Origin of the sequence: Fibrobacter sp. (assembly GCF_017545445.1) — a bacterium.
Taxonomy (GTDB): Bacteria; Fibrobacterota; Fibrobacteria; order Fibrobacterales; family Fibrobacteraceae; genus Fibrobacter.
On the sequence record NZ_JAFWOM010000007.1, the window covers coordinates 1 to 57,671 of the forward strand.

General features: G+C 46.7%; 41 protein-coding genes and 2 tRNA genes (1 of these 43 running past the window's edge). 20 read left to right on the forward strand and 23 right to left on the reverse strand.

Annotated elements, in window-relative coordinates:
• Window positions 1–407: 407 nt before the first annotated feature.
• From IKG78_RS00470 to IKG78_RS00495, 6 genes are read right to left on the reverse strand one after another with little or no spacing between them, the layout of a single operon-like run.
• Entirely contained in the window at window positions 408–689 is a 282-nt protein-coding gene (locus tag IKG78_RS00470) for a hypothetical protein (RefSeq protein ID WP_290938030.1), read from the reverse strand.
• A 31-nt stretch (window positions 690–720) separates the two neighbouring features.
• The gene (locus IKG78_RS00475; protein ID WP_073321104.1) at window positions 721–1,131 is read right to left on the reverse strand and encodes a hypothetical protein; all 411 of its coding nucleotides are present in this window, start codon (window positions 1,129–1,131) and stop codon (window positions 721–723) included.
• 2 nt (window positions 1,132–1,133) lie between these two features.
• Window positions 1,134–1,307, reverse strand: a complete 174-nt coding sequence (locus tag IKG78_RS00480) for a DUF4314 domain-containing protein (protein WP_139261070.1) — start codon at window positions 1,305–1,307, stop codon at window positions 1,134–1,136.
• A gap of 11 nt (window positions 1,308–1,318) precedes the next feature.
• The gene (locus IKG78_RS00485) at window positions 1,319–1,696 is read right to left on the reverse strand and encodes a hypothetical protein (protein ID WP_088627474.1); all 378 of its coding nucleotides are present in this window, start codon (window positions 1,694–1,696) and stop codon (window positions 1,319–1,321) included.
• A 12-nt stretch (window positions 1,697–1,708) separates the two neighbouring features.
• The gene (locus tag IKG78_RS00490) at window positions 1,709–1,927 is read right to left on the reverse strand and encodes a hypothetical protein (protein WP_139299652.1); all 219 of its coding nucleotides are present in this window, start codon (window positions 1,925–1,927) and stop codon (window positions 1,709–1,711) included.
• Window positions 1,928–1,944: 17 nt separating this feature from the next.
• Window positions 1,945–2,349 carry a hypothetical protein gene (locus tag IKG78_RS00495; protein ID WP_073053496.1) on the reverse strand — a complete coding sequence of 135 codons (405 nt, stop codon included), beginning with the start codon at window positions 2,347–2,349 and terminating at the stop codon, window positions 1,945–1,947.
• Window positions 2,350–2,720: 371 nt separating this feature from the next.
• Between IKG78_RS00495 and IKG78_RS00500 the strand changes: the two genes are divergently transcribed.
• A tRNA-Met gene (locus IKG78_RS00500) sits at window positions 2,721–2,783 on the forward strand.
• 58 nt (window positions 2,784–2,841) lie between these two features.
• Here the strand turns inward: IKG78_RS00500 and IKG78_RS00505 are convergent.
• The gene (locus tag IKG78_RS00505) at window positions 2,842–4,218 is read right to left on the reverse strand and encodes a sulfatase-like hydrolase/transferase (RefSeq protein ID WP_290938032.1); all 1,377 of its coding nucleotides are present in this window, start codon (window positions 4,216–4,218) and stop codon (window positions 2,842–2,844) included.
• 216 nt (window positions 4,219–4,434) lie between these two features.
• Here IKG78_RS00505 and IKG78_RS00510 point away from each other — a divergent pair, with 216 nt between their 5' ends.
• Both IKG78_RS00510 and IKG78_RS00515 read left to right on the forward strand, forming a co-directional pair.
• The gene (locus tag IKG78_RS00510) at window positions 4,435–4,929 is read left to right on the forward strand and encodes a type II secretion system protein (RefSeq protein WP_290938034.1); all 495 of its coding nucleotides are present in this window, start codon (window positions 4,435–4,437) and stop codon (window positions 4,927–4,929) included.
• 107 nt (window positions 4,930–5,036) lie between these two features.
• Window positions 5,037–7,610, forward strand: a complete 2,574-nt coding sequence (locus IKG78_RS00515; RefSeq protein ID WP_290938036.1) for a TIGR03960 family B12-binding radical SAM protein — start codon at window positions 5,037–5,039, stop codon at window positions 7,608–7,610.
• Window positions 7,611–8,036: 426 nt separating this feature from the next.
• Here IKG78_RS00515 and IKG78_RS00520 read toward each other — a convergent pair whose 3' ends face one another.
• The gene (locus tag IKG78_RS00520) at window positions 8,037–8,249 is read right to left on the reverse strand and encodes a hypothetical protein (protein ID WP_290938038.1); all 213 of its coding nucleotides are present in this window, start codon (window positions 8,247–8,249) and stop codon (window positions 8,037–8,039) included.
• 129 nt (window positions 8,250–8,378) lie between these two features.
• Between IKG78_RS00520 and IKG78_RS00525 the strand changes: the two genes are divergently transcribed.
• The 3 genes from IKG78_RS00525 (at window position 8,379) to IKG78_RS00535 (ending at window position 12,085) form a co-directional block, all read left to right on the forward strand.
• A complete protein-coding gene (locus IKG78_RS00525) occupies window positions 8,379–9,224 on the forward strand; it encodes an LOG family protein (protein WP_290938040.1) in 846 nt (281 codons plus the stop codon).
• A 222-nt stretch (window positions 9,225–9,446) separates the two neighbouring features.
• Window positions 9,447–10,553, forward strand: coding sequence for a protein kinase (locus IKG78_RS00530; RefSeq protein WP_290938042.1), 1,107 nt, complete (start codon window positions 9,447–9,449; stop codon window positions 10,551–10,553).
• Between the two features lie 47 nt (window positions 10,554–10,600).
• The gene (locus IKG78_RS00535; protein ID WP_290938044.1) at window positions 10,601–12,085 is read left to right on the forward strand and encodes a hypothetical protein; all 1,485 of its coding nucleotides are present in this window, start codon (window positions 10,601–10,603) and stop codon (window positions 12,083–12,085) included.
• Between the two features lie 150 nt (window positions 12,086–12,235).
• Here the strand turns inward: IKG78_RS00535 and IKG78_RS00540 are convergent, their stop codons facing one another.
• Entirely contained in the window at window positions 12,236–14,356 is a 2,121-nt protein-coding gene (locus tag IKG78_RS00540; RefSeq protein WP_290938046.1) for a glycoside hydrolase family 9 protein, read from the reverse strand.
• 496 nt (window positions 14,357–14,852) lie between these two features.
• On the opposite strand from IKG78_RS00540, the gene IKG78_RS00545 reads away from it, so the two are divergent.
• The 7 genes from IKG78_RS00545 (at window position 14,853) to IKG78_RS00575 (ending at window position 32,848) form a co-directional block, all read left to right on the forward strand.
• Window positions 14,853–15,794: an aldolase catalytic domain-containing protein gene (locus IKG78_RS00545; protein WP_290938047.1), complete on the forward strand. Its 942-nt coding sequence runs from the start codon at window positions 14,853–14,855 to the stop codon at window positions 15,792–15,794.
• Between the two features lie 303 nt (window positions 15,795–16,097).
• Entirely contained in the window at window positions 16,098–17,468 is a 1,371-nt protein-coding gene (locus tag IKG78_RS00550; RefSeq protein ID WP_290938049.1) for a porin family protein, read from the forward strand.
• A gap of 13 nt (window positions 17,469–17,481) precedes the next feature.
• Entirely contained in the window at window positions 17,482–19,911 is a 2,430-nt protein-coding gene (locus IKG78_RS00555; RefSeq protein ID WP_290938051.1) for a fibro-slime domain-containing protein, read from the forward strand.
• Window positions 19,912–20,098: 187 nt separating this feature from the next.
• Complete coding sequence (locus tag IKG78_RS00560) at window positions 20,099–21,991, forward strand: outer membrane beta-barrel protein (protein ID WP_290938053.1); 1,893 nt, start codon at window positions 20,099–20,101, stop codon at window positions 21,989–21,991.
• Between the two features lie 13 nt (window positions 21,992–22,004).
• Entirely contained in the window at window positions 22,005–26,402 is a 4,398-nt protein-coding gene (locus tag IKG78_RS00565) for a fibro-slime domain-containing protein (protein ID WP_290938055.1), read from the forward strand.
• 266 nt (window positions 26,403–26,668) lie between these two features.
• Window positions 26,669–30,076, forward strand: coding sequence for a fibro-slime domain-containing protein (locus IKG78_RS00570; protein WP_290938057.1), 3,408 nt, complete (start codon window positions 26,669–26,671; stop codon window positions 30,074–30,076).
• Window positions 30,077–30,220: 144 nt separating this feature from the next.
• Window positions 30,221–32,848: a fibro-slime domain-containing protein gene (locus IKG78_RS00575; protein WP_290938059.1), complete on the forward strand. Its 2,628-nt coding sequence runs from the start codon at window positions 30,221–30,223 to the stop codon at window positions 32,846–32,848.
• Between the two features lie 145 nt (window positions 32,849–32,993).
• Here IKG78_RS00575 and IKG78_RS00580 read toward each other — a convergent pair whose 3' ends face one another.
• The 3 genes from IKG78_RS00580 to IKG78_RS00590 all read right to left on the reverse strand — a co-directional run bounded on the left by IKG78_RS00580 (window position 32,994) and on the right by IKG78_RS00590 (window position 35,644).
• Window positions 32,994–33,827: an aldo/keto reductase gene (locus IKG78_RS00580; protein WP_290938061.1), complete on the reverse strand. Its 834-nt coding sequence runs from the start codon at window positions 33,825–33,827 to the stop codon at window positions 32,994–32,996.
• A gap of 170 nt (window positions 33,828–33,997) precedes the next feature.
• The gene (locus IKG78_RS00585) at window positions 33,998–34,552 is read right to left on the reverse strand and encodes a hypothetical protein (RefSeq protein ID WP_290938063.1); all 555 of its coding nucleotides are present in this window, start codon (window positions 34,550–34,552) and stop codon (window positions 33,998–34,000) included.
• 162 nt (window positions 34,553–34,714) lie between these two features.
• Entirely contained in the window at window positions 34,715–35,644 is a 930-nt protein-coding gene (locus IKG78_RS00590) for a cation diffusion facilitator family transporter (protein WP_290938065.1), read from the reverse strand.
• Between the two features lie 93 nt (window positions 35,645–35,737).
• Here IKG78_RS00590 and IKG78_RS00595 point away from each other — a divergent pair, with 93 nt between their 5' ends.
• Window positions 35,738–37,036 (forward strand): efflux RND transporter periplasmic adaptor subunit, encoded by a 1,299-nt coding sequence (locus tag IKG78_RS00595; RefSeq protein WP_290938067.1) that lies wholly within the window; start codon window positions 35,738–35,740, stop codon window positions 37,034–37,036.
• A gap of 188 nt (window positions 37,037–37,224) precedes the next feature.
• Here IKG78_RS00595 and IKG78_RS00600 read toward each other — a convergent pair whose 3' ends face one another.
• Complete coding sequence (locus IKG78_RS00600; RefSeq protein ID WP_290938069.1) at window positions 37,225–38,079, reverse strand: A24 family peptidase; 855 nt, start codon at window positions 38,077–38,079, stop codon at window positions 37,225–37,227.
• A gap of 71 nt (window positions 38,080–38,150) precedes the next feature.
• Here IKG78_RS00600 and IKG78_RS00605 point away from each other — a divergent pair, with 71 nt between their 5' ends.
• The 3 genes from IKG78_RS00605 to IKG78_RS00615 all read left to right on the forward strand — a co-directional run bounded on the left by IKG78_RS00605 (window position 38,151) and on the right by IKG78_RS00615 (window position 39,455).
• Window positions 38,151–38,612 carry a hypothetical protein gene (locus IKG78_RS00605; RefSeq protein ID WP_290938071.1) on the forward strand — a complete coding sequence of 154 codons (462 nt, stop codon included), beginning with the start codon at window positions 38,151–38,153 and terminating at the stop codon, window positions 38,610–38,612.
• 171 nt (window positions 38,613–38,783) lie between these two features.
• On the forward strand, window positions 38,784–39,287 hold the full coding sequence (locus tag IKG78_RS00610) for a hypothetical protein (RefSeq protein ID WP_290938074.1): 504 nt from the start codon (window positions 38,784–38,786) through the stop codon (window positions 39,285–39,287).
• A gap of 94 nt (window positions 39,288–39,381) precedes the next feature.
• Window positions 39,382–39,455 (forward strand) — tRNA-Val (locus IKG78_RS00615).
• 138 nt (window positions 39,456–39,593) lie between these two features.
• On the opposite strand, the gene IKG78_RS00620 is transcribed toward IKG78_RS00615, so the two are convergent.
• Together IKG78_RS00620 and IKG78_RS00625 are read right to left on the reverse strand one after the other, a co-directional pair.
• The gene (locus IKG78_RS00620; protein ID WP_290938076.1) at window positions 39,594–41,057 is read right to left on the reverse strand and encodes an SLC13 family permease; all 1,464 of its coding nucleotides are present in this window, start codon (window positions 41,055–41,057) and stop codon (window positions 39,594–39,596) included.
• 67 nt (window positions 41,058–41,124) lie between these two features.
• Entirely contained in the window at window positions 41,125–47,112 is a 5,988-nt protein-coding gene (locus tag IKG78_RS00625; RefSeq protein WP_290938078.1) for a T9SS type A sorting domain-containing protein, read from the reverse strand.
• A 189-nt stretch (window positions 47,113–47,301) separates the two neighbouring features.
• Here IKG78_RS00625 and IKG78_RS00630 point away from each other — a divergent pair, with 189 nt between their 5' ends.
• Window positions 47,302–48,135 carry a hypothetical protein gene (locus IKG78_RS00630; protein ID WP_290938080.1) on the forward strand — a complete coding sequence of 278 codons (834 nt, stop codon included), beginning with the start codon at window positions 47,302–47,304 and terminating at the stop codon, window positions 48,133–48,135.
• 222 nt (window positions 48,136–48,357) lie between these two features.
• On the opposite strand, the gene IKG78_RS00635 is transcribed toward IKG78_RS00630, so the two are convergent.
• From IKG78_RS00635 to fabG, 4 genes are all read right to left on the reverse strand, one after another.
• On the reverse strand, window positions 48,358–50,187 hold the full coding sequence (locus IKG78_RS00635) for an extracellular solute-binding protein (RefSeq protein WP_290938081.1): 1,830 nt from the start codon (window positions 50,185–50,187) through the stop codon (window positions 48,358–48,360).
• Between the two features lie 131 nt (window positions 50,188–50,318).
• A complete protein-coding gene (gene rnc, locus IKG78_RS00640) occupies window positions 50,319–51,131 on the reverse strand; it encodes a ribonuclease III (protein ID WP_290938083.1) in 813 nt (270 codons plus the stop codon).
• 259 nt (window positions 51,132–51,390) lie between these two features.
• A complete protein-coding gene (gene acpP / locus IKG78_RS00645) occupies window positions 51,391–51,630 on the reverse strand; it encodes an acyl carrier protein (protein WP_290938085.1) in 240 nt (79 codons plus the stop codon).
• Window positions 51,631–51,677: 47 nt separating this feature from the next.
• Window positions 51,678–52,406: a 3-oxoacyl-[acyl-carrier-protein] reductase gene (gene fabG / locus IKG78_RS00650; RefSeq protein WP_290938086.1), complete on the reverse strand. Its 729-nt coding sequence runs from the start codon at window positions 52,404–52,406 to the stop codon at window positions 51,678–51,680.
• 229 nt (window positions 52,407–52,635) lie between these two features.
• Here fabG and IKG78_RS00655 point away from each other — a divergent pair, with 229 nt between their 5' ends.
• A complete protein-coding gene (locus tag IKG78_RS00655) occupies window positions 52,636–53,127 on the forward strand; it encodes a hypothetical protein (protein ID WP_290938088.1) in 492 nt (163 codons plus the stop codon).
• Between the two features lie 262 nt (window positions 53,128–53,389).
• On the opposite strand, the gene plsX is transcribed toward IKG78_RS00655, so the two are convergent.
• Genes plsX through IKG78_RS00675 form a run of 4 tightly spaced genes read right to left on the reverse strand, consistent with a single transcriptional unit; the run spans window position 53,390 to window position 56,946 of the window.
• Entirely contained in the window at window positions 53,390–54,373 is a 984-nt protein-coding gene (plsX, locus tag IKG78_RS00660; RefSeq protein WP_290938090.1) for a phosphate acyltransferase PlsX, read from the reverse strand.
• Between the two features lie 14 nt (window positions 54,374–54,387).
• The gene (rpmF, locus tag IKG78_RS00665; protein ID WP_014546669.1) at window positions 54,388–54,576 is read right to left on the reverse strand and encodes a 50S ribosomal protein L32; all 189 of its coding nucleotides are present in this window, start codon (window positions 54,574–54,576) and stop codon (window positions 54,388–54,390) included.
• Window positions 54,563–55,105: a DUF177 domain-containing protein gene (locus IKG78_RS00670; RefSeq protein ID WP_290938092.1), complete on the reverse strand. Its 543-nt coding sequence runs from the start codon at window positions 55,103–55,105 to the stop codon at window positions 54,563–54,565. The genes rpmF and IKG78_RS00670 overlap by 14 nt, the downstream gene beginning before the upstream one ends.
• A gap of 53 nt (window positions 55,106–55,158) precedes the next feature.
• Entirely contained in the window at window positions 55,159–56,946 is a 1,788-nt protein-coding gene (locus IKG78_RS00675) for a GGDEF domain-containing protein (protein WP_290938094.1), read from the reverse strand.
• A gap of 229 nt (window positions 56,947–57,175) precedes the next feature.
• Here IKG78_RS00675 and IKG78_RS00680 point away from each other — a divergent pair, with 229 nt between their 5' ends.
• Window positions 57,176–57,671: the 5' portion of a glycosyltransferase gene (locus IKG78_RS00680; RefSeq protein WP_290938096.1), read on the forward strand. The gene runs 638 nt beyond the window's last position; the window shows 496 of its 1,134 coding nt (coding positions 1–496); it begins with the start codon at window positions 57,176–57,178; the stop codon falls past the right edge of the window.

Below are 57,671 nucleotides of genomic sequence, written 5' to 3' on the forward strand. Positions count from 1 at the left end.
GTGGAGCCTCCCGGACTTGAACCGGGAACCAACGGGTTTACGTTCGTGATGCTTTCGCACCTCCGTGGACTATGTCTTCGCCATGCCCTTGCGGGTTTAGGCGTGGGAGGCTTGTGCGGTCATTAAGCAGGCTCTACTGCTCCGCTAGTCTCTACACCTTCCAGGAGTGTACCCCTGGCTCGGCTCGGCGTTGCCGTGCAGCGTTACCGCTGGTTAGGTTTCACCGATTTCTTCCCATTCGCATCCAACTCTTTCAAGCTGGTGCCACAATTTTTATGAGTCCGACGCTCTAACCGATTGAGCTAAGGCTCCGAGCGCAAAGATAGTAAAAATCGGATTTTTTCAAGTGTATAAATCATATTTTGTGCAAAAAAGAGACCGAAGGCGGCTCCTACTGCCGCCTAAGACTAGAGATACATCGCTTTCACTTGAGCCTTGATTTTTTCATCGGCATCGGACTTCGACAGGTAGTCGCGTATCAGGTCGGGAAAATTATAGGGCGCCCACTTGCACATATAGGCGGCGACCATGCGGAAGAAATCGGTCTCGACCTGCTTCTCGACGGTCAGCGCATATTCCTCGCAGACGAACCGTTCCGCCATCCAGAATTTCCCCGCATTTCCATTCCCAGCTTCAAAGGGACATTCCTTCTCGCCCTTGTAAAAGCTGCACAGAGTTCTGTAATTCATTGTTTGCCTCGCTTTAAAAATAGCTTTTGTACTATTGCTGCAAGCTGTTCTTGAGCATGTTCACCACGCCATCTATCCAGGAACGGTTCACCTCGTAGCCCGACGCACAGCGCGTCAGATAGCCGCGTACCTTCTTCTCCACGTCCGCGATTCCGTCGAACACGTCGAAGCAGTAATCTCCATCGGCATCCAGTGGCGAACCGCGCCCGGAAATTCTGTCCTGGATGCTGCAAGCGTAATAGACCCGCGGGTAATCGAGGGCGCATTTCAGCTCCACGTAGCGCCTGTAGCCCTCTCCCTGCCTGAATGTCTGCACATTCTCCACATAAACTCCGCAGTCGTTCTTACGGGCGCAAAGCCATGATTTACACCATGGCCTTGCATTGTTCGCTTCGCTTGCGGAATCCAAGATGGAAAAGAAATCCAGCTGTCCTTCCGCCATCGTCACCCCTCCAGCAATCGAACTTTATCGCGTTCAGGCTGAACAGCCAAGCCGCCCCAGGTTCCATGCACTTGACCAGCGTCGTCAATAAAATCAACAACTCCGACCTTTCCCGTGTACTGGGGTTCGCCTACCATTTCGAGAATTTCAATCTTGTCTCCGATTTTCAAATTCATGTTCAGCCCTCCTAGCAATATTCGACCTGCGTCAGCATCGGGTAGCCTTTCGGAAACAGCTTGGTACAAAGTTTTTCCACATGTTCGGAAACGTAATATACATCTTCGTCGCTCAATGTGGTAGTCTCTCCGTCCTTATTTTTTACGACCAGGAGATTGCCGACAAACATAGGCGAACCGAGATTGTCGATGGCACTGATTTTCGCGGGCTGCTTGAAAAGACCTTCGTCGTCGCAGATAATGTCGAAGACCTTCTTGCCGATTTTCCGTTCCTGAATGTCAATCACGGTACACTGCAATTCGCGGTAATAGTCCGCGAGCTTGTTTTCAATTTCGACCGCCTTATGGGTCTCGTTGATAACGTCGATGAGGTATGCTTTTATCTTCATTGTTTTTTTCCTTTAGGTTAGAGTCCACTTGTTTTGAATTGCATCGTAAACAACAGCGAAGCCAAGCCTCAAGGCGACTTCCTTGAGCGCGAGCAGCTTCGCAGCTGCGGTGTCGGCCTGCGCCAGCGTGTACCTTTCCATGGTTCCGTTGACGCTTTTCTCAGCCATCTTTTGAAGTTCGTCGGATTTCTGATTGAACTCGTTCATCATCCGTTCAAGCTGTTCTTTCACATTCGCCCTTTCCATCGCTATGCCTCCGCGCTTTCATCTTCGGGTTCTTCTTCAATCGCTTTTTCGATTTCTTCTTCCAGTTCCTCCATCGCCTTTTCAATGCCCTCGTCAAGCAGGTAGCAGCGAATCGTCACGTCCGCCCATTCAGCGCCTTTCTCGATGGCGTTGCACTCGCAGCAGAACTCGGTCATGGCCTCGCCAAGCAAGTCCCAGTTTCCCGCGATGTTTTGTTCAGCGTCATAGCTGGAGAACGTATAGGAACCCGAAGCGTTGCCAGTAACGGAATCGTCAACCCAGAACGCATCGCGGAATTTTTCTTTCAGCGTTTCCTTGGACATTCCCTTCACGTCGTGATACCCAAGGTATTCCTTGATGGCTGTCACGCAGTCGTCCTTGATGTTTTCGTGGTAGTCGTAGCTCATGGTTTTACCTCTCAAAAAAAGAGAGGCTCGCCGTTTGGCGAGCCTCGATGGATTGAATCGAAAGTCGTTTTTTCCCGTCTGGAATCATCAAATTTCTAGTCAACATTATGGTCATTTTTAAATAGTTTTGATGCTCTTTTGTTCACTACTTAATATACCTAATTTAGTTAGGTTTGTCAATGGCCGTACAAAAAAAATTTTGACGGTCTTTACCCCCTGGTTCAACCTGTTAATTTTTTGTAAATTTTTGACGTCTGGGGATGAGCAAAAAGCTCAAAACCAGGTCACAAAAAGTGGGCTTTTTAAGGCAAAAACAGGGTTTAAATTGTGAGCTTTTTGTGAGACGTTAATCGAAAACCCAGTATCTACGCGGGACAGGGCAGAGCAGCGGACTCATAACCCGTTGGTTCCCGGTTCAAGTCCGGGAGGCCCCACGAAGGTCCCGAATCTGCAAGGATTCGGGGCTTTTTCTTTCCGCCTTATTCACAATGTTTAGTTCAAAATAATGAGCGGAACCCATCTAAAGTAAAAAGATTGAACAAAGTCTGTTTGCTCCAAGGACACCATTGGCCGGTGGTCGCCACGGATGATAAAACGGTACTCAGGGTGCTTTGCGGCAAGGCGAGCGATCAGCCTCAATGTGTTTTCTTGTAAAGTAAAGTATGTACAATCGACATCGGGCAATGAAAAGATTTTGCAGAAATAGGATTTTTCGAACATGCCAGACCAGTCGTAAAATGGATGCGCATCCAAAGTGGTCCAATAAACGAATTTAGGTACTTTATCCGTAATGAGCGAATCGATAAACATAATCATTGCCGAATCACAAATTCCAACAAATCCGTTGCGGCAACCCGGCAACCCAATTTTTTCAAAGTCTTCCTTGAACAACATTTTGTCGAAACCAAATTTGGCGTAGTTTTCTCCACGCGAATAGAACTCGCTATCGTAACCGTGAACATACCACGTCTGTAAATGGTGTTCCCTGAATTTTTGAGGCAATGGAGTCTCGCGGATTTTACCGCGTACAGTCCCGAAATCTTCCCACTCCGCCCCTTGCGTATGCGATGCTTCTCGCGGGTAAAGTCCCAAGAAGCGGAAATTCGAATAAACAAATGGAGAAAGCAAAGCCTTTGCCTGATCCACCGATTTTTTCACGCCGTAGCTTTCCACGAGAATCATTACCGTGGGTTTCGAAAAATCATCGACAACCGGCTTGTCTTTTTCCCAGACCGGATATACCGCTTTGATATCATCTCGCAAAAGCGTGCTGTGCCTTGCAATCTCTGGCGAGCATAACTGCATGAACCATTTTTGCATTGCGTAATCCATAAGAGGTTGCTGCGGATGCAATTTGTTGATGCCAAAACTTGCGATAACAGCACTAGCGACAAGGATAAATCCAATCTTATGCGAAATTTCAACCCTATTTTTTCCCCATAGAATTTTATGGGCAAATAAAAGCTCTAGTGAAACGATAAAAGACGGCACGATGACAAAAAGGGGCGGTCCCCACCAGAAAAATTTCGCAAGATCCCATGCATCCGGGAGCGTCAACAGCACAGAGTAGAAAAAGAAATTTTCCGCATCGGCGACAACAAATAAAATTGCAAAAAATTCATAGACCAGCAACAAAAACAGTCGCCTTCGAGGGATCGCCGCCGTCACGAAAATCATAAACAAGTACATGCCCATCGTCACATACGCATCTATCGTATTCGTCAAAACAGCCAAAACGCAAATCAGAACCGCAAACGGCATTTTCAACAAGAATTGTCCTCGGGGCAGCAATAGCAAGACCATAAAAAAGAAAACGTCCGCCGACAAAATCCCATGCAATAGCGGAGAATCGTAAATTCTGCACGCCATATACGCAAAAAACGCCCCCACAAATGATGGCAGGATAAAATACAGAACGTTCAACTTGCGCCTCAGCATAGAAAAAAACTATATAAAAATCCGGAAACAGCCTTAAACATCGTAAAATTTCATTCATTTTATCATTTTAACCCATAAATATTTTATCTTTAGGTAATGCATGCAAAAAACGTATTTTTCTATTACAGGATGAGACAGGGGCACGCTATGAAAAAGCAAGGTTTTTCCCTTATCGAATTGATGGTCGTCATCGTAATTATGAGCACACTCGCTGCAATCGCCGTTCCAAAGCTATTTGGCATGATTGATAAAGCCAAGGCCTCCGAAATCAGTTTTTCCGCAGGAACATACGTAAAATTGCAAGAGACATACGTCCATGAACACGGCAAAGCCGGAAGTTGGCATACCATAGGCTACAAGTCTCCCGGTGGAAACTCATCTGGCAAAGGAAGCTCGTCCACTTTTGAATATGATGCCGCACAGACCACTTACAATTGGAGTGCAGAATCTGTTGTTAAATTGAACAATTGCGTCAAAGGCAAAAAATGGTTTATTAATTTTTCGATGGAAACAGACTCCCATCTAATTAACTTCTGGGCCAGTTCCGATGACACCACCAATTGCAGTGATCAATTGACTCCGAATTTCAAACTATTGAGCAACACAGCAACACCAATTACATCTCCCGGTAGTGTGGAATAAAGCTGTGGACGACCAGCGGTGAATTACTAGCCGCCATCCCTTGCTTATCGCAAGGAACTTTGAGGCCCCCGGCGTAATGCACGGGGCTTTTTGCTAGATTTTGACTTATGACAATCCTTGAAAAAATCGCACTAGCACTCCCCGCCGTTGAATCGCCGGCTCGTTACATGGGCGGCGAAGCGAACAGCGTCATCAAAGACCACAGCAAAATGCTTGCTCGCATGGCGTTCGTGTTCCCGGACACTTACGAAATCGGCATGAGCAACAACGGGCTGCGCATTCTGTACCATGTGCTGAACCACGAGCCGGACCTGCTTTGCGAAGTGGCTTTCGCCCCGTGGGACGACATGGCCCGCGAAATGAAGAAGTACGACATACCGCTCTACACGCACGCAAGCTATACAGCGGTCAAGGATTACGAAGTTGTGGGACTTACGCTCCAGACGGAACTGAACTTCACAAACGTGCCTTACGTGCTTGAGCTCGCCGGGATTCCAGCATGGCAGAAAGACCGTACCGAAAGCGACCCGATTGTGGTCTCCGGCGGACCTGCGATGGGCAATCCCGAACCCGTGGCAGATTTCTTTGACGCGTTCATGATTGGCGACGGCGAAAAGCTGATTGTAGAATTTGTGCGTTGCGTGGGCGAAGGGCGAAAAGCAGGACTCCCCCGTGCAGAGATCCTTAAAAATTTGTCTAAAATAGACGGCGTTTATGTTCCAAGCCTTCGCGAAGTCGTCAAGAACGAATATGGCTTCATCGTTCCGAAGGAACCGGCAAAGGGTTCTTACGAAAAAACGAACGGCGTTCGTCGGCAGTTTATTCCGTATCTCGACCCCAAAGATTATCCTATCAAGAACTTGATTGCAAACATGCAGCTTGTCCACAATCGTTTTAGCGTCGAAGTGATGCGCGGCTGTGCTCAAGGTTGCCGTTTTTGCCAAGCGGGCATTTGGTACAGACCGTGCCGCGAACTCAATCCCGATGATGTTTTGGACATTGCCAAAGCAGGCATTCAAGCGACGGGCGAACGCGAACTAGGACTTTTGTCGCTTTCCACCGCAGACTACAAGCCGGTCGAAGCACTCACGGATTCCATCATCGACGACCCGTTTTACGATAACGTTGATGTAAGCCTCCCGAGTATCCGCGTCAACAGTTTTGGACAAAGTCTTGCCGAAAAAGTGGCGGCACTCAAGGGTGGCCGCAGTGCGACATTCGCGCCCGAAACAGGTTCCGAACGCATCCGCAAGATGATTAACAAGACCATCAGCGACCAAGACATGTACGATGCCGCCGAACACGCGTTCTCCAGCGGGTTCAACAAAATCAAGCTTTACACGATGATTGGGTTCCCGACCGAGAATTTAGACGATATGCAAGCGTTCTGCGACCTCATTTTCAATCTCGTGAAGATTGGACGCAAGTACAACCGCGGCATACAAATTGCAGTAAGCATTGGCATTCTCATCCCAAAATCGTTTACGGGGCTGCAGTGGGCTCCGTTTATGGACAAAGAAACGGCGCTCGGTCACATCCGCTTTGTTCGTGAAAAGTTCTTCAAGCACCCGAACGTGAAAATTAACTGGGCCGCCTGGGAAACGAGTTTCCTCGAAGCCGTCTATAGCCGTGGCGACCGCAGCCTCGGTCCCGTCATTTACGCCGCCTACAAGAAAGGCATCATCTTCGAAAGCGACAGCTACCGCTTCGACTTCAACAAGTGGCTCGAAGTTTGGGAAGAATGCGGTTACGACACAAGCTGGGTCTATCGCGAACGCGAAAAAGACGAAGTGTTCCCGTGGGACTTTATCCATGCAGGCACCTCGAAGCAGTACTTGCGCCGCGAATGGGAAAAAGCGTTCGACCCGACTTCTGCACCCGTACCGAACTGCAAGTGGGGCGACTGCCAGAAGTGCGGCATTCCTGGCTTTGGTAAAGAAATCGTCCTCGCGGACGATCCGGTGCGCCACAAGGCGCCGAGCCGCACGCCCGAAGAAATCAAGAAACTCGTTGCAGACCGCCGTCCAAGTCAAAAGGTCCACTACAGTTACAAGATAACGTTCAAGAAATCCGGCATCAGCAGGTTCCTCCCGCACCACAACATGCTCAGTTTCTTCGAACGCACGTTTATCTGCGCTGGCATTCCCATCAAGTTCAGCGAAGGTTTCAGCCCGAAACCGCGTATCGTGAACATGGGTGCGTTACCGCTTGGACTTGAAACGTATTGCGAAGTCATCAGCGTCGATTTGCTCCAGCCGCTTGACATCTCCCCTGAAGGCAAGCAAAAGACCATCGAAATGCTCAGTGCACCGTTCCCGCGTGGCATGGAAATTGTCGATATCGAGCCCTTGAAAGAAAAGCTCTCGAAACATTTCCCCAAAGCAATAGTCTATCGCCATACGCCCGAAAGTATTCCCGCCGACCTGATGCAAAAGTTCGAACAAAAGCAGTTGCCGATTGTCACAAACCACCGTGGCCAGCAGATGGACTTGAACGAACAAGTTCTTGGCATAGACATTCAAGACGGCACGATGACAATCCGCATCAAATGCAACAACCAAGGCACAACGCCAAGCCCGTTCGTCATTTTCGCAGGACTCCTCGGTATCGAGATCGACCCCGCCAAACTCGACGAAGTCTCGCGCCGCTTCCTCGTCGCAAAAATCGCGATCGAGTGGTGAGATTAGACGAGAGAACGGGCTTCGCCCTACAGACGAGAGACGAAAGAAGAGGCGTGAGGTATGGGGTATATGAGAGTAGAAATTAGCATTGTCATCCTGGAGGGTTCGTAGAACCCGATAGGATCCATAGCGTCTAGATACTAGAGCAGCGCCCCCCGTCATCCCGAGCCAAAGAGGTTGGGGCTTTGTCCCATCCATGCGGAAAATAATGGACTCTATCAGCACTAAGTGCTTCCAGAGTGACAAATCTACAACCTTAATGCGACTGGAGCCTTCACGACATTCGTTGTTCAGGATGACGCATTCATAACATCATTATCAAAGCCGACTTGCCTTACAGACGAGAGACGCTCAAAAACACGCTACTCCAAACTCTGGAGCAACAAAGCAAAAGCCCCTCGACTAAATCGTTGGTGAAAGCAGCAGTTATTCTGCCGGGAGAATAATCTCGATGTGGTTGGTGCTGACGTTCAAAAAATGCGTACGGAACAAATCACGCTCGTTCCTGTCGCAAACGCGCACCTGAGTCACCGCGATAAAGTCCTTGTTTTCACGGATATAGTCCGTCAAGCGTTCGTCACGCAACGTGTCGATTTCGCCCGTAATGACAAAATTATCTGTCCACATTTTAACTAGCATACCCAAAATATATAAATGTTATTCCAACTAAGATGATAAAAACTTTACTTTTTTACCCATAAAACCATTTTAACATATATTATTCATTAAATAAAACGTTTAAGAACCATTTTTTAGAGGTTTAGTATTATGGCACCGAAAAAAATCCACCCGGCACCGGGACAGATGGCATACCACAATGCCGAATTCATGGAAAGCGATGCAGCACGTACCATTCGATTCCTTTCTGAATTTTTGCAACCCGACCAGATTTTCAAGCAAGAAGACATCAAGAACACCATCGTATTCTTCGGTTCCGCTCGTACGCTCCCGCCCGACGAAATCAAGAAACGCCGCAAGGGCTGCAAGAACAAGGCCGAACTGAAACGGTTAGACAGGCTCTCCAAAGTCGCAGAATCTTACAACTCCGCACGCGAACTTGCATCCCGCCTCGGCAAGTGGATCAACAAGCAGCACCAAGGCTACGCCATCATGACGGGTGGCGGTCCTGGCATCATGGAAGCCGGAAACCGAGGCGCCACCGACGTAGGCACACCATCCATCGGTCTCAACATCAAGCTTCCGTTTGAACAACATTGCAATCCTTATTTGGACGATGCTCTCAACTTGCAGTTCCGCTATTTCTTTATTCGTAAGTACTGGTTCTTGCGCATGGCGCGTGCGTTAGTCATTTTCCCCGGCGGGTTCGGCACACTCGACGAAGCCTTCGAAATGCTCACGCTTATCCAGACCGACAAGTACGCCCAGCAAATGCCTGTTGTCATCTTCGACTCGAAGTTCTGGAAAACGGCGCTCAACTGGGAGTTCTTTGCGGAAACCGGCATGATCAACCCCGAAGACCTCAAGCTCTTCAAGTTCTGCGATACCGTCGATGAAGCATACGACTTCATCACCGACGCTCTCACAAAACAAAGCGAAGGGCAGGTCACGTTCGCAAGAACCCATGTCGAAGAATTCGAAAGCAAGAAAAAATAAAATACCGCAATCCTGCGCACTGTCATGCCGGACTCCGTTCACTTTGACTACTTGCAGTTGACGCTTCGCGTCAGCAATTTCGGCTCAATCATAAAATCAAGCAAGCTTGATTTTGCGATACTCGCCTTGAATGCTATTTAGTGCTTAGTAGTCATGGTCCGCGAATGGGGACGGCATCAGTTTTTTTAGGCATATTCCATTGCATTTTTTTAAATTTGGGCTATGTTCTGGAACAACTTGGCAGAAATAATGGACCGGGTTTCGCGCAACCTGGCATTACGTCCAAATTACACCATGGAAGAATACCAGCGGTGGTTTGACCATAATCCCGACTTCAAGCACAATGGTGACGCCGAACGCATTGAACTGATCGAGCCGCTTTCGCTTACGGGCACAAACCAGTTGTACCGCGCGAAACTTTGGCTCCAGCATCCCCGCGACGACAGGCACTATGACGAAAAAGAAATCGTCGTAAAAATTTGCAAATACTGGGCGCATTCCGGCAAGAACCGCTTGCACCGTCTCAACATGCTATTGAGTGCATTCCAAGACGAAATCCGCATCAACAACCTCGTCCGTGCGACAAACATCGAAGGCGTGGTGCAGACGTTTGGCGGAGGCATCGCAGGCCGCCACCCTTATCTCAAGCTGGAATTCATCAAAGGCTGTTCTATCGACCGCGTCATCAAGCCTAAGCTCACTGACGAAGAACTATTGCAGCGAGTCGCCCAAATGGCGTACCTCGCGAACACGATAAGTCAACTCCATTACTACCAAATTGTACACAAGGACCTCAAGCCCAAAAATCTACTTTTGTGCCAAAATCCGACACACAAAAACAACCATAAGATTCTTGTATGTGATTTCGGGTATGCCCAAGCAAAAATGCGCGAGACCGTCAGCGAAGGCGGCGGACTTTCAACGCCATGCTACAGTGCACCCGAACTTGCTCAGTCTAGCGAGAACATCACCTATGCCGTTGATTACTTCAGTTTCGGCGCAATCATGCACGAATACTTGACAGGTTGCAAGCTCTACCCCAAGGCCAAAGAAATTTACAACGAAGATGGGCATATTGCCTCTAGCCGCTACATGGAATACATCAAGAACGGTCGCGAAAACGTATTCCACGATGACCGTTTCCCAGAAATTCACAACTGGATTGACAACCTTACCACGTTCGACAGTACCGAGCGTATGAAACGCAGCCCCAACCTATTCGCCCTAGCGCACAAGCTCCGTGAAGAGGTAAACGCACTGGGATTCCGTGATGTGAACACCGATTTTCTATGGAACCAGCTAAACGAGTACGGAAAACGTACATTTTAGCTAAAATTCTATAACATTCTGCTATTGATTTGGTTATATTCATTAGCATGAAGAAAATATTGAGCATACTACTTACACCATTCAAGGTGTTCAAAATTCATCACTACATCACGCTTGTAGCATTTATCGCTATAGGCATATTTAACTTTCAGACGACCTTTGACCCAACCGTTCAGCAGTTGCGCCAAGAAAAGGACATCCACCAGTCGTTTGAAAAATGGTGGAACGAAGAACGAGCCGAGGAGTTCAAAAAAGTCGGACTCGTTCCAGACAAAAAACTTAAAAAAGAGGAATTCGAACTTTACAAGGAACGTTACCGTGTCGAGAATCCGACACCGATTGTCGAGGACCGCGTCGAGCAAATGAAGGGAGAATTCCGCGAATGGTGGGAAAACCAGGGCGGAAAGGAGCAATACGCAGAAGAACACGGCAGTTTCCCTACCGACAAGCAATACGAGGCGGAACTCGAAAAATGGATTAACAATTATAAGGATAAATTTGCACGTTACCGCTGGGCGTACATTCCAAGCCGTGGTAACACAGAAAGCCTGCTCACTTGTAGCATTTTGTTCCCCAGCTTCTGGTCTTATCTTTTCTGCGTTCTGTTTTTCATGTTCGCACTGATGCAACTCGAAAAACGTTGGAATACGCTGTATGTCTATGCATTCGCCATCGTAATTGCAATTATAAGTGGTTTCTTTGTCGATTTGCTTGTCAACACGTCGTTCTTTGAACAGTTCGCTTCAGATCGCTATATGGGCGTAAGCCTGATGCTTTGTTTCTTGCTAGGAGCAAATACGTTCGATAAAGACAGAGAATGCTTGCCCTCTTACGTCTGCAAAATTTCAGAAGCAGGATTAGTCATCAGCATGGCGATTGACTGGTTCTTGAACCCAGGAATTTTCAATGCCGTTGCCGCTGAATCGCCCGTATTTTTCGCACTAGGCGGACTTGCCGGTTACTATATGCCACACCGCAGTGAACCATCGACCGAAGTCAACGCCCCCATCCACGAAACCGTAGAAAAGACTGCACCGGGCGAACGCACTCGCAAAATGATCAGCAAAGGCCTTGAAGAAGCGAATAACGGCTCAACCGAGAACGCTTCTCGATTACTGCAATACGGGCTGACAGCGCTTTTGCAAGAGCAACCCGTCAAGTTCCAAGATGTGAAGGATGCCGTGAACAAAATCGTAGGCAGCTACATTGAACTTCCGAGCACGCAATGGTTTGAATGGGGAGCAACCGCAAAGCAAAAGAACATTCCTGAAGCAGCAATTGTGCTCCTCGAAAAAGGAATCGCCAAGGAAACGGACCCGAACTTTATCCGCCGCGCTCACTTAGACATCGGCGAGCTCCGCATCCAAATAAAACTAGACGTGAATGTCGCCATGGAGCATTTGGCTAAAGTCATCAAGGAAAAAGACGACGACAAGCTTGCCGAACAAGCCAAAAAACTCATGGAACAAGGCAAGGACATTCTCGTCCAACAAGCATACGCCCCCACAAGGACGTTTAAAGTATCCAATTAATGACCTTGCTGTAGAGCAGTCCCCCCCCCGCATTTGACTGTCACCCCGGATTTGTACAAGTACAAAGCCCTTCGGCTCAGCTATGAAAATGCAAGCATTTTCGCAGCGTTCGCCTTGGTTGCTTTTATTCCGGGGCCGGCTTATACGGCTTTACTTCACGATGAACTTGTTAGCGGAGAAGCCTTGGACTTGTACGAGATAAACTCCGCTCTTGAGCACGCTCACATTCATCGTTTCGTTCATGCCTTGCGTTTTCTTTTGCATTTGCACATTGCCCAGAACATCGACAATTCTGACGGACTTGCCGACAGACGTACGCGGCAAGTTGAGCGAAAGCGTTTTGCCCACAAGTGACATACCGAATTTGGCCGTAGCCAAAGTCTTCGGCAATGCAGAACGCGGCGGTTCAATCATCTTCGTCATTTCGTCATAGCGTTCCACAACAGCCATCAAGTACCACGTGCTATGCGGCAGCCACTGTTCGTCCCAGCGCCAAACCTGCCAGGCTTCCTTCTTTGCGTCAAAGCCTACAGCGGCAACACCATCGTCAGTCCAGGCAATTCCAGAACCATCTTGATTCTTGCCGCTGATACCGTTCGCAATGCCGCCTTCAAGCGTAGCATCGTAATTCGACTGGCCATCATACTTCTGCGGATTCTTGAGCCCTTTGCCATGCATCATGCATGTGGCATACGGATTCTTGCCCAAAATCCAGTCGAGCTGGTCAGTTGCATACTTCTGCACGCTATCGGCAACGTTTTGATTCAAAGAGCGAGCTGCATATACCGCAGCAGCAGAAAGGCTTGCGATACGGGCATCTTCACCCTGCCACCAATAATTACTTTCATTATCATGCGGAATGAAGAAACCGTCCTTTATCTTGTCCTGAGTCTTGTAAGTCTGGCGGGCATAACCGAACGGATTATCCACCTTGTTCGTAATAGAGACTAGCCAATTGAGATGAGCCTTGACAGCATCCATGACCTTACTAAAATGCGGATTATCGCAGGTAGCGCCTATTCTATCTACACAACCCCAATCAATAAGATCAAAATTAGGGTTCTTAGCATCCACGCTAATAGGCCCTTCGATTTCCGCATAGCGAACAAGTGCAATCAGCGGGAGACCCGCATCGCTAGCATGCCAGAACGGGCGTGTCTTTGCGTCGTCACTCCAGAAATAGCCATCCGGGCTCAAACGACCGATAAGGTGTTCTGCACGTTTACGAGCATCCGTCAAATAATCCTTTTTCTGAGTCGCTGCAAAAAGTTCCGTCGCGGCAAGGAGCGCCGTGTAATCGTCGATGATGTTTTCCTTGTGATCGTCACAATATTCGCAGTTGCCACCGATGCTCTGCTTTTTGGACAAATGTTCGTAACCCTTTTCAGCCGCATCCAAATACTTGTCACTTGTAAAATCGCCCTTCAGCTTAAGCCTTGCCGCGCTTGCAAGGCCTGCAATCGCCATGCCGCCACCTTCGCGGAACGCAGTCTGGTAGTCGGCGGATTTTTTACCATCGGAACCCGTGAACGCACAAATTTCACGTTTGCCCATAGGGCTACCCCAGTTATCGAACACGGTCATGTAGAAGTAGCCTTCTTCGGCAAGCATACGCACCAAGAAGTCCGCACCGTAAGCAGCCTCGTCTGCCGTTTTCGCCTTTGTCGATGTCGAAGAAAGCAACTTCGGGATGCGTTCCGAAGCAAACGCAAGCGACCAAACAGTCAACGGAATCTGCTGCGGATTCAAGTAGTTCGCATAAGAAAGGTGGCTCAAGTATTTGCTCACGTCGCCGCTCGCGTCGTACCAGCCGCCATGCACATCGACTTTTTTGCTGGAGTTATAAACGCCCATGCTCTTGTCCCAACCTTCTACGGTCGGATTATTTGCACGGTCATTGTAAAAATAGTCGAGCACAGTCGCAAGCGTATTCTTCGCCAAAGCGTTTTCGCCTACCGTAAATTCACTAGACTGTTGCGGTTGTCCGTTTTCGGAAACTTGCAACGTGTATTTGCCAGGAGCGACATCCTTCAGCTCAGCCACGTAGAACTTGCCATTGGAGAGCCAGTTGTCCGGATTCGATCCTGCCGAAAGCTTGCCCGTCTTGACAGCCGAACCGCCCGACATCAAACTGAAATCCGCACCATCTTTGAGATTATCGCTCTTGACGATCACAGAAATCGGCTGACCGACATCGTAACCTACCTGGTTGTAGAAAAACTTGGTTTCAGCAGAAACAGCGGACGCGCCCAAGAGAACGACCGTCGCCATGGGAAAAATCGGGGAAATAAACTTTGAAAATTGCATAACGTAAATATACAATCCTATGGAATCCTATAATAGTAAAATAAACTTTTAAAAAAGAATAGTGTTTAATAGCACTCTTTATTCTTCGCAGATATTACGTTAATTATTAAAATTAAGGGACAAATGGTTTTTCAAGTGTTCCGCACGAGGTACAGAGTCGTTCTCTAGAAAAGGCCAAAATATTCTAAAATAGGTTCTTCATTCAGCATTTTTCACTTTTTCTTCTTCATTTTTCATTTTACGCACCCATTATTTTAGCGAAAAATCGTCATTTTCGTCTAATCTACGCTAAAAATACGTTAAATAATTAAATTTTTCACAATTGTCAAAAATTTCTCTTGACCATTCAAAAACCAAAACCTATGTTTGCTGTGCGAAACAAAAACCTCAACCCACGACGATTGCATCAGCCGTCAGAAAAAACTTCTCTCGTCTCTCGTCTCTCGTCTCTCGTCTAACTATGTACTACGAAAGCATCAAAGTCCTTGACTGCACCATCCGCGACGGCGGCCTCGTCAACAAGCACGATTTCTCCTTGGAATTCGTCCGTCGTCTCTATACACTCCTTTCCGCAGCCGGCATCGACTACATGGAAATGGGTTACAAGAACTCTCCTGACCTTTTCGACCCCAAGGAATACGGCCCGTGGAAATTCTGCGACGACGATTTGCTCTGGAAAGTGAAAGACGGCATCGAATCCAAGATGAAGATGGCCGTGATGGCCGACGTGGGCCGCGTGAACATGGACGCCGTGAAACCGGCCTCTGAAAGCCCGTACCAAATGTTCCGCGTGGCAAGCTACGTGAAGAACATCGACAAGGGCATCAGCATGGTGAACGCATTCCACGACATGGGCTACGAAACGACGCTCAACATCATGGCCGTAAGCCGCGACCGCGGTCCGGAACTCGACGAAGCTCTCCACCAAGTGAACGAAGAATGCCATGCCGACATCCTTTACCTCGTCGATAGCTTTGGCGCCTTCTACCAAGAAGACATCGACAAGGAAATCACGCGTTACAGAAGCATCGTGAAGAACAAGAAGTTCGGTTTCCACGGACACAACAACCAGCAGCTCGCCTTCAGCAACACAATCCAGGCTATCATCGACCGTGTCGATTACCTCGACGGTTCCGTCTCCGGCATGGGCCGCGGTGCTGGCAACTGCACGACCGAACTCTTGCTCAGCTTCCTCAAGAATCCGAAATACGATTTGCGCCCAGTGCTCGACGCCATCCAGGAACTCTTCCTCCCGCTCAAGGAAAAGTACGAATGGGGCTACATCATCCCGCAGATGATTACGGGCATGCTCAACCGCCACCCGCAAGATGCGATTGCCGTCCGCAAGACCGAAGACAAGGACAAATACCGCAAATTCTACGAAAGAATGATTAACGACTAATCCAAAAGGCGAATCCAGCACGAAAGCTTGCTTTCGTATTGGTGAGCCGAAGGATTAGGGACTGCAAAGCAGTCCCCTAATTCACACTAATCATAATCGTTTTGGAACAGAACGTTCCGCTTGTCACCTCGGCACTCCATGCCGAGGCGGCTTTTTTATAGAGAAACCTTTGGACCTTTCCATAAGGCAATGCATTTTATTTGTTATAATTACCGTTAATAATAAATTTTTATTTACCATAATAAAAACTATAACAGGTTGGTTACATTGAAAAAAATTTTCTCCTACTCGTTAGCATTTCTATTGCTACTTCCAAGCCTGCTTTGCGCCAAAAGCGTTGCAGTATCGGAAACACAAGCTTCTAACGACTTGCTTTCATCGCCAGAACTCCAGTACCTGACAGACGTTCTTCGCGAAGAAGCCGTCCGAGCACTCCCCGCTAGCCAAGATTGGAACGTAATGAGCCGTGAAAACACCACCGGTTCTTACAGTGCAGACTTCAAAGTTCAAGCCCAGATTTCCAAATTCGGAAGTTCCTTGGTCATCAGCACAGAACTTTACGAATCTGCAAGCAATAGGCTTGTCGCAAGTTTCACAGGCAAAGGAGCCAACGTCGAAGACATTGAAAGGATCATCAAGGAACAATCTCCAGCGTTCTTCCAAAAAATTCTGGACCAGACGGCGAACAACACTGAAACTTCCGCAACTAGCGAAGCCAGTGCAATCGTTCCAACCCCAGTTTTAATGCCGCAAGAACAAACCGACAGTCTTCAAGGATCAACTGTCTCAGAAGCGGTAAGCGATTCCGCAGCACCAGGAACAGCCTCAGCAACAACTGGCACGACAGTGCAAGAACAAGTGGCCGCAGCTGATTCGCTCCAATCGAAACCCGTCGCCGCGCCGGATACAATCAAAGAAGCCTCCAAGGCAACACCTGAAATTAAAGACTCTTCCAAAGCCAAGCCAGAAGTCAAAGAAGAAAAAGTTGCAGAAACCAAGAACGAACAAAACAAGCCCAAACGCGTTTGGGGCGGCATCACGGCAGGCGTTACCTACAACGACTTCCTCGACACCAAGTTTGGCCTCGACCGCATTCCGCAAGGCGACGATTACAGCGTTACCGTCGAAGGGGCAGACAAGCTTTTAGACAATTACTGGGGAATCGGTTTTAGAGCCGGCTTCGGCTTCATGTTGATGTTCAACGACTTTTTCAATCTGCGCGGCGACTTGAACATCGCCCTCAGGCAAGGAACCGGAAAAGCCAACTCATCAGTGATTGTGTCTTGGGATGACGAAGATTACGACGACGAAAAGAACGATTTGAAATTGGAATACTCCACAACGCAGTTGAACATCGACATTCCTTTGCTCGCACGCGTTTCCATTCCGAACGCGCTTTACTTTGAAGCAGGTCCCATGTTCTCGTTCAACGTCTATGCAAAGAACAAAGTAACAATCAAGGATTACCATGGCACCAAGACCTACGAAGAAAAAGGCGGGTTGAAAGCATTCGAATTCGACATCGCGACAGGCCTTGGCGTTATGCGTCACATCGGCAAATCCATTCTCGATATCGACTTGCGACTTATAATCGGCATGACTCGAATCAGCGACAGCAAGGATTCTCCCAAAACATGGCAAGGACAGTTGAATATAACCTATTGGTTCTTGTAAGGAGGAATACAAAATGAAAAGTTTGAAAATTTTATTCGCAACGGCAATTGCATTAAGCGTCACAAATGCATGGGCAGACTTGAGAAAATCAGAAACAAGCTATGACGTTTGTTCGCCTAAAATCCACTTTAAACTCCCAGATAATTGGACCACAGCATACCTAATGCTAGCGGGCAGTGGCGTACCATTCCCCAAAGCGGATGCTGACGGATGGAGCACCATTGATTTGGGAACAACAAAAGCCATCGATGATAACTCTTTTTTCATCAACAGCCGCAACACGAACGCTTGTTATGACGGCACATGCTTTACAAAAAAAGGAGCAAACACAAACTCTCAAAATCCTCGTGTTGATGGATTTACCTGCAAGGACGTCCAAACGGATGGCGGCAATATTTGGATTATGGAACATCCCGATCCGAGGAAAGCCGGTCAAGTTTATGTAAAACAGGAAAAGCCGGTTGTACAAGACTTCTATGTACTTTTGCCGCAAAATAAAATGTGGATGAGTTCCACGCCATTGATTAACGAAAATGGCATAGATCATGAATTGTATGTGGATACAGATCGCTGCGGCTGGTATTTCAGGCGTTACGTCGATGAAGAATTGCCAAGTTCTGTGCTAATTCACATGGCTGATGACGAAAATCCGTACAAACATGCTGTTGGCATGGAAGGTGAAAATTCAAGCAACGCGACTCCGATTGCTTTAAGCGCAATGTTTTCAATTTTTGAGGCTGAACCCGATTACAAAGACGCTCTCTACTTTGTTGTAGATGAAAATATTGCAAGTGAACTTCCAGAAAATACCAAAGGTTGGTTTGCAACATACCCAGAAGTCGAAGGCTATTGCGGCCTTGAGTTAGCCGCTACGATCTACGATACCGACGCACAGTTGCATCCGTCGTTCTCTTGCTATTCAGGCGGTTATAGATCCCAAAGCGAAGGATGCCAAGCCACAAGCGGAACAGCCGCGCAAGGGGTCGATAGTGCAACAGCAATAACGGCAATTAACGCATGCATTGGCGTCACACAAGGCATTGTCGAATCGACATTACCAATGTCGAAAAAGCCCGTCCTTACTGTATTTGGAAAAAAATGCTTTATCAACAATAAATACTTCAATCAATTGTTCAGCTACACCGAAGGCGTCAACGAAAAAACATATTTTTACATGCCCTTCTACCGCTCAGCCAACGGCAAATGGGAATTTGATTCCGATTATTACACCAGTCCAGGCCTTGACATTCCCGTTCAGGGTGGTTTCTACCCTGCCGAAGGAAAAACAGACGCCATGGTTCTTGCGGTTGATCCGAAACAAAAACCAGTTCCTGCAGCACGCACAAAGCGAAATGCTGAAGGCCCTGTATTCTGGGGACCTTTACTTCGCGAATTAGATCCATCGGAACAAGTTCCTATCATCGACCTTTTCTGTAAAGGTCCTGGTTGGTCCAAAGGCTATGATTGCGAAGGGTCCTTTGCCGAAGGTGAAGAAACAACTGAGCGTATAAGTGAAACATTGAAACTTGGAACAGGAATGAGCGAAGCTTGCGTCTTCGGGTGGAGCTGCGATATTGATGGTTACGCACCTGAAGGTTGGCCCATGTTCGTACAAGGTTCAGAAACCGCATCAACCGGAAATTCATCATATTCTCACCGCTGGACGTCCTCCGAAGAAAACAGCAAAGGCAATGGAGGCCGCAACCAACACTTCTGTTTTGAATCCCATGCAAAGTTTGCATTCAAGAGAGGGCTGAAATTCAGCATTCGCGGCGATGACGACATTTGGGTATTCATCAACAATAAACTCGCAGTCGATCTCGGAGGAACACATCTCTCTACTCCGGGTTATGTCGATTTGGACTTTTTCATGAAAGACGCTAAAGTGGATTCGATTTACGATATCGACGTATTCTTCTGCGACCGTCGCACCACAATGAGCAACATGAGAATCAGCACAAACATTTACATGTATCAAGACGAAGAAATTACCGATTTGCCCACGAGTAGCTCTAGCTCAGCAAAAGCGACATCAAGCACCAGCACAAAGAGTTCCGACTCCAAAAATGCCAAGTCGAGTTCTAGCGTGAGCGGCTCTAAATCAAAATCCAGTTCCAGCACAACCAAAGATTCGAAATCAAGTGCTAGCAAGAACTCCAAATCAAGTTCCAGCAATAAAAATGCAAAGTCCAAGTCGTCTAGCTCTACTAAGTATTACGCAAAGCCTTCTTTCCACGTCGAAATGGTTGCCCCGTTCGAATTCGATATCGTCTTTGACGATGACACACCAAGTCTCGCCAAGCAATATGCCGTCATGGACATGAAAGGGCAAGTGCTTTTCACTGGAGAATTGAGCAGTGCAGATACTCGCGTGAAAGTCCCGACTTCCGGCTCGTATATCGTCAGTGTCGGCTACAACTATAGGCAAGTGAATGTGAAATAGTCATTGATCATTGGTTATTAGTTATTTGTCTGTAGTAATTGTCACCTCGGCCTTGTGCCGAGGTTATTTTTTTGTTTACTATATTTATCATAATCATAGCACAAATAGGATGGTTACAGTGAATAAATTTTATGCAACCGCATTAGCATTCCTACTACTCTGCCCCTGTTTCCTATCGGCCAAATACATGGCTGTTTTAGAAACGCTCGCCCCAAAAGATTTACTGACAACGCAAGAGCGTCTCTACTTGACGGATATTCTGAGAGGGCAAGCGGTAAACATTCTTCCGGCAGAACAAAACTGGACCATCATGACTCGTGAAAACATCAACATCATGTTGCCGCCCGGAAAAAAGATTGAAGACTGTGAAGGAAGTTGCCTTGCAGAAACGGGAAAAAATATTGCCGCGGATTACGTGGCTCAAGCTCGAATTTCACAATTTGGAAAATCCTTGGCAATTAGTGCTGAACTTTACGAAACCGCAAGCAGCAAGCTTGTCGCCAGTTTTGTGGGTAAAGGGGAAACGGTTGATGATGTTGAAAAGATAATCAAGGAACAATCCCCGACCTTCTTCAAAAAAGTACGCGAAAATTCTTGGGGCGGATTTGACTATGTCAACACAAATAACTCATTTTCATTTCAATCCGCTAAAAAAATCATCTTAAACATCGCTACCATTCCTGAAGGAGCGATTCCTTCCATTGACGGCAAAGCGATTCCTCAATGCACAAGCACGCCCTGCAAAATCCAAATTGAAGCCGGCGAACACAGGCTCGTTGTTTCAAAGGATCAATTCGAGGATTTGGACACGCTGATAAACGTTGTTGAAAACGATCAAACCATAAATTTAACACTATCTTCCAATTTGGGCTCTTTGTACATAATTCCACAATTTCCCGATGAATTTAGAAAATACCCCATGGCAATTTTCATTGATGGAAAAAACGCTTTTTTGGGTCAAAACGAATTGATTCCAGGGCCACATGCCGTTCGCATAGAACATGCTTGTTTCGATCCTGTTGAATTCAATACCATTATCCAAAAGCAAGAAATTAAAACGATGTCAGATTCTTTAATCCGGGGACTTAGCGGGCTAGAACTGGAGGTGACGAAAAATAACGTTCCTCAAGCCGTTCCTGTTTTCGTCGATGGAGTCCAAGTCGGGACGACTCCTTTTGCAAGTGAAGTACCTTTGTGTGCGAGAATTGAAATTGAATACGACCATGAGCGTAAAGAAATTCCGGTTGATTTTAAATGGCATCAAGTCACCAAGAAAACTTATAGCATTGAAGAAAAAACAGTGGTCGAAGCCCCAAAGACAACGCAAAAAGTAGATGAAACGCCAAAAGATGAAACAACGCAAAAAGTAAATGTTACAGACGTTGAACAAGATTTCAAAAAAGAAGCAGACGAAACCGGCCCCAAAAAGTTTTGGGGAGGTCTTGTGGCAGGTGTTTTCTATAATGATTTTCACAGCACAAAGTTCGGCTTGAACAGCATTCCGCAAAACCCAAGCTATAGTTTATCCGTCCAAGATGCCGACAAGCTTCTCGATAATTTCTGGGGAATCGGTTTTAAAGTTGGCTTTGGAAGCTTGTTTGTGCAGAATTCTTATTTTAGCGTACGCAACGACATAGGCATTGCTTACAGACAAGGAACAGGAAATGCGAATACGTCCTTTATCATGTCTTGGGAAGATGGCAATCGTGCTGCTGAAAAATCGGATTTGCAAATAGAATACACCATCAAACAGCTGAACATTGATATTCCTTTACTCGCTCGTGTTTCTATTCCAAGCGCACTTTATTTTGAAGTTGGCCCGATGTTCTCTTTCAACGTTTATTCAAAGAATAAATCAGTTATAACGGATATATACGGCAGCGAAACTTACGAAAGTGACGGCGAGTTGAATGCTTTTGAATTTGACATTGCGACGGGAATTGGTATTTCTCGCAACTTGGAAAAATCGATTCTCGATATTGACTTGCGATTTGTGATAGGCTTGACACGAATCAGCGATAGCAAGGATTCTCCCAAAACATGGCAAGGACAGTTGAATATAACCTATTGGTTCTTGTAAGGAGGAATACAAAATGAAAAGTTTGAAGATTTTATTCGCAACGGCAATTGCATTAAGCGTCACAAATGCATGGGCGAATTTGCAAACATCAACAATGAGCAATAGCTATTGTTCACCAAAAATCCATTTTAAACTCCCGGATGGCTGGACTAATGCTTATTTGATGATTGGTGGTTCTGGCGTTCCCTTCCCAGCACCTAAGTTAGCGGATAATGGTTGGACCATGCTTGATCTCGGAGTCACCAAAACTAACAACAGTGATGTGTTCTACATCAATGGTGTTAACAAAAATGATTGCAATGATGGCTTTTGCGTTACAAGAAATGGTGTTAATTTAAATAGCGCACAAGTCGGTAGCTCCCAAACCCAAGGTTGGAGATGTAGTGATATTGGGTCCAATGGCGAAATCTGGATTCAGGAGCACCCGGATCCCAAGAAAGAAGGCCAAATCTATTATACCACATCAAAACCGGATGTCAAGGACTTCTATGTATTCTTGCCGGATAACACGACGTGGATAAGTTCTACGCCAATACTCCAAGAAGACGGCGTTGACCATGAAATGTACGTCGATAATGAACATTGCGGATGGTATTATAGGCGCTATATTCTCGATGGAAAAATTGACAAATCTCTGCCATCGAGCGTGATTCTTTATAGAGAAGATGACCCAGAAAAAAATGGCGCTATCGGTATGGGTGGTGAAAAAGCCTTGAATGAAGATCAAGCCGCTGAACCAATTGCGTTGGCCGATTTCTTCGCACTTTTTGAAGCGGATCCGAATTATGCTGATGCAGTGTATTTTTTGGCTGACGAAGAGCAAGCGGATGCGCTTGGTGGTGACACTTATGGCTGGTTTGCAACACGACCGAGTGGTGTCGTTGGAAACTGCCAGTATAATCTTGCTGCTGTTATTTACGATACCGATGCTCAGTTGCATCCGTTGTTCTCTTGCTATGCAGATGGCGCTAAGGAGGGCAGTGATGGTTGCCAAAAGAGTGCAGCTTCTCAATCAGCTATTTATAGTTGTATCGGCGTCCATCAAGGGCTTGTGGAATCGACGCTTTCTGTTGAAAATGGCAAGAAGAAAATGAAACTTACCTCTGCTGGTAAAAAGTGTTTCTTGGATCAAGGTACGTTTGACCAGATGTTCAACATAACTAAGGGCGTGAACGAAGCGTCCTGCTTTGATGTGACGTTCACCCGTGCTAAAGACGGCAAGTGGGAATTCGATTCTGATTACTTTGTAAGCCCCGGTCTTAAAACACCAGTTCAAGGAGGGTTCTTCCCGGTAGAAGCAACAACAGATGCTGATATTCTTATGGCTGAACCTTCTCAGACTCTGGCACCTTTGGCTCGAACAAAGCGCCCTGCTGAAGGTCCGATCTACTATGGCCCGCTTCTCCGTGCTAATGACCCGACGGAACAGGTTCCGAAGATTGACGTTTACTGCAATGGCCCGGGTTGGTCTAAAGGTTATGATTGCGAAGGCCTCTTTGCCGATGGCGATGGTACGACTGCACGTATCAATAGCGATTTGAAGCTTGGAACTGCACAAGGCGATGCTTGCGTCCTTGGTTGGAGCTGTGATAACAAGTCCAATGCCCCTACAGATTGGCCGTTCTATGCGTATGGTAGTGAGACGAAGGGGACAGAGACTGGACGTTGGCAGTCCAAGGAAGGCAGTACCGGAAATGGTGGCCGTAACCAGCACTTCTGCTTTGAATCCCACGCTAATTTCCGTTACAAGCCGAACCTGAAGTTCAGCTTCCGTGGCGACGACGACATTTGGGTCTTTATCGACAACAAGCTCGCTGTGGATCTTGGCGGTACTCACCTTGCCGCTCCGGGCTATGTGGATGTGGACAAATTCTTGTTCAAGGGTGATAAAACTGCTATTGATTCATCGAGAGGCAAGTCTTTCGACATCGATATCTATTTCTGTGACCGCCGTACCACGGTGAGTGACATCCGTATCAAAACGAACATGTTCCTTGAACAGACGATCGCCGGGATTATAATCGAAGAACTGCAAATTCTAGAAGACTATATTACTGATGACAAGCACTTCAAGATTTGTTACAAGAAGTCTGGTAATGGTTCGTGTGCTGCAGCTATGGGTGGTTATGTTGGAAATCCTGTATGTGGTGCTGAAATTACGGACAAAATTTCATACATCCTAAGTAATGACAAAACCGCTCAAGATCCAACCAAGACTATCGTAAGTGAAGATGCGTTTACTGCAAATCCTAAACAATTTTGTAACGGTAGAGCTTGCGGAATTGACGTTACTAAGCCATACGCTCCAATTATCAATGAAAAACAGTTAGAAAGTTACCTATCACCAGGCAAATATTATCTTGTCGTTAAAATTGGTGGCGATACGAGGGCTATTGAATTTAATATCAAGGGCAATGTTGGTATTGCCAACCGCGAAGCGGTCGTTGTTGATGCTGCAGGAAATCGAGGTCTCCCCTATCCGTTCAAATCTCAAGCGATGGCTTCAACCACGAATAGCGATGGTTCTCCAAACATCGCCCAAATGGTTCCGCTTTATGTAGCCAACATTTCTGATCCGTGCTCATCAACAAATTGCTCCAACCCTCTTGAAATGCGGTCTGCCGCAAATGTTTCGTATAGCTTGCAGGTTTCGAGCAGCAAGGTGGTGTTCTATAAGATGAAGAACGGCAAGCTTACGTCGTTTGATCCCAAAGTCAACTCCACAGTTAACACCTCTGGCATCGATACTATTTATGCAACAATCCCACTTGACGACATGGAAACTGCTGTAGAAAAGGTTTCTGTCAATGTGAAGGGCAGTTCGTATAAGGCCGAAATCTCGTTCTTTGTGCCGAGACTTGTATTTGTGGATTCTGATTCCACATACAAGGTTGTTTCGCAAGATTACGATACGGAGATGCGTATGAAGGGCTCCTCTTATCCCTTCTACCTTGTCGCTGTTAAAGGTGATGATTCTCCGTGTGAAGAACTCTGCAATTTCTCGATTTCTAAGGGGGCCAAAACATCTTCGGGCGTAAACATCGTCGCTGGAAGCCAGGTTGTGAATGGTCGTGCAACGCTCATCATTCAATCTCAAAAGGCCTATGAAAAGAACGCTGATGGTAGCGGCACAGCAACGCTTCATATTGTGGGGCCGAATGCAAATCTTATGCAGGCAACCTACACAAATCTCCAATTCCTTGAACCGCCGGTCCCGACTCCGCTGTTCGCAGACATCTTCGATGTCCACGGTGTAAAGAGCGCAAGCGATTTAAATATCCCGACTCCGTATTTCAGCAAGGATCAGGAATATCTCGATGGCATCGGCGACTCGCTAGTCGTTTATTACACCCGAAATTTCATTAAAGATTCGCTCCCTGAAAAAATTGCAGTCTTCTGGGATAGCGATAAAGATTCCGTAGTCTTCGAAAAATCTGAAATCAAGAAGGGAGCTGTTTGCGGTGATAAAGCCGGTTTGCCTGATTCGCTTTGCTTGGGTCGAATTTCTCTTAGCGGCAAGAAACTTTCGAAAAAAGTGAAAACTTCCGGAATGGGAAAACTTACATCTTGGGCACTCTATACGGCTCGCGGAGTACCTATTATGAACTTTTATATGTGCAGTATTTATGACCGTATCGCTCCAATTATTCTCTCTGCAAACGCTTTTACCGATAAGTCAACTAGCAATATTGCTCAATTGCAGGTTACATTCTCTGAAAAGGTTGAAAAGACGACTGTTGGCGCAAAACAGGGCGATAAAGTGTTCTCCTTCTACATCAATGCTGGCAAGAACCCTCATTTTGAAGAATCGATTTCACTTGCTCCTAGTGTTGCTTATGGCAACAAGTTTGATTCGGTGCATACTTTCATATACAGCCAAAAATCAACATTCCCGCAGGTAGGGGATTACATCAACTTCAGAAACGTCAATGGCACAGGACTTGTCAGCGACCAGTCTGACTATGCGTCGGCATATGCAGATACCGCTCGTCCATCAAATGACATTACCAAACAATGGAATATTGCTCTTGGCTATAACGCGAAAACCCATCTTCCATCTCCTTGGGTTCTAATTACAAAAGGCAGCTCCGCATCTCAAAGTTCTAAATCCAGCTCCAGCAGCAAGAATTCCAAATCGAGTTCCAGTGGTAAAATTGCATCGTCTAGTTCCAGCAGTATAGATTATGCAAAGCCTTCTTTCCGAGTCAAGATGATATCGCCGTTTGAATTCGACATTGTCTTGGATGATGATTTGCCAAGTCTTGCGAAACAATATGCAGTCATGGACATGAAGGGGCAAGTTCTTTCTGTCGGGGAATTGAGCAATACAGAAACGCGTGTCAAGGTTTCGACGCCGGGTTCATACGTTGTTCGCGTTGGACTTGGCTATAGACAAGTAAATGTGAAGTAGTTTGTGGTTTTTATTTCTGCGATTAAATAAATTGAAGAACGACGTCATGGCGGACCTGATCCGCCATCTGTTGTAGCCAAGTTTCCGGCTCGGAGGCCGGAATGACGTGCAAGGCGATTATTGCAAAAATCCCGCTTCGGCGGGATTTTTCTATATGATACAATATGTTGCATATAAAAGCAAAAAAAAATTTAATTTTTCTATTGTAAATTTGTTTTAATTTATATAGTTTTCTATCAGAATTAATGTTATAACAAGGAGGAAACATGAATTCTATTAAGGCAGCAATTGCCGTTTCTATTGCTATATGCACTTCAACGTCATGGGCAAACTTGAAGAACTCACAAACGGGAAATGACGTTTGTTCGCCCAAAATCCACTTTAAACTCCCTAAAGGTTGGTCAAATGCCTATTTGGTGCTCGGCGAGACTGCTGTAGCGTTCCCTAAAGCCAAGCTGGCTGACAACGGCTGGACAATGATTGATCTCGGGAGCACAAAGACCAACGACGATTCCTATTTCTACATAAACGCTGTTGACAAGAACAATTGTAATGACGGTATGTGCGTTACAAGGAACGGCGTAAATGTAAGGTCGAATAACGCTCGAATCGAAGGCTTTACTTGCAAAGATGTCGGAGCGGGTGGTGAAATATGGATTCAGGAACATCCGGATTCGCAAAAAGAGGGTCTCGTTTATGTGACGAAATCTGAGCCAAATGTCAAGGATTTCTACGTATTCTTGCCAAGCAACAAGACTTGGTCGAGTTCTACCCCCATGATTAACGAAGATGGCAAAAGTCGGGCTTTGGAAATCGATCCTGCTCATTGCGGTTGGTTTTTCAGGCGTTATATCGACGAAAAGCTCCCGACAAGTGTAGTTATCTATAGGGACGATGATGTTGAAATGAATGCCGCCATTGGCATGGGAGGCGAAAGGGCTTTGAATGAAGATCTTGCCGCCGAACCAATCTCGTTGAATGGCTTGTTTGAGCTTTTCCAGCAGGATCCGAGCTATGCTGATGCAGTGTATTTTGTGGCAGACCATGAGCAAGCAGATATGCTACCAAGCGATAATTATGGTTGGTTTGCAACGAGACCGAGTGGCGCCGTTGGAAATTGCTCGTACTCTCTTGCTACTGAAATTTACGATACCGATGCACAGTTGCATCCGTCATTCTCATGCTGGAGTGAAAGTGGTGAAGGTTGTCAAGCCGCAAGCGGAACTGCCGCGCAAGGGGTCGATAAAGAAACCGCCCTTAACGCCATTAAAGAATGCATGGGCGTCACCACGGGAATTGTCGAATCAACGCTTGACGCAAAAACTAAAAAGCCGAAGCTTACGACTGCGGGCAAAAAATGCTTTATAGACGAAAAATACTTTAACCAGCTGTTCAGCTACACCGAAGGCGTGAACGAAACCAGCTGCTTCGACATGCCATTTTACCGTTCAAAAGACGGTAAGTGGGAATTCGATTCCGATTACTTTGTCAGCCCCGGCGTCAAAACTCCTGTTCAAGGCGGTTTCTATCCTGCAGAAGCAACGACAGACGCTATTATCAAAGCGGCTGACCAAAACCAAACCCCAGCTCCTCTCGCACGAACCAAACATAATGCAGAAGGCCCGGTATTCTGGGGACCCGAACTTCGTAAATTCGATAAGACCGAGAATGTTCCTACAATTGATCTTTTCTGTAATGGACCCGGTTGGTCCAAGGGCTTTGATTGCGAAGGACTCTTTGCCGATGGAGAAGAAACAGAAACTTATGTGAAAGCAAATCTAAAACTTAATGCGCAAGCCTGTGTGTTTGGCTGGAGTTGTGATGTAAAGAGCAGTGCTCCAGAGGAGTGGCCGTTCTATGCCATGCAATCCGAAACTTCGGGTGAGGAAACGCAACGTTGGATTTCCAATGTTAATGATACGAAAGGAAACAAAGGCCGCAACCTGCATTTCTGCTCGGCATCTCATTCCAATTTCCGCTACAAGAAGGGACTGAAGTTCAATTTCCGCGGCAGTGATGATTTGTGGGTATTTATTGACAATAAACTTGCAGTAGATCTTGGCGGAACTCATCTTCCGGCACCGGGCTATGTAGATGTAGATCAATTCTTTAAGAAAAACGGATTAACTCCTGATGTCGGCAAGTCCATTGATATCGACATTTTCTCATGCAATCGTCGGTCTATGTCAAACAGCCTCCGCATCAAAACGAACATGTTTATCGAACAAACTTCCGGCATTACGGCTGAAGGTAAGCAAAATGTTGAAGACTATATGAAGACTGGAAACAATCATTACAAGTTCTGCTATAAAAAATCCGGTAATGGTCCATGTACAACCGAAATTCGTTGCGGAGAAGAGATTACCGAAAAAATTTCATACATCCTAAGTAGAGACAAAACCGGTCAAGATCCAGCCAAGGCTCTTGTCAGTGAAGCTGATTTTACTACGAATCCTAAACAATTCTGTAATGGCGGCATTTGCGGAATTGATGTTTCTAATCCGACCTCTCCAATTATCAATGATGAACAGTTAAGAAACTACATATCAGCAGGTAAGTATTACCTTATCGTCAAGATTGGTGGAGATTCAAAGGCTATTGAAATTAACATTAAAGGCACTATTAGTATAGCAAATCGCGAAGCTTTCATTGTGGATGAAAATGGGAATCGCGGTCCCAAGCTCTCGTTCAAATCTCAAGCGATGGCCTCAATTCCGAAGGAAGATGGCTCCCCAGACATCGCACAGATGATTCCGCTCTACATCGCAAGCATTATTGACCCATGCGTAACAACAAATTGCACTGAGCCACTCGAAATACAATCTACACCATCTGCAGCAAATACTCCGTATACTTTGCAAGTCAGCAACAAGAAGGCTCTATTCTACAAGATGAAGGACAATAAGCTTGTTTCCTTTAAACCTGATGCAGGAACCACAATTGGCGAATCTGGCGTTGACACCATCTACGTGACAATCCCGTTTGACGATATGGAAGCTAATGAAGAACGCATTTCTATCAATGTGAGTGGTAGTTCTCGCAAGGCCGAGATTACGTTCTTTGTGCCGAGATTAGCGTTCGTAGATTCCAGATCTACATATAACGTCTTGTCCGGAGACAAAGATTCTGATAAACCTCGTATTAAAGGTGGCATTTACGCACTCTTCTTAGTTGCAATCCGAGGAGACGACACTCCATGCACCGAATGCAACTTCCCGCTATTTAAAGGTTCCAAGACTTCTGCCGGTTTGGATATTGTTGAACAAAGCTATGTGATAAATGGTCGTGCATTGGTTGCAGTCCAATCTTCAAAGGTCTATGAAAAAGGAAACAATGGTGTAGCATCGCTCCAAGTGGCTGGTCCTAGTCCTGCTCTTATTCAAGCCACGTATGGAAATATGCAGTTCGCAGAGCCGCCGGCTTCGATTCCGCAATCAGACAAGTTCATTAACAATCCTGCATTCGGCGTTAAAGTTGTCGCCCCGCTGGAAATTTCCATTACCACCAATAAGTTCATCAAGGATGCAATACAGGAATTCACGATTATGGACATGAAAGGCCAAGTCGTTTCTGACGGAACTTTAAACAGCAGCTCGACTCGCGTCAAGGTACCGACCAAAGGCTCGTACATTGTCAAAGTCGGAACAGATCATAAGCGAGTAAATGTGAAGTAGATGATAGAATTTAAAATTTAGCGCAATCCCAGCTCCAAAGAGCTGGGATTTTCTTTATGAAATTTGTAAAAAAAGTTTAAATAAAATTGTCTTTTGTTAATTTATTTTAGTATATTACAAAATAGAGCTATAGGAGGAGTGTGTATGAATTCTTTCAAGACCTTAATGATGTCAATTGCTGCATGCACCGCATTGAGTGCGTCATTTGCATGGGCTGACCTGAAAAAATCCGAAACGGGGAATGAAGTTTGTTCGCCGAAAATCCATTTTAAAATCCCTGATGGTTGGGCAAATGCTTACTTGATGGTTGCTGAAACCGCCATTGCATTCCCCAATCCGAAACTTTCTGATAACGGCTGGACTGTTATTGATTTGGGCAAAACCAAAACAAATGACGACATCTATTTCTACATCAACGGTGTTGATAAAAACGACTGCACCAGCGGCAAGTGCGTTACAAGAAATGGAGTCAATGTAAGGCCGAATAACGCAAGAATAGAGGGCTTTTCTTGCAAGGATGTCGGAGCGGATGGCGAAATTTGGATTCAGGAACACCCGAATCTCCAAAAAGAAGGTCAGGTTTACGTAACGACGCAAAAACCGAACATCAAAGAGTTTTTCGTTTTTTTACCTGATAACGCAATGTGGCTTGCAAGCACACCCATCATTGAAGAAAATGGCAAATCTCATGAAATGGAAATGGATGCCGATCACTGTGGTTGGTACGTTCGTCGTTATATCGATGAGCCGGTTCCCGACAGTGTAATCATCTACAGCAAAAACGATCCTAATAAAAAAAGAGCGATTGGCATGGGCGGCGAAAAAGCTTTAAACGAAGGCAAAGCGGCGGAACCGATTGTGTTGGCCGACTTATTTGAACTTTTCGAAACTGCCCCTGATTATAGCGATGCTGTTTATTTCTTGGCTGACGAAATTCAAGCAGAAGCCCTTGGCAGTGACACTTATGGTTGGTCTGCTTCGCAACCGGCTGGTGCTGTAGGCAATTGTTCATTCATTACGGCTTTCATCATTTACGATACCGATGCCAATTTGCATCCATCGTTCTCTTGCTGGAGTGAAAGTGGCGAAGGTTGCCAAGCAGCAAACGGAACGGCTGCACAAGGCGTCGATAAAGCAACCGCCCTTAAAGCCATCAATGATTGCATGGGCGTTACCACAGGCATTGTCGAATCGACGCTCGACAAAACGACCAAAAAGCCGAAACTCTCAGCGGCGGGTAAAAAATGCTTTATTGACGAAAAATACTTTAATCAGCTATTCAATTACACCGAAGGTGTCAATGAAATGAGCTGCTATGACATGAGCTTTACTCGAACAAACAACGGAAAATGGGAATTCGACTCCGACAATATTACAAGCTACGGCCTCAAAACGCTTGTTCGAGGCGGTTTCTATCCTGTAGAAGCGACAACAGACAGAGATCTTCGTTATGCGAACTCTCTACAAAAAGCGCTGCCAGCCGCACGTACAAAACGGACTGCTGAAGGTCCTGTATATTGGGGGCCGGAACTCCGCAAAAAAGACTTGACAGAACAAGTTCCTGTAATCGACCTTATCTGCAATGGTCCGGGCTGGGATAAAGGTTATAGCTGCAATGGGTTATTTGCCGATGGCGAAAGTACAGAATCTTTTGTGAAGGAAAAGCTAAATCTCGACCAGCAAGCTTGCGTATTTGGCTGGAGCTGCGACGACGAAGGCTCCGCTCCTGAAGGCTGGTCAGTTTATGCTATCGGCACCGAAACAAAAGCTGCACAAGGTGCAAACGCGACACACCGCTGGACATCTGAAGTCGGAAAAGAGGGTAACGGAGGCAGAAACCAGCATTTCTGCGCAGAAACACATGCTACATTCCGCTTCAATAAAGGGCTGAATTTCAGCATCAGCGGTAACGATGATATTTGGGTATTTATTGACAACAAACTCGCTATAGATATCGGTGGCACTCATTTGACAGCTCCGGGTTATGTCGATTTGGACAAATTTATGCCAAACGCCATTGTAGATTCGCTTTACGATATCGACATTTTCACCTGTGACCGCCGCACGACATCGAGCAATTTGAGCATCAAGACGAATATAGTTCTTGCAAATATAGGAGATATTCTTGAGTCTCTAGTAGATTCTAAAATTACCGATTCTTTAGCAATGAATAAAAATTATCGTATCAGTTACGGAGGATCTTTACCTTGCATGGCATCTCCTAGAGACGCAAAGATTGTTGAATACAAAACACCGACGTGCTGTTCAACTATTACAGAAGATATCAAATACATGTTGTCTAAAGACAAAACAGGAAAAGACCCTGCCCAAATAATTATCAGCGAAGCGGATTTCGAGGCAAATCCAATTCAATTCAATGGTGGCATTAATGTTTCTGATAGAATCGGTCCTATTATTAACGATAGTATTTTAGCAACATGTTTAAGAGTCGGAACATATTACCTTATCGTTGATATTGGTGGTGAAAAAAAGGCTATTGAAATAGACCTCGCCAAGACGATGGATGTCGCAAATCGTAGAATCGCACTCGATGCACCGTTGTTCAATGTTATGAAAACGGGAATGCTTGAATTTGCGATTGTGACAAGCGAGCCGAACAACGCCGACCATTACGCCGTTATGGACATGAAGGGGCAAGTTCTTTCCGCCGGAATGTTGAATAGCGGAGAAACGCGAGTCAAAGTGCCAACCGCAGGTTCTTATATCGTCAAAGTTGGGGCGAACTATAAGCGTGTGAATGTTGGTCAATAACAATTAGTTGTTGGTCAATAGTTATTAGTTATTGGTTACGAGCTGTTTATCATTGGGCGTTTTTCGTCTGATCATAAACAGCTTCGCTAAATTAAAAGACCCTCGCGTTCATACGCGAGGGTTTTTAGCAGAAACAAAGTGAAAATTACAGTCCGCCGATTTCGAGGAGTGTCGCCATATCGCTCGAATTGATTTCGAAATCGAGCTGGGCATTTTGACGGATTCGATTCTCGTGCGTGGATTTCGGAAGCGGTAACAAACCCAATTGCAAAACAAAGCGACTTGCAAGTTGCGGTACTGTTACATCGTATTTTGCTGCCATTGTACAGATTTCAGGCACATGCATCAGACGGCCAGTCGCATTTGGCGAGTAAGCTTCCACTAAAATGCCGTTCTGTTCGCAAAAGTCAATCACATCCGTCGGTACATGGCCGATGTGTACGCGAACCTGGTTTACCGCAGGGATGATCCGCCCCTCGGCAAGGATGTTGTTGAGGTCGTCTATCTCAAAGTTCGATACGCCAATGGCACGGATTTTGCCCGCTTCGTAGGCCTCTTCGAGAGCTTTCCAGACTTCGATGTTTTCCTTGAAATAGCGGTTTCCGGAAGTCGAACCCATCTCGGCCCATGGACGCGGTGCATGAATGAGCATCATATCGATATGGAAAGCGTCCAAGCGGTCCATGGATTCCTGGATGCAGCGAACAGCATCGGTGTAGTTCTTGACTTCGGCAGGAATTTTCGACGTAATGAAAATGCTTTCGCGGTGGATTCCGGTTTTCTTTAAAGCAGCCTTGATTCCAGCGCCGACTCCCGATTCATTCTCGTAAGCGATTGCAGTATCAATGTGACGATATCCGGCTTCAATAGCAGCCGCTACCGCAGTTTCCGCCACATCATTTGGCGTTTGCCAAGTCCCCAATGCGATTTTTGGAATTCGCTGACCATTATTCAGCTTGTAAAATTCATCTAACACCATAAATCCTACCTCTTGTTCTACTAAAGTAATATAAACTGATTCGCCGAAAAAACTCTTATATTTTTTTCTGAAATAGACCACATTGGAATATTTACTGGTGTGAAAATAAGGAAGGTTATAGGTTTTAGGTATTAGGAAAAAATTTAATGCCGTTTACATGGCAACTACATTCATGGTTCGTATGCAATATCAAAAAATGTAGTGCCGTTAAACGTCAAATACTTCGCCCCGACAAATTCCGCAGGGATGTCAATCTCGTAATTTGCGTAACACATACATTTTCTACGAGGTTTTTCCATAATCAGAGTGTCGTTTTTTCCAAGCGATTCATTATATTTAACAATAGTATCTGGCGGAAATTCTTCGTATTCTATGGACACCCTTAACGTATCCTCTCGCTTGTCCAACGAAATATTAGACACCTCGCCTGTCTCTGGACAGATGGACTCCAGCCGCTCTTTCAATACAGCAGAACCATTTTCGTTCATTACAAAATGAATCGTATCACCAAAAAAGTCGGTTTTCATCAAAGCATCTATGCTGCACGATCCCTCGCTAGCCACAAACGAGCAGGAATCCAACTTGGCGTAGGTCGCATTTTCCGCAGGCGTTTTACCGGAATTATTTACTGGAGTGCTACCGGCATCAGAATCCTCGGAACAAGCCGAAAACATGCAAACACTAGTGGCGATAGCGACTAAAACGGACAGAATTTTTGTTTGCATAATAAACTCCATGATTTGCGATTATGTGAAACAACTATACAATCCATCCATTAAAATAATCAAAAATAATCAACTATCATTTTTATAAAGAAACAATTACAAAAGTGCTCGTTTCCGCCTACGGTCACCAACAGCCACTTCTTACCGACTACTGTCTACTTCCTACTTCTCAATCGTCTTAATTTCGTCTTGGGCGGCTCGTTTAGCGTTGTACGGATCTATGTGTACGAGGGCATCGACGACATTTTCGCCGGAATCAATGAGTCGCTGCTCGACTTCTTCGGCAACATCATGAGCATCCTTCAAAGTCATCTGGTCATCGACGACAATGTGAACATCCACATGCAAATCGCTACCGACGTAACGCGAGCGGAGTCCATGCAAACTAATAACTTTCGGATGCGAAAGAGCCAGTTTGCGCAGCTTCCCGAGAACATCGGGGTTGGCACCGCGATCGACTAGCTGATGAAGCCCGGGAGCCGCAATTTCAAACGCGGAATGCATAATAAAGAACGCGACAACCAACGCACCCACGGAGTCCGCAAACCACAGCTGCGGGAGCAAAATGGCAAACACGACTGCCACAAGCACGGGGATAGAACTAAACGCATCGCTGCGGTGATGCCAAGCGTTCGCTTCGAGCACCTGACTGCGGATTTTCCGCCCAGCACTGCGCGTATAGCGAAAAAGAACCTCTTTCACGATAATGGATGCAAGAGCCATCACTGCAACGGACGATTCCGGGTGGGAAGCCTCGCCTGCCAAAAGTGCAAGCACCGCCTTATACCCGATACCAATGCCCACAGCGGCAACCGCAAGACCAATGCCAATCGTAATGAGCGTTTCGAAACGCCTATGCCCATAAGGGTGTTCCGCATCCGGCGGAGAGTTCCAAAAGTGGCTGCCGACAATCACCGCGACATCAGTCACAAAATCAGACGCACTGTGAATAGCGTCTGCAACAAGCGCTTGGGAATTCCCCACAACCCCCACGACAAACTTGGCAACAGAGAGAGCTGCGTTCCAGCCGAGCCCCACCCAAGTTACCTTACGAACTTCTGCACTATCGTCTTTTTTGCGTACGCGAGTCATGACTGTTAAGCTAGAAAATTTGCAACCGAACAAGCCCCAAAATCATCAAAATTGCTGTAATAAAAAATCAATGTTTCTATTTTTCTAATGCTTATGAAAACATTTTTGAAATTCATCTTCGTCATCGCCATTTTGGCAGCAATCGCCTTCGGCGTCAAGTCGTACTTCTTTAACGATACCGCCGCGAACCAAGTTGGCGAACTCATCAGCACCAAGGTTGTCACGGACACCATCAAGACTACAATTTCTGCGACAGGTACGCTGGAACCGGTTGACCAAGTAGAAGTCGGTACGCAGGTTTCCGGCGACATCGCAAAAATTAACGCTGACTTCAATTCCAAAGTCAAGAAGGGGCAAGTCATTGCCGAACTGGACAAGTCCAAGTTGCAATCGACGTTGAAGCAGGCAACGATTTCGTACAAGAGTGCCGAAAACGATTTAAATTACAAACAAAGCACCTACAACCGCATCAAGAAGCTCGCCGAAAGCAAGAGTGCAAGTGCTGTCGAACTGGAACAAGCGGAATACAATTTGAACGCAGCCAAGTTATCTGTAGAACAACGTAAAAACGAAGTTGCACAAGCGAAATTGAATTTGAGTTACGCGACCATCAAAAGCCCCATTGACGGAGTCGTTTTGAAGCGTGCCGTTGACGTAGGCCAGACGGTTGCGGCCTCCATGAGCACTCCGACGTTGTTCATCATTGCAAAGGACTTGGTACAAATGAAGGTCATGGCATCCGTTGACGAAGCGGATATCGGTCAAGTCAAGGCTGGGCAGCGAGTTTCATTTACAGTCGATGCGTTCCAGAATGACACGTTCCACGGCACCGTGCAAGAGGTTCGCCTGAACCCGACAACGACAAGCAATGTGGTGACATACACGGTTGTCATTACTGCTGAAAATCCCGATCAAAAGCTTTTGCCCGGCATGACTGCCACTTGCACAATCGTGACGCAAGAGATTACGGATGCCGTTACGATTCCCGTCAAGGCACTCAAGTTCACGCCTGCCGAAGGCACTCCTATGATGGACCCGAAAGATATGCCGCGTCCGCAACGCCCCAAGACTGCCGAAGCTGGCGACAACTTCCCTCCCCCACCACCGGGCATGGGACCGGGAGGCCCCGGCGGAGCATCGACCGGAGCAAAGAAGAAGCATAAAAAGCCGAAGCTCGAAGGCAACCTCGTTTGGATAAACATCAACGGCAAGGCCGCTCCGCGTCCGGTCAAGATTGGATTGAGCGATGGCGTGAATGTGCAGATTTTGCGAGGTCTTAACGTCGGCGACTCCGTCATCACCAGTCAAGAAGTCATTTCGACAAAATCCAACATCAAATCTGAAGCCAAAAGCCCGTTCATGCCGCAAAGACCGGGAAAAAAAAGAAAGTAGTTAGTAAACAGTGGTTGGTGGTTAGGGGGACGCGAGGAGTTCCGTATCTGCAATTAGAGCCGTGTAAGCAGATCCCGGCCCTTCGACATGGTTCGACAGGCTCACCAACCGAACTCAGGGACCTTAAGCCGGGATGACAGTAAAAAGAGCCGTATCTGCGAGGGTGCATCCTCGCTTATTGCAAGCTGTTACTGCTCAAGAACGTGAGTTAGATACAACACCATCAAGAGATCGCCCCAAAGGTACATGAAGGGGGCTGCCACAGCAAGGAACGGTCCAAAAGGAATTTGCCCCCCCTCTTCTTCATTACTGTCCTTTGCTGCCTTACGGTTCTTGATCATCCCATACGGGACCATCACCAAAAGTCCAAGCACAGCAGCGACAATCAACGTTTCGACGGCACCGGTTACGCCCATCAAAGCCCCGTACCCCGCCAAAAGCTTGACATCGCCAAAACCCATCGCTTCTTTTTTAAGCACTTTAGTTGCAATCCAGCCGACGAGATAAAGCCCATCGCCCGCAGCAACAGCGCCAATCAAACTTTGGAACGGTGTGATGCCCCCCGGAATCAGCGAAATCAAAAGCCCTGCGACAATTCCTCCGACCGAAATAGAATCAGGAATGAGCTTGTACTGGCAATCGACAGCACACACGGGGTACGCCCCGAGCAAAAGCCAGAACAGAGCCGCCGCGTTCGCCCAAGTCTGGGGAGAAAGCACAGGCCGCGTAAAATCAGTCCCGAAGCCAACTGCAGCATAAAGAGCCAAGGCCCCCAGCAAACCGCAAAGAGCCTCACCGATGGGATAAATCACGCTGATAGGCTGTTTGCAGCATGCGCTTTTTCCGCGAAGCCAAAGCCAGCCGACAATCGGCAAATTATAGCGGATGGGGATTCTCTTTTTGCAAAGAGGGCAATGCGACGGCGGATTAATCAGCGAAATTCCGCGCGGCATACGATAGACAATCACGTTATAGAAGCTCCCAACACAGGCTCCAACGCAAAAAAATACGATTAACCAGTACCAAAGTGGAATTTCTTCCATAAAAACCTCGTCTTTTTACGAATATAATTATAATTTAGTTAAACATTTATCAAACACAGGGAGATCCCTCAATGAATATTGAAATTGCCGCAATTTGTGATGCCGCCACCGCCAACGATATCGGTGGACGCATGAACATTCTTGGTGCCTTTGACCGCATTTTTGCAAAATTTCCGCTTGTGATTCCGCAGTGTTCTGCGGCATTCCGCTTGCGCTACCAGCGTTCCGAAGCGGGTTCTCATCAGCTGAACTTGTCCATCGAAGATGTCGTAGGGCATCCGATCGTACCGCCGATGCAGTCCGAAATCCAGCTGCAAGAAGTGGCACAGGGCTTTGACACGGCTGCCGTAAACATGATTCTGAACATGCAACGCTTGCAGTTCGCTCGCCCGGACAAGTACATCGTGCGTTTGTTTGCCGACAACGAAGAACTTGCTGCACTTCCGCTGTACGTCCTCGAAGACCCGCGTTTCGCACAGCAGAAGCCGCAGGAACCGACGACCGATGACGGAACCGTTGACGGAAGAGCATAGGCGGCTTCGCCGCAGTAGGCAGTAAAAAGTAAACAGTCGGAAGTGAATAGGCTGTCCAAAACTGATTGACGCCGGGGTTTTCCCGGCGTTTTTTCTATTTTATACCTTAATTAGATTCCTTCGCATTCGCTCGGAATGACGTTTTTAAACAATCAATTTTATCTTAATAACATGCATTTTAGTTCTTTTAAAATTTTCGTTCCATTCATCGTTGCAAGCTTTACCGCTTGTAGCGGCATTAACGACAGCTGGGAAGTCAAGGGCGGAGGTTTTCTGAAGTACAGCATCAATGACGGCGAAGAAATCACGCAAGAGCTGGACCGGGACGACGTAGAAATTCCTTATATCCGAAATACACACCATTACCTGCAAATAAAAATTCCCGCAAACCGCAGCGAACGCAGGGACCGGCTGCAAATTATGGTGCATAACCCCAAACTCAGCAAAAACAACATCGTTCCAAGCCAAACATGGATTCAAATTGAAGACACGCCCAAAGCACTGATTAAAGGCGAAAACAACTACGTAGATATCGACCAAAAAGACGACACCAAGTGGACTGCAACCATCAACATACACTTCGAAGACTGTAGGCAAGGGAAATGCGACGACAGCCTCTCGCCGGTTCTTTTCAAGGGCCGCATGCACTACTGGATTGCCGAAGACGACCGATAAACGAGAAAATGTTGGCAAAAAATTTTTTTTAACTTTTATCGCCAATCACCCTTGACAAGAGCACAATCATTTTCTAATATTGGGCTACCTTAATGGTCGATTAGCTCAGTTGGTTAGAGCGCTACCTTGACATGGTAGAGGTCACAGATTCGAGTTCTGTATCGACCACTGAAAAATCCTCGCAGAAATGCGAGGATTTTTTTTACACTTTCCTCAAACAACAACAGCAAATCCTTATAAAAAAGAAAACCCCAGCACAATTGGCTGGGGCGATAAAAGGCAAATGAAAAATATGGATGTTATTGATTATCCGAAGAAGTGAACCTTCGCAAGGACAACCATCATAAGCCAAGAGAGCACGAGACCACCGAGACCCATCACGACACCGGTAATGGCCATGCCGCGCGTATCGGTGTAACCTGTAGCATGAGCAAGTGCGTTAGGCGGAGTCGAAATCGGGAGGCTCATGCCAAGAGAGCTTGCAAATGCAACAGACACCAAGAGAGCGGTCACGCCACCGAGGCTGGTCAAGTTGTCCTGGCAAGCGATGCCCACAGCGCAGAGAATCGGCACAAGGAGCGTAGCCGTAGAGGTGTGGCTCATGAAGTTCGCCATGAAGAGGCAGATGATGCCGCAGCCGACCATCAGCGCAATCGGAGACCAGCTTGCAAACGGAATCGTCTTGATGAGGTGAGCTGCAAGACCTGTAGCGTTGAGGCCCACGCCAAGAGCAAAACCACCAGCCACAAGCCAGAGCACATCCCAGCTCATCGCGTTCAAGTCTTTCTTGGTAATCACGCCCGTCAAAGCGAACACAGCCATCGGGATCATTGCAATCGCATTATCGTTGATTCCATGAACACCCTTACCGGTCACCCACAAAACAACGCACACCACAAAAGTAATATAAACGATGATGGCCTTGGGGCTTGTATCAAACTTGCCAGCACCTTCGATATTCAAGGACATTTCCTTCATCTTGATCGGGTAAATCTTGAGGAGGAGGAGCCAAGCAATCACCATCAAAACAATCACGTACGGAATACCGAAAGCCATCCACTGACCGAAGCTCACCTGGTTGGCAACGAGGTCGCCACGGGCAATAGCATCGTTCAAGGCACCGAGGGCGATAGCGTTAGGAGGCGTACCGATAGGAGTACCCATACCGCCGATATTTGCGCCAAGCGGAATGGCAAGGGCAAAAGCTGCTTTACCGCGGTCGCTTTCGTCAAAGAGCTTGAGCACCGGAGCGAGGATGGCAAGCATCATGGCTGCGGTCGCGGTGTTGCTCATGAACATCGAGAACACGGCCGTGATGAGCATGAGGCCGAGAAGCACGAACTTCGGATTCTTGCCGAAGGGCTTCAGGAGCACACGGGCAAGGTTCAAGTCCATCTTGTACTTCGTGGCAGCAGCAGCAAGGAAGAAGCCGCCCAAGAAGAGCATGATGATCGGGTTTGCGAAAGTCGCCATAATGGACTTATGGCTGATCATCTTCACGCCGTCAACATGGAACGGAGTGAGGGCGGAATCCGACATGGTAATGATCATGAGCACGATGACGAGCATCGAGGTAGACCAAATCGGAAACGGTTGGAGAATCCAGAAGAGGGCCGCCATCACGAAAACGCCAATAACGCGAATTTCGAGCGGATTGAGGATTCCCATGGGGCTTGCGGCATCGAATCCGAGGGATTCGTAGGGCAAGAAGAGAGCAGCGATGGCGAGCACCGTTGCAACGATGAACTTGATGAATTGTGCTTTTGTCATAACGAGCGCAAATTTAGTAATTATTGCGCTGTTCGGCTAGACCCCATATGGGGGCCAGTGCGAGATATCACCGGACCATGATGCGGGCGGAAGCGGATTGGCTTCCAACCTGCATGCGCACGAAATAGACCCCGCACTTTGGCTTTTTCATCGAAACGACATTCGAACCCTCGTTTGCGATAGACTTGCCTGTAGCAAAGACGCGACCGTCAATACCCACGATGCTCACCTTGACATTAGAACCCGCGAGATTCGCTGCGGCATCAAAGCCTACGTTCAAGACATTCTGCATCTGGTTCACGTGGAAATTCTTCAGCAAGTTTTTCGCAATGCTAACAGGGACCGTATTTTTCGTCACTCGCACAGAAACATTCTTCGCTTTTAGCGAAAGCTGTACGTCCAGCGGACGATCATTTACGACTTCAACAGTTTCATCGTTCATGGTCGCATAAACACGCATGCCCTTTGCCCACACGCTTTCGAGCCCGACAAAACTCAAGTGCCCCTTGCGGGAACTCGTCGCACTCGCTTCGAGATTCCATTCAATGTCATCACTAATTTCTTTGACGCTCTTTTCAAGACGTTTTCCATTCTCGACAATGGAAAGGTTCACGCGATCGCCCATACCAGCCGGCGGTTCACTAAATGATTTTGCTGTTTTGCCAACGACAAGTTCATTCCAGGAATCACGTTTGCCGTTATCGTCTTCCAATACTACGCGGAGGTTCCAGTCCTCAGAATCGGCGCTCTTTGAAAGCACCTCACGTTCACCTTCAAGGATTATCGCAGCCTTCAAAGGAATGCGAAGTTCCTTAGACTCGTCAACATGAACCCAAATCGCTTCGTATGGTCCAAGCGTATCCACAGGAACACATTCTCCAGCTTTCGGATCCCACTTCCTGAACTCCACATCATTTTCTTGCGGAAGCTTGATGTACCAACCAAACGGGTTAGCGACAAGATTCCAGCCAGAAAAATTGTTGTTCAGAGTCCATACAATTTCATCATTCATGTTCGGTGTCTGTAAATCGAGGGAGAGCGTTTGTTTATTCGCAAAGCCATACCAATAACCACGCGTCGAATCAAAATTCTGTGTTACTTTAAACCTGCGGTACTGCCAATAATCACCCACCGGATTCGTTTCGTCCCACCAGAACACAGAAGTAACCGCACCACTTTGCTCTTGACTTGCAATACGGCAAGCCTGTTCCATTTGTTCTCGAAGATATTCATCTTCTGCGCCGCTCTCACGATATTCATCTTTCATTTGTTCACATTGTTTTACGGCCCAATTATCATGACCACTATAAAGGAGTGTTTCTATATCGTTTACGCATTTATCGCCTTTTTGATGGCAGAAGGCATACAAAGAATACGTCTGCCAAAAACTAGAATCTACATCTACATGCATTTCCTTTTCGGCCACGAATGGCTGGACATAGCTGGCAGAATCATAGCCATCCGTGAGCGTAAATGTTACGGAGTATTCACCGACAGGCGCCGGGTCCAATCGCCATGTGCCGTTTTTAACACTTTCAACATCTCTGCCACGCACCACAGTATCAAGATAGATGCCCGCATCGGATGTCACAACAATATGGTAGTTAACGTCAATGGGTGAATCGGTTTGGTTGTTGGTAAACGTCATGCGAAGGGCGTTTCCTTCTTGCGTGACAACCGGTCCTACAAGATCCCTCACGTATGTATTGCCAGAGCTGGATTGCGGAGCAAAACTGTCACTGGATCCAAACACGTCGTACCAGGATGACGAAGATGCAATCGAGCTGTTGGATAGATCCTCGATCGGGGTCGAGGATGACGAATAGTCCGGGGTCGAGATGGACGAAGAAGATTCAACAAAACTGCTACTGGATTCTTCGCTGGAGCTCAGAATGACACTGGAAGAAGATGCGGTATCATACGAACTCGAAGAATTGTCATCCTGGAAGCTCGAAGAGCTGATAGGATCCATGGAGCTGCTGGACGGATTTTCGATCGGGGTCGAGGATGACGATGCAGCGGAACTTTGGACGACGCTGGACGAAGATGCAGCGGAGCTACTAGAAGCCGGACAATCCTTCGATAGCGCATGGACTTCCAAATCGCCTTTGACCTCGCTAAAATCAGTGTCCCAGCCATTAAAGCATAGGTCACCTAACGGTTCAGGCGTGGCCGGCGCCCTTGCCGACAATCCTTCCTGAACGTTTTGCGTTTTTATCACAGTCGTGCCATCCAGACCATAGAAATTGACCGTAAATACGCACTTTTTCGTGTTCGGTTTGACTTCCAAATTGCCTTTGACCGCGCTAAAATCTGTGTCCCAACCAATAAAGCACAAGTCATCCTTCGGCGACGGGTCTGTCGGAGGAACAGCAGCTTCCCCATAAAGGACTACCTGTTCCGAGCCATCAATGACAAATCCTCTAAGGTCATAGAACTTCACTGTATATTCGCAAGGCTTAGATTTGGCTTTGACTTTCAAACCTTTAGTCACACTACTGAGGTCTTCATCCCAGTGACTAAAGCACTTGCCATCTGCGGTAGGTTCAGGATCTTTCGGCGCTATTGCAGCCTTGCCTTTATCTACAATCTGCGGATTATCCAAGGATTTTCCATTCGCCGTCGTGGCTCCGACAATCAGCTGTCCATCCAGACCATAGAAAAACACCTGATAACAATCCTTAGAATTAGCACTGACATTCATGTTTCGCGTCACTTTGGTATAGTCATCCGTATTTTTGCTCCACCCATCAAAGCAACGACCATTTCCCATGCTATTGAATACCGGTTCAGGATCTTTAGGAGCAACAGCCGATTTACCGTATTCCACTATCTGAGGATACGGCAATAGAGTTCCATTTTCGGTCACAGGATTTTCTATAGGTTTGCCATTCAAATCATTGAATACTACAGGATACGTGCAAATAACAAATTGTTCAGTAACTTCCAAATTTCCCTTCACATGAGTATATTCTTTATCCCAGCCATCAAAACAAACGCCGTCATCCGATTCCAGAAGCAATTCGGATTTACTCGGAGGGATTGCGTCCTTGTCATACTCAACATTTTGTGTTTGTGAGATTCGTTTTCCATTCGCATTTGTATAGAAAAATGTTACTTCATATACACATGTTTTAGACTCCGGCTCGATAGTCCAATCGCCAGTCACATAGGAAAGATCATACTTATTTTTCCACTTCGTAAAGCACATTCCATTATACTCAGGAACTTCATCAGCAGCCGGAGCGGTCACAGATTCACCAGCAGTCACATTTGGCACGGTTTTCAAAGTTTTTCCATCAAGTCCCTTGAAGGTAACCGTGTAAACAGGGCAATCGCCATAAACAGCGTTTACGGTTATAGCTTTTGTCACAAACGAATAATCATCATCCGATTGCCATTCCTTAAAAGTACAACCCTTAGAATCTACTGCAGGAACATCAGGAACCGGAGACGGCCAACCTTTTTCTACAGTATATTCTTGAACAACTTCACTTCCGTTTTTGAATGTGACAACAAATGTTTCCGGCTTATCATACGAACTTTTGCGTAACGTCGGCAAAGCATCAGCATTCGTTTGTTCCCAAACATAATCTTCGGGGTTTGTCCATCTTTTATTCAGCTTATCGTTAAAAGCACTTGATGCCATATTAGTAGAAAGGTCACAACCATTATCCGCAGCAGTCAAATTTTTTGCGGTACAATTACGGACATTCACCTCAGCGGTACTATTACTATAAACCGGATCAAAAGTACTATACTCTTTACCATCACCATCCGCAATAGCAGCCACATCCTCCAAATCTTCGCTGTAATGGTAATTCGACAAGAACTCAGAAGATTTGCCCTTGTTTCCACTAAGAGTTCCAAACAAATAACCTATATAAGTATAGGTTTTCGGCTCCGTGGTTAAGCCACTTGGAAAACCAGATGTAATATTACCCTTTGAATAAGTGTCGCGCACAAAGATTGGGTAAGAGCTAATTTTCGCACGACCCACAAGCCCGCCCACGTAATAAGATTTTCGGAGATTCGCTGTAGCGCTAGTGCCAGCAGTTTTAGAAACATTACCCACAATCGCCGTTTTTTCCATCTTCGAAATAGAGTTACAATTGCCACATACTCCGCCCAAATAAGCATCAGACGCATAAGATGTAATTCCAGACGTGGCATAAGTTATAAGTTTATTACCACTTGGGGCATTTGTCTGCACAAGAATATCATTGAACGAAATACGAGAATTATCAGAGCCATCCAAGGGGAAACGACCAACAATCCCGCCGACATACGAATTAAAGCCATCATCTGTTATATCAAAGTAGCCCTTAAAAATCAACCCTTTCCAATTTGATATAACGCCCGAGGTTTTAAATATATTCGCAGCACCAATAATACCACCAACATGAATGGATTGTTTGGCCGTAGTCATTGATTTATCTATAGTATTTTTTGCTGTATAAACAATATTAATTTCCGCAGTATCCAACATAACAGCGTCATTTTCTACTGCAAGCAAAGCTTCACCAACAAGTCCACCAAGGGTAGATGACGCATAGATTTTCGAGTTCGATGTGCCTCCCCCGAGTCTCATATAGCCTGTTGCTTTTGAATATTTGAGAGACAAACCTAAATCGTCATTACTTCCAAAATTGTCCGTGGTACTGCAACCAGCAAAACCAACAATACCACCCCAGTAATTCTTATACGTTCCATTAACGCCCTGCATAATATCAAACTTCACATTTGCCCTTGAATGTGAAATTTTAAGGGAGCCACCAAGACAAAGGTCACTTTTTCCAACAACACCACCCCAATAAACCCCAATCGGTTTACTACTGGCAACTTTAGTGGCAGAAGCTTTCATATTAGTCACTTGAACATCATCGATATACAATCTCGTATTTCCATTGCTATTCCCCGCCACTCTTTTTGTTTCGCCAAAAACACCACCAAGAGAAGTCGCTCCTGTAAATACTCCCGAAACATCCCCTGTAGGTCCTTTAACTGTGGTAGGAACCGTAATTTTGATATTTTGATTTAGATACGGCTTACTTTCATATTCATCGGCATAAACGTATAAACCTGCAACACCACCTATAGCAGATGAATCAACCATTGCCGAATTTTCTAAGTAAAGATTAAGCGCAATGTTTTCAAAAGTGGAAAATTTCGAACTACCGGCAAGACCACCTAGAACGGTCTTGTAAGTTCCCATCTTGCTATTATCATTATTCTTAGTGAGTACGATATCATTTGTAACTATGATTGCACCGTCTGTAGTCGTTTTGATATCCTTAAAAGTCGATTTTTCGACATAGCCGGCCAAGCCCCCTGCAAACGGAGCACTCACATTGACATACCCCAAAGAGATATTTTCCACTTGGCTATTTTCGATATATCCAGCAAGTCCACCTACAGGATGGTAATCTTTTTCATCGGCCGAAACACTGGTACCACCGGACGTTTTTCGGAGAATTATAAAATCAACGCTATCGAGCTTGATATTTTTGACGACTCCATCTGAAATGCTGTTAAACAAGCCCATCGGAGAGGTCCACTCCCCCGCATTCGAAACTCCGCAAATATGCGAAATTTGTTTACCACTTCCATCAAAGACTTTGCCAAAGAAATCTGTTCCGAAATAATTTGACGAGCACTTATACTCATTCGCATCTGTATCCAAAATCAAACGCCCGTCAAAATCAATATCCGAAGCAAGCTTGACCGTCGTTGACTGGTATTTACTGGCATCGGCATTATCGTGCTTCCAATATACACGAAGAAGGTCTTGTATCAAAAATGATACGGTCCCCGTCGATGAACTGTTATCGATTTCTTCCGACGCTACGCAAGTACCGCTTTCCAACGTATTCGGAATAAAAGCCAAAGTATTCTTTGTACACCATTCCGTAGTCTGGGCCAAATAAAGGGTTTTACTAGTCGCATTGTAGTAAAGATTTACATATTCAATGATATGAAATTCCAGCCCTTGCGACCAAACGGCCACCGGGAGCAACATGCTTAAAACAACAAGCAAACGGCTTAAATATTTCATAGATAACCCCTTTTTCACCGACACATCACCTCAAGAATAAAGATACTTTTTATAATATTTTTTGCAAGCTCATTGCAACTAAAAAATAATATTTATGACTGCAAACGACGATAAACAGAATCTTTACAAAATGTCATTTGCAATGCTCCTTCTCTATTGCTAAATTAAGGGAAGATATTCATAGGAGTTATGATGATTAAAAAGGTTCTTCTTCTCGCGGCAGCGCTTGCCACATCCAGTTTCGCAACATGGGATTATTTCAGTCTCTTGCAAAATAACCAAGGTTCTGTCAAAGCAGGGCTTTATTACGACATGGACGACGATTGGTCCCAAATGGGCCTTAAGGTCGGCGCCCGAATGAACCTCGCTCCGCAACTTGAACTTTCTTTACAGGGTTTTGGTTACCAGCTTTGGGGCGAAGAAGATTGCAAGGATTGCGAAGAAGGTGGAAGCGGACTTCGCGATTTGACTATCGGTGCACGATTCGCACTGGACCCGGAACTGTACTTTTTCCTCGACTTCAACCTCCCCATCGGAAAGGACAAGAAAACGGGCCTCGGAAGAACGCCGCCTAGCAAAAAAGAATTGTTCCTCTACTTTGGTGCCCAGCACACTCAAGCCATCGAATCCATAAAAGGGGCCGCATACGGTGCCGAAGCAGGCGTTTTCTGGGGATTCGAACATCACGGCTTGGAAAGAGGCTTGGAAATCCGTTTAGGCGGCGAATTTGACTACACCCTCCCCACCGCCCCGGTCACGCTTTTGCTCGGTGGCCAGATTTGGTTCCGCCTTTTCGAATCTGAATACAAAGACAAAGACTTGCACGACGACTGGTCCCAGCAATACAAGATTTGGATTGGTGCAGACTTTGCAGTGAACAACCAAATATCCATCAAAGGTAAAGTCATTGCCCGTAGTCAGGACTTGAAGACCAAAAATTTTACTGACGAGAGAGCCGGTCAAAGAATAGAAATGGAAGGCGATGCGACAGGCTTTACCGTAGATGTGGAATTTAAATTCTAGTTATTGGTCATTGGTCATTGGTTATTGGTCATTAGTCAATGGTCAGTAGTTATTAGCGTTATGCAAGAATCCCGGCTGTGGAGCCGGGATTTTTTAGTGGAAATTGTTTATGAGATGCGAGCAACTTAATGGATACTGCGAGTATTAATTTGTTCTGCGAACCTTAATTGGAACTGCACGCGAAGCACTCTTTCGTCCGCAAGGCTCTGCCCGTTCTTTCGTCTATCTAATATCGAACGGCGGGATGGGCAGGCTTTCGCCGGATTTCATCGCCTTGTCGAGGGCAGTGGACTTGACCGGATCGACCCACCAATAGACGGGGATGGCATCTTCGCGGTTGAACTGGTCCAGAATCTTTTCAGGAGTGCCGTAGCGATTCCAGTAAAGGATGCGATGATGGTCGCATTGCCACATCAGCACGTACGGAACGATTTCGGCGAGGCGGTTGTCGAGAGCTTTCAAGATTTCGTTACGCTTGGCGAGGTCGAATTCCGTTTTTTGCAAGTTGATAAGGCTATCGACGACTTTGTCCTGAACGCCAGCAAGGTTGTTCGTACCCTTTTGCATTGCGGTTGTAGAAATCCAGCTCGCTTCGGGATCACGAAGGCGGCCTGCGCCCCAGTTCACCCAGTAAAGATCGAAATCCGCATCGTCCAAGCGCTTGCGGAGCGTGCTCTGGCTCATCTGTTCAATGGTCGCCACGACGCCAACCTTCTTGAGGTCTTCCTGGAAAAGCGTGAGGTGGCGCAAGTCTTCTTGACTTGTAATGAAGTTTATCGCAAACGGCTTGCCGTCTTTTTCGAGAACGCCTTGTGCATTTACCTTGTAGCCCGCTTCGGCAAAGAGGGCACGGGCCTTTTCGGGATTGTAGCTATAGACAGGTGCCGTCGGGTTCTGGTTGTTCGCCCAAAGGTCCGGATAATAGCTGTTCAAGAGGAAGTACTGGCCGTACATGTACTTCTCGTTCATCGCTTCGCGGTTCAAGAGGTACGAGAGAGCCTTACGGACACGGACATCTTGGAACTGCGGCTTGCGGAGGTTAATGGCCATGCCCTGGAAGCCAATCGGTTCCTTGTTGTAGATGCGCTGTTTGACGGCCCAACCTTTTTTCACAGCATCAAAATCGGTCTGTTTCATCCAGATGCTGCTCGTGTAAATCGCGTAGGCATTGAAGTCCTGCTTCTTGAACGCTTCGAGAGCCTTCGTCTGGTCGTTCATGAAACGGTAGCGGATTTTCTGGAAGTTGTACTTGCCGTGGTTCCAGTTCTTTTTGAAGCCCCACCAGTCGGCACGGCGTTGGAGTTCGACAAAGCGGTCTTCGCGGAAGGTCTTGATGATGTACGGGCCGGAGACGACCGAGAATTCGTAACGGATCTTGTTGAAGTCCTTCCCTGCCCACACGTGTTTCGGGAACGCGAGCATGCCGGCAGCTTCCCAGAAGTTGCCCCAATGCGGTTCTTTGGCGGTCATGCGGACAGTCAAGCTATCGACGATTTCGGGACGTTCAAAGCGGCTGAGCCCCACCTTGAAAATCGGCGTAAGGTTTTTCTCGTCCATGATGACATCGTAATAGAACTGAACATCTTCGGCGGTGATCGGCTTACCGTCGCTCCATTTGGCACGCGAATCGACATGGAACGTGAACGTCTTGCCGTCTTCGGAGACTTCCCACTTGTCCGCAAGGATGCCGACTTCACGGTCTTCGGTAGTGTGCAAGCTCACGAGCGGTTCGAACATCATGTTCATGAGCTCGGCGGAGAAGCTGTTATAGTCTTCCCACATGTTAAAGGACTTGGGCATCGCGGAGCCCCAAAGCGTGATGGAGCCGCAGGCACGAGCCTGTTTGGATGCAATCGGGTCAAACTCGCCTGTCGCGGTAGAATCGAGCGGAATGATGGGGCAATCGGCTTCGGAAACGGCGGTGCCTTTTTTCGATGTTTTCGTAGATTGGCCGGATTTGGAGTCGCCGGATTCATTGCAGGCGGAAAGAGCAAAAGCAAGAGCCGCTGCCATCGGCAGGGCAAGTAAAGAGCGGAGGGAAAAAGATTTCATGAAGGATAAGATAATAAAAAGGAGATGCCCGCTCGGAGGCGGGCATGACAACATAGGCTCTAGCCGGGGTGACAACGCAGGCTCTACATACGAACCACTTCCTACTGCCTACTGCCTACCGTCTACTAAAACTACGGCAAACCGACGTGATGTGCGGGTTGTTTGACTTTAGGTGCGGCGGCTTTTTTAGCGTCGGCTTCGGCGACTTCGGCCTTGAGCAATTCAAGGGTTGTCCGCGAAGCTTCTTGTTCCGCTTTCTTTTTGTTCGGGCCGAGACCGCGAGTATAAGCCTTGCCGTTTACGACCACTTCGATCGTAAACAGTTTCTGGTGCTCCGGGCCTGATTCGCCAACAACCACGTATTCCGGGGAACAACGCAACTTGCCTTGGCAGAACTCCAAAAGCTCACTCTTGTAATTCACGAAATCAGTGGCATTGATAATTTCTTGCACACGCGGGAAATGAAATTTATTCAAAATCGCACGAACTTCGTCGAGTCCGCCATCGAGATAGACAGCCCCAAGTACCGCTTCGTATGCATCCGCAAGAATGCTTTCCTTGCCGCGACCGCCCATCTTCGCTTCGGACTTTCCAATCTTCACGTACTCGTCGAGCGACCATTCCTTGGACGACTGCGCACACGCATGCCCCGAAACAATCGCGCTCTTGCGTTTAGAGAGTTCACCTTCGGAATCGTTCGGGAACGTCTTGTACAAAAACTCGGTCGTCAGCATGTTGAGAACGGAATCGCCGAGGAACTCCAAACGTTCGTTATTGCTCACGTAGGGCACGTCCTTGCCTACGATAAACGAACGATGGACGAGAGCGTGAGCCAGCAGTTCAGGATCGCGGAACCTATACCCAAGCTTAGCCTCAAGCCCGTCACCGGACTTCTGGCGAAACCAGAGTTTTAGGATTTTGTGAAGCAAGTTTTTTTCTTCCAACAGAGTCTCCTTATGTGGTTAAAATGCAAACATAAATTAAAAAATCTAGTTCCTAGTTACCAGTTCTGAGTTACTAGATAATCTGATTTTGGTCTGTGGTCACTAGTCAACAATCATTAATTTTTGCGAATCTTGCATCCAATTCACTAATCACTAACCACTGTTTACTAACCACTATTAACTAAAAAGAATCCCCGGCGATACCGGGGACCCAAAGCTCGTTCTTTGCCCAACTGTTGCGGGCTAAAGCAAAACTGGATTACTTCTTGTGTGCTTCGAGGAAAGCAACAACGTCAGCAACCTTCTGGAACTTTTCAGCATCGGAATCGAGGATTTCGACATCGAATTCGTCTTCGAGAGCCATCACGAGTTCAACACGGTCCAGAGAGTCGGCACCGAGGTCATTACCGAATTCAGATTCGGGCTTGACATCTTCAGCCTTGACTTCCAACTTAGCAACGATCACGTCAGTGACCTTCTTGAAAATTTCTTCGTTCATTTTTTTCTCCATGGGAAAAAGTTTTGTCCAAATTTAATAAAATGTTGTTAAGCGTTCAAGCCCCCGTCAACGCCAATTACCTGTCCAGTAATGTATTTAGCGTCGTCGGATGCCAAAAATGCGACTGCCTTCGCGACATCTTCCGGCTGACCAAGACGGCCAAGCGGAATCTGAGCAGCATACTTGGTGCGGGTTTCTTCGCTCATGGCGGCGGTCATGTCCGTATCGATGAATCCCGGAGCGACGGCGTTCACTGTGATGCCGCGAGAACCGAATTCCATGGAGTTGGACTTAGTCATGCCGATAACGCCAGCCTTTGCAGCAGCGTAGTTGGCCTGACCGGCCTGAGTTCTGATACCGTTCAAGCTTGCGATGTTCACGATGCTACCTTTGCGGGCGCCCATCATCGTCCTGAGGACGGCACTGGTGCAAAGGAACGTCGAGCGGAGGTCCGTTGCGATAACGTTGTCAAAATCTTCGTCCTTCATGCGAAGTACGAGGCCGTCACGGGTGATGCCGGCATTGTTCACAAGGCAATCTACCCCACCCAGTGCGTCGATAGCTTGTTTGAAAGCGTCCTTCACAGATTCAGAGTTGCTCACGTCGCAGGCGAACGTGAACGTCTTGACGCCGAATTCCTTGGCGATAGCTTCGGCCTGTTCCGGGCAGCCACCACGAGAAATAAGAACAACATCAGAGCCGCGAGAAGCAAGTTCTCTTGCAATGGCAAGACCGATACCACGAGAAGCGCCAGTCACAATAGACTTCGTAGGCATTATAAATTAACCTCCTGTATGACATTAAGTGTCATGGATGAATACAAATGATTTAAACTTCAAACAGCCGTCACACCACCAGTGCCAGACGGTCCGTCCAAAGCAAGTTTCTTTCGTTATCAAGATAATAAATTAGTAGGAAGTAGGAAGTTAGAAGTAGACAGTGGTTAGGGGTTAGGGTATTCAATTTTCAAGAAAATATTTTTTTCTAAAATTTGTACGAGACTTTTTGAGGTTACTGATTTTGTTTTATTTGAGACAATTGCTACTAATCATTTTCCTTTTACTAGGGAATACATTTGCTGCAAATTTTGATGAACGTAAAATTGACCTACTTACAGATTCAACAACAATATATGAAAGACTGATTGCTGAAGAAAAAAACGAAATATCTCCAGTGGGAGGAAGCCTAGCACTAGGTTTTGGAGGCGGATTGACCTTTATAGGAGGTATAGCTTTCTATAATGCAATAACTTTTAAGAGCAAAGAAGGATTTAACGGAGCCGCAATCATCGCTCCTTTAGCAGTCATTGGTATTCCATTGATGATTTACGGTATTTACGATATCTTTGCATCAAAAGCACACACTCGCAAACTAGAACAACTAGAACAACAATACGATCGCTATAAAAAGCGAAAGCACACCGCACAAATTTTCATAGCTCCATTAATAGGAGTTCTCTACCCACAAGCGGGTATCGGAATGCACGTAAGTTTTTAAGCACCCTAAATCCCCCATACCTTCACTGGATCCTGCTCCTTCGAACCTAATTCAACTAAGGCTCTAAAGAGCCAAGTTTCATATATCGGGCTTACGCCATCAGGATGACGCGTCTTTCGTCTCTCGTCTGTAGGCGCGCAGCGCCGTTCTCTCGTCTCTAGTCTGTAGGACCACAGGTCCGTTCTTTCGTCTAAAAAGAAAACGGACCTAGCGTTCACTAGATCCGTCTTAAATGCAACTAAAGTCTTAATGCAGACAAAAGCTATGCTTTAGGAGCTTCCTCGGACTTGATTGCAGCGAGGCGTGCGTTGACCTTGTTTGCAACGTCGGCTTCGGCATACTTGGCGGCAGCTTCGACAGCCTTCTCGATAGCGAGAGCGTCGGAACGGCCATGAGCGATAATACCAATGCCATTGAGGCCGAGCAGCAAAGCGCCGCCCGTGGCACGGTAATCCCACATTTCAGCAAAACGCTTGCCAGCCGGAGTATCGATTGTGCCAAACATTTCCTGGTGCATTTCGAAGAAACCTTCCAGGAGTTTGAGAACAACGTTACCCGTATAGCCAGAACTTGCAACAACATCAGCCTTGCCAGCGATAAGGTCGCGGCCTTCGATGTTACCAATGAAGTTCACCGGGGCGGACTTGAGGAGCTGATAAGTTTCCTGCAAAACCGCCGGACCCTTGTGTTCTTCTTCGCCCATGTTCAAGAGGCCGACCTTCGGATTTTCGATTCCGAGGAAAGCTTCGGCGAATGCAGAACCTGCAATTGCAAAGTCAACGAGAGTAGAAGCGCGTTCATCAACGTTAGCACCGCCATCGACCAACACAATGCGGCGATCCTTTGTCGGAAGAGCAACCCCGATAGGCGGACGAGAGAACTCGTCACACGTCTTACCGAGAATCATGAGGCAGCTAGCCATCATAGCGCCAGAGTTACCGGCACTGACGGAAGCGTCTACAAGACCTTTCTTCTGCAAGGCAACGCAAGTCACCAAGCCAGAATGTTGCTTCTTCTTGACCACCATGACAGGATGTTCATCCATAGCCACGAGGTCCGGAGCATCAACTACGGAAATCTGATTGCCGGTGTAACCAAGCTTCTCGAGAGAAGCCTTGACCTCGGCCTCCGGTCCGCAGAGAACCACATGAATATTGGGGTTTTTCTTGACTGCGCTAACGGCGCCTTCAATGCAAACACTCGGGGCGTAATCGCCACCCATGGCATCCAGTGCAACTTTGATCACGGATTCCTCCTAGATTAAGCTTCGGCACCCTTCATGTCAACAACTTCCACACCGTTGTAGAAGCCGCAAACCGGGCACACGCGATGCGGACGCTTCACGGAACCGCAATGATCGCAGGTAGCCATAGCCGGCACTTCCATCTTCCAGTGGGTGCGGCGCTTGTCACGACGGGCGGTCGAGGTTTTTCTTTTAGGTACTGCCATTTTTAACTCCTGTTTCCATTTTGCTCTTAAGAGCTTTGAGTTTTTCCCAGCGAGGGTCGAGCGGCTTTTCAGCATCGGCACCGTCGCCAGCTTGGTTGTTTGTTACAAAGATAAAATCTTCGTCAGGATTTTTCACGGGCGCAATGGGTTCCTGTAGGGTCACCAGCTGTCGGACGCACTCGGAAACATCTACGAAGTTCTGTGTCTGCGGAATCGTATAGGCGAAAACGTCATCGTCGTCGTCATGGAGTTCCTGTGCAGCGCATGCTCCGCGTTCCACCTCGACAACAATCTCGGTTTCGAACGGACGGTCAAAAAGATCCAGGCTGCGGACACAGGTGAGTGTTTGCACTCCAGAGAGGGTACCGGTCACAAGGCACTTGCCGTTGCCTTCGGGGCTAACCAGCACCTCGGCTACCAGATCGCCCTTGAGGTGCAGTTCGTCGAAGATTTCGGGAGCGTCGGCATGGGACCAGACCACTCGTTGGTCTTCGGATTCAGTAAGTTTTTGTGCGATATCGATTCTCAAAGTGGCACAAATGTAGTAAAATGGGAAAAATGGGTCAAGTGCTTAGAAAGCCCTTAAATCGTCGTTCTTGCACCAATCGTGCGTATAATCATGTTCAGAATTTCGTCGCGCCCACCCTTCAATGACATTTTATTTTTGTACATGATTGCATCAGCCCGTTCGAACACCGCCGAAACGTTCTTGTCGTGCATCCTGTCGAAAACGGAAATGCCACAAGCGACAACCACCTTTTTCTCTTCGGCATTGCGCTTTACAATATCCGTGAACTTTTTTTCAATGTCTTCGCGAGATTCAAAATCGCACCCCTTCAAGATGACGACAAATTCATCGCCCCCCACGCGGAACACTGGGCTATGCTTGAACGTTTCGCAAACAAGTTTCGAAGCGTCCTTGATATACTCGTCACCCTTCTTGTGGCCCTGCGTATCGTTTACAGTCTTAAGTCCGTTCACGTCACAAATAGCAATCGCAAATTCATCGGCCACGCCAGACTTGATTTGTTCATTCAGTTTGCGTTCATATTCGCCATAGGCGTTCTTGTTCTTGATTCCCGTCAAATCGTCCTGACGAGCTTTTTCAAATGCAGCAGCGGCAATGCCTCTAAGTTTCTGTTCATGACGCACCTGAGCATCGACATTGGTAACGCTTATTACGATATGTTTCTTGCCTGAATAGACCGCCACCAAATTCACATATAGAGGTCCTGTAGGCGAATTCAGCCTGTACGTCAGCGAAAACAAACCGTTATCGTCAAGTTCCTTCAAAAGGACATCTCTCACAAGGGCCGCTTGCACTAAAAGAAGATCATCTTCATAGACAACCTGCAATGCGTCTTTCTGCAACTGGTTGAAAAAATCTTCACCTTCAGCGGCAACGTTCAACTCGCTGTATATACGTTCAGCCTTGTACTGCACAAAATGATTCGTATCCAAATCCACCATGTACAGAGCGTCGTAACGCTCGGCAAGAGCCATCACAATTTGCCCATAGACTTCATTCTGCGAAATCTTGACCCTCAACTCCTGCTCACGGCGAACCTGCACATCCACATTGGTAACGCTTATGGCAAGATGCTCCTTGTCGGTATATGCAGCATCCAATTTTACATAGACCGGCCCATTTATAGAATTCAGACGATATGTCAGCGTAAAAACTCCATAATCGTCTAATTCCTTTAACAAGATTTCTCTTTTAAGAGCCTCCGTCACTAATGCAAAATCATCTTTATAAATAACCTTGAGCGCATCACTTATCAACAACTGGAAAAAATCATCCCCTTCTTGAGCGATGCTCAATTCACTAAACACGCGTTCAGACTTGTATTGCACAAAATGGTCCGTTCGCAAATCCACCATGTACAAAGCATCAAATCGAGACGCAAGGGCAATCGCAATTTGGCTATAGGTTTCGCTCTTCGATGCTTTATTTTTCAATTCGATCTGTTCGCGTTCTTGCTTGTCAATGTTGTTTACACCCACAATCAAAAACTTACGCTCTTGAGACTGCGCAAGAGAAACCCTCATGTGAAACCAGATAGGCTCGCCATCGACGACAAGACGGTACTTAAAATCATAAGCATGGCCATCTTGAACCAATTTCAAGAGCGAGTCCCTGTTGACGAACGCCGCAAAGGATTCCTTATCTTCGGAATATACAACCGCTTCTGTATTGACCGCGGTGTCGGCCCAAAAATCATGGGAATCTTTCAAATCCAATTTGGTATGATTTCCATGAAAATCAATCATGACGTAATTATTCGTCTCAACATCGACAAAAAACACGCACTCGTAATCAAGAGAAAGTGCCGAAGCAACATCTTCAAAATTCAATTGCATATTCATAAGCTATCCCAAAACCGTAATTTTACTTACAAAAAACTAACATATTTGAATCAAAAAGGCAAAATTAATTCAAAAAGTGTAAAAAAACGCACACTAGAGGTGCAAGAAGAGAGAAAACTGTATTTAAAAGGGATTCTTACCATTATATTATATCCCCAAAAATTCCCCGTCATTCAATTCAATCCATTTTGATTTTCAAAAAACCTTATTACATTTTGCCGAAGAAAAAATGTTTTTGTCGATTTTGACATACGTGGTCATCGGACTTTTGGCGATTTTTGCACTCTTCTACCTCGGCTTAGAAGTGCGGTTCTTCCGTGCGCTCGGGCGGGTACGCGAAGGCTATGCCGACCCGGAACCGCTGCCGAAGGTGAGCATTTTGATCGCTGCACGCAACGAATCCGAAGGCATCCGCGAAACGCTAAACTCCGTCCTTGCCCAAGATTACGAAGGCGAATGGGAAATTTGGGTGGCAGATGACCGCTCCACGGACGACACCCCGAAGATTCTTGCCGAATACGAATCGCAGTTCAAGAACAGGCTGCATGTGCTCACCATTGACTCCCTCCCCGAAGGCGTAAGTCCCAAAAAACAAGCCATCAGCAAAATGATAGAAGTCTGCAATGGCGAAATTCTCTGCCTCACGGACGCCGACTGCATCGTGCAGCCTTCCTGGATCAAGGGAATCGTCAAGGAATTCGAACCAGGGATTGAACTTGTCGCCG

Bases quoted from the DNA above. Each gene is read 5' to 3' on its own strand.
- IKG78_RS00470 (WP_290938030.1), bottom strand. From the start codon at position 689: ATGAATTACAGAACTCTGTGCAGCTTTTACAAGGGCGAGAAGGAATGT.
- IKG78_RS00475 (WP_073321104.1), bottom strand. From the start codon at position 1,131: ATGGCGGAAGGACAGCTGGATTTCTTTTCCATCTTGGATTCCGCAAGC.
- IKG78_RS00480 (WP_139261070.1), bottom strand. From the start codon at position 1,307: ATGAATTTGAAAATCGGAGACAAGATTGAAATTCTCGAAATGGTAGGC.
- IKG78_RS00485 (WP_088627474.1), bottom strand. From the start codon at position 1,696: ATGAAGATAAAAGCATACCTCATCGACGTTATCAACGAGACCCATAAG.
- IKG78_RS00495 (WP_073053496.1), bottom strand. From the start codon at position 2,349: ATGAGCTACGACTACCACGAAAACATCAAGGACGACTGCGTGACAGCC.
- IKG78_RS00505 (WP_290938032.1), bottom strand. From the start codon at position 4,218: ATGGCGTGCAGAATTTACGATTCTCCGCTATTGCATGGGATTTTGTCG.
- IKG78_RS00510 (WP_290938034.1), top strand. From the start codon at position 4,435: ATGAAAAAGCAAGGTTTTTCCCTTATCGAATTGATGGTCGTCATCGTA.
- IKG78_RS00515 (WP_290938036.1), top strand. From the start codon at position 5,037: ATGACAATCCTTGAAAAAATCGCACTAGCACTCCCCGCCGTTGAATCG.
- IKG78_RS00520 (WP_290938038.1), bottom strand. From the start codon at position 8,249: ATGCTAGTTAAAATGTGGACAGATAATTTTGTCATTACGGGCGAAATC.
- IKG78_RS00525 (WP_290938040.1), top strand. From the start codon at position 8,379: ATGGCACCGAAAAAAATCCACCCGGCACCGGGACAGATGGCATACCAC.
- IKG78_RS00530 (WP_290938042.1), top strand. From the start codon at position 9,447: ATGTTCTGGAACAACTTGGCAGAAATAATGGACCGGGTTTCGCGCAAC.
- IKG78_RS00535 (WP_290938044.1), top strand. From the start codon at position 10,601: ATGAAGAAAATATTGAGCATACTACTTACACCATTCAAGGTGTTCAAA.
- IKG78_RS00540 (WP_290938046.1), bottom strand. From the start codon at position 14,356: ATGGCGACGGTCGTTCTCTTGGGCGCGTCCGCTGTTTCTGCTGAAACC.
- IKG78_RS00545 (WP_290938047.1), top strand. From the start codon at position 14,853: ATGTACTACGAAAGCATCAAAGTCCTTGACTGCACCATCCGCGACGGC.
- IKG78_RS00555 (WP_290938051.1), top strand. From the start codon at position 17,482: ATGAAAAGTTTGAAAATTTTATTCGCAACGGCAATTGCATTAAGCGTC.
- IKG78_RS00560 (WP_290938053.1), top strand. From the start codon at position 20,099: ATGGCTGTTTTAGAAACGCTCGCCCCAAAAGATTTACTGACAACGCAA.
- IKG78_RS00565 (WP_290938055.1), top strand. From the start codon at position 22,005: ATGAAAAGTTTGAAGATTTTATTCGCAACGGCAATTGCATTAAGCGTC.
- IKG78_RS00570 (WP_290938057.1), top strand. From the start codon at position 26,669: ATGAATTCTATTAAGGCAGCAATTGCCGTTTCTATTGCTATATGCACT.
- IKG78_RS00575 (WP_290938059.1), top strand. From the start codon at position 30,221: ATGAATTCTTTCAAGACCTTAATGATGTCAATTGCTGCATGCACCGCA.
- IKG78_RS00580 (WP_290938061.1), bottom strand. From the start codon at position 33,827: ATGGTGTTAGATGAATTTTACAAGCTGAATAATGGTCAGCGAATTCCA.
- IKG78_RS00585 (WP_290938063.1), bottom strand. From the start codon at position 34,552: ATGCAAACAAAAATTCTGTCCGTTTTAGTCGCTATCGCCACTAGTGTT.
- IKG78_RS00590 (WP_290938065.1), bottom strand. From the start codon at position 35,644: ATGACTCGCGTACGCAAAAAAGACGATAGTGCAGAAGTTCGTAAGGTA.
- IKG78_RS00595 (WP_290938067.1), top strand. From the start codon at position 35,738: ATGAAAACATTTTTGAAATTCATCTTCGTCATCGCCATTTTGGCAGCA.
- IKG78_RS00600 (WP_290938069.1), bottom strand. From the start codon at position 38,079: ATGGAAGAAATTCCACTTTGGTACTGGTTAATCGTATTTTTTTGCGTT.
- IKG78_RS00605 (WP_290938071.1), top strand. From the start codon at position 38,151: ATGAATATTGAAATTGCCGCAATTTGTGATGCCGCCACCGCCAACGAT.
- IKG78_RS00610 (WP_290938074.1), top strand. From the start codon at position 38,784: ATGCATTTTAGTTCTTTTAAAATTTTCGTTCCATTCATCGTTGCAAGC.
- IKG78_RS00620 (WP_290938076.1), bottom strand. From the start codon at position 41,057: ATGACAAAAGCACAATTCATCAAGTTCATCGTTGCAACGGTGCTCGCC.
- IKG78_RS00625 (WP_290938078.1), bottom strand. From the start codon at position 47,112: ATGAAATATTTAAGCCGTTTGCTTGTTGTTTTAAGCATGTTGCTCCCG.
- IKG78_RS00630 (WP_290938080.1), top strand. From the start codon at position 47,302: ATGATGATTAAAAAGGTTCTTCTTCTCGCGGCAGCGCTTGCCACATCC.
- IKG78_RS00635 (WP_290938081.1), bottom strand. From the start codon at position 50,187: ATGAAATCTTTTTCCCTCCGCTCTTTACTTGCCCTGCCGATGGCAGCG.
- acpP (WP_290938085.1), bottom strand. From the start codon at position 51,630: ATGAACGAAGAAATTTTCAAGAAGGTCACTGACGTGATCGTTGCTAAG.
- fabG (WP_290938086.1), bottom strand. From the start codon at position 52,406: ATGCCTACGAAGTCTATTGTGACTGGCGCTTCTCGTGGTATCGGTCTT.
- rpmF (WP_014546669.1), bottom strand. From the start codon at position 54,576: ATGGCAGTACCTAAAAGAAAAACCTCGACCGCCCGTCGTGACAAGCGC.
- IKG78_RS00675 (WP_290938094.1), bottom strand. From the start codon at position 56,946: ATGAATATGCAATTGAATTTTGAAGATGTTGCTTCGGCACTTTCTCTT.